This window comes from Ureibacillus sp. FSL E2-3493, from assembly GCF_038077515.1.
Lineage (GTDB): Bacteria > Bacillota > Bacilli > Bacillales_A > Planococcaceae > Ureibacillus > Ureibacillus halotolerans.
This window is the reverse complement of the sequence record NZ_JBBOPK010000001.1, coordinates 1,585,172-1,642,842: the sequence shown is the minus strand read 5'-3', so window position 1 is coordinate 1,642,842 and position 57,671 is coordinate 1,585,172. Positions and strand designations below refer to the sequence as shown.

Genomic DNA, 57,671 nt, shown 5'->3' with positions numbered 1-57,671 from the left:
GGTAAAGAACAAATCGTCATTACAGAACTGCCTTATGAAGTAAATAAAGCGAATTTAGTGAAAAAAATAGATGAGCAGCGAATCGATAAACGTTTAGAAGGTATTGCAGATATTCGAGATGAGTCTGATCGTACTGGACTTCGTATTGTCATTGAACTGAAAAAGGATGTACAAGGTCAAGGTATATTAAACTATTTATATAAATCGACTGAACTGCAAATAAATTATAATTTTAATATGATTGCAATTCATAATCGTCGTCCAACGATGATGACTTTACCTTTAATGTTAGATTCTTATATCGCGCACCAAAAGGATGTAGTGATCAAGCGTTCCAAATTCGACCTTCAAAAAGCAAAAGATCGTTTACATATTGTTGAAGGTTTAATTAAAGCGATTTCTATTTTGGATGAAGTCATTGCGACAATCCGTTCTTCGAAAGATAAACGGGATGCGAAAACGAATTTAGAAAAACAATTCGGATTTACAGAAGTACAATCAGAGGCTATCGTTAGTTTGCAGCTTTATCGCTTAACAAATACTGACATTACAGACCTTCGTGCCGAACAAGAAACACTGCAAAAATCAATTACAGAATTGAATGATATTTTGAATAACGATAAACAATTAATCAAAGTCATCAAATCGGAGTTAACCGAAATTCGTAAAAAATTTAAGGAACCTCGTCGTTCTAGTATTCAAGCTGAAATCGAAGAAATTAAGCTTACATTGGATGTGTTAGTTCCAAGTGAAGAAGTAGTTGTTACGGTAACGAAAGACGGTTATGTGAAACGTACAAGTACCCGTTCCCACGCCGCTTCCAACGGTCAAGATTTTGCAATGAAAGACTCTGACTACTTATTGTTTGAACAAACTTTAAATACTCAGCATCATCTATTGTTATTCACAAACAAAGGGAATTACATTTATCAGCCTGTTCATGAATTACCAGACATTCGTTGGAAGGATCTAGGACAACATATTTCAAGTATTGTTCCTATTGATAAAGACGAAGAAATTATTGAAGCAATTGGTATTGAGAAGTTTGAACAAGAAAACGCCTTTATTCTTACTGCCACTAAAGAAGGCCAAATTAAACGCTCTGCTTTAGCTGATTATTCCGTTACACGTTATTCTAAACCGATAAAAACGATGAACATTAAAGATAACGATGAAATGATTTTTGCTAGTCTAGTGACAACTGAAACTGAGCTATTACTTACAAGTTATTTAAGTTATAGCTTACGATTTGATATTGAGGAAATCCCAGTTACCGGTGTCAAAACGGGTGGTGTAAAAGGTATTAACTTAAAAGATGAAGATATCCTTATTTCGGTAAATCCATTAGAATCAGAAGATAAACAAGACGTTATCATCGTCACACATCGCGGAGCAGTCAAACGTATGAGCGTTTCAGAAGTAGAGAAAAGTTCAAGAGCAAAACGGGGAGTTGTCGTTTTAAAAGAATTAAAAGCAAATCCTCATCGTATTTATACTGTTAAAGTCGTGAAAAACGACGATTCAATATTATTGGAAACTAACAATAATGTTCAAGAAACGATTGAAGTTAAATCATTAACAAGAGCCGATCGCTATTCAAACGGCTCCTTGAAGATCGACGTTTCAAATGATGGTGAATTAACGCTTGTAAAAGTCATTCCCCATGAAACGAAAGAAAATAATTAATCACTCAAAAGGATATGTGAAAGTTCAATGCTTTCACATATCCTTTTTATTAATAAATAGGAAAATTTCTTAGCACGATCTAAATAAAAAACATAAAAGACATTTCCATTTGCTGATCTTGCTCTTCACGGAAATGCCTTTTATGTTTTTTAAATCCTTTTTCTAACGTTTCTAGTTTTGTTTTAGTCTTTCGTTCATGGGTACTAAAGTACGATTGTCCTCTTAACATCGTCACATCTTTACCATGTTGACGCATCATTTTCAATCGTTTTTTCTTTGCCTTTGATATAGCCAATTAATTCACCTCATATTCATTTTGTTAACTATTATTTTATCTAAAAGAACAATGAAAGGAAAGGGGAGGAAAAGAAAAACCTCGAGTCTTGAAAACTCGAGGTTTAGATTATTAGTGTGATACATCATGAACGGAAATACCAGTTTGAGCTTTTACCTCTACTTCACGGTATTTCGCTTCATCTGTCTCTTTCGATAATAGAGTTCCAATCCATCCACCTAAGAAACCTAGAGGAACAGATACAATCGCTGGGTTCGTTAAGAATATTAATGGATCTCCAACGAAAATTGCTTTTCCTGCTTCAGGACTCCAAACGTTTGGAGATACCGCTACTAGAACTAAGGCTGAAATTAAACCCGTTAACATTGCCGTTACTGCACCAGTTGTATTGAAACGTTTCCAATAAATTGTATAAATAATTACTGGTAAGTTTGCAGATGCGGCAATACAGAACGCTAAAGATACTAAGAATGCTACGTTTAACGTTTGTGCTCCTAGTGCTAAAACAATAGAAACAACAGAAATAATAATAGATCCTACACGAGCAGCAATAACTTGCTCTTTTTCCGTAACTTTACCTTTTTTAATAATTTGACCGTAAATATCATGGGATAGGGCAGAGGCACCTGATAATACTAATCCCGCTACTACGGCTAAAATTGTCGCAAAGGCAACCGCACATACAAAGGAGAATAAAATATCTCCACCTAATGCTTGAGCAAGAAGTGGGGCCGCCATGTTACCAGCAGCATTTGCTTCTACAATTGTTTCTTTCCCAACGAATGCAGCAGCACCAAATCCTAAGAAAATTGTTAACACATAGAAAATACCTACAATCCAAGTAGCCCAAATAACAGATGAACGGGCAGTTTGAGCATCTTTTACAGTGAAGAAACGCATTAAAATATGCGGTAATCCAGCTGTACCTAATACTAAAGCGACTAACATGGAAATTGTATCAATCCCGTTAGTATATTTTAAACCTGGATTTAAATAAGCTTGTCCAGCATCCGTCGCCGTCGTCATTTCTGAGAACATCGTTAAGATGTTGAAATCAAATTTTGCTAATACTAAGAATGAAATAATAACTGTACCTAACATTAATAAACATGCTTTAATAATCTGTACCCAAGAAGTTGCAGTCATTCCACCAAATAGAACGTAGATTGTCATCATAAATCCTACAAGTAGTACTGCCATCCAATAATCAATACCTAATAATAATTGAATAAGTGCACCTGCACCAACAAGTTGTGCGATCATATAAAATAATACGATAACAATTGAACTTAAAGCAGCAGTTCCACGAACCTTTTTCGCATCAAAACGAGCAGAAATCATATCTGCCAAAGTAAATTTACCAAGGTTACGTAATGGTTCTGCTACGATGTATAAAACAACTAAGTAAGCTACTAAATAACCTAATGAGAAGAAGAAACCATCAAAACCTGTTAAAGCAATCGATCCAGCAATACCAAGGAAAGAGGCAGCAGATAAATAGTCTCCTGAAATAGCTAACCCGTTTTGCCATCCTTTTAGGCCCCCACCAGCAGTATAGAAATCGCTAGCAGTACTCGTTCTTCTTGAAGCCCACCAAGTAATAGCTAATGTTAACCCGACAATCGCTAAGAACATGATAACAGCAGTTGCACTCATTTATTGACACCTCTTTCGTACTCCTCGATAATTGCTTTCGCTTCTTTATCGTAAGAGTTTGCTTTCGATACATACAAGTGTGCTAGTCCCCACGTCATAACAAATAGACCAGCAGAGTAAATCCATACCCAAGTAATTTCACCAATGGCTTTTTGATGTAAAATTTCAGTGAATGATGTCAAAATTGGCAATAGCAAGTAAATAATTAGGAAAATAGCTGTAAGAGTCCATAAAAATTTATTTTTCCTCTTTGATAATTGCTTAAACGATTGCAATTCCGCAATTTTGTCATAATCAATTGGTGTCTGATTTTGATTTCCTGCCATAAACATCCTCCTTTTTGTCCTTTTTTACTACATCATGTTCGTAAAATTCTATTTTCATAGTTTTTACAAGTTTCATTGTATTTACTCGTTCACAAAATTGCAATACTTTTTGCTCAAAAAAATTTTATATTTTCAAAAAGATTTGAGAATAATAGAGAAATTATAGTGCAAAACGATAAAATTAAGCTACAAAATGCCTAACAAATAGGTTTCCATCGATATGAATAAAGTAGAATTTTTTTAAATTATTAAGTATTGACAAATGATTAAGGAGTAAAATAACGAGTCAGATATAAGAATATATATAAAATTTAATATTTTAAGATAAATATTAATGTATATATTAAACACCGAACAATAGGAGAAACGTGTCAAAAGGGTGGTAGGAAATTTCTAAATTGATAGCGACATAATTAATTAAAATATACTAATTTTATTGACTACATGAAGATAAAGAATTCCTACGAAATATACGGAAACAATCGATTAGGTTTTGGATTAAATAATACAATTCGAATAATAAATATAATACATGGAAAAACTTATTTATCTAAGAAGATGGTATAAAATTGCATTTTGCAGTACTTTGAATGACTTATTCAACTAATAGCAAAACTAATATATTAACCATACTTACGTTTCATTATTTCCAACCATTTGTTAGACCCAAAATAGGAATTACTATAAAAACAATTGAATCTTACGAACAACCAATGGGAAAAATAATTTTGGGAAATTACTATAGGAGTGAACAAATATGGCCAAAAAACAATATGCTGTAATTGGATTAGGGAGATTTGGAACGAGTATTGCTAGAAGGTTATATGAAGCTGGCCAAGAAGTTTTAGGTATTGATCTAAATGAAGAGAGAGTTGAAGATGCTGAAAAATACATTACACATGGTATCATTGCAGATTCTACTGAAGAAAAAGCCCTTAATTCCGTTGGCATATCTAATTTTGATTGTGTGATTGTCGCCATTGGTGATGATATTCAAGCTAGCATATTAACAGCTATGCTTCTTAAAAATCTTGGTGTCAAAAAGGTGATTGCTAAAGCTATAAGTAAACGACACGGTCAAGTTTTAGAGGCGATAGGCACAAACTGGATCATCTATCCTGAACGGGATATGGGTGAGCGCGTAGCAAACCAACTTCTTTCCCCAAATATGCTGAATTATATTGAATTATCAAAGGAATATAATATAGAAGAATTAATGATCCCTAATAAAATGGCTGGTAAAAGTTTGAAGGAGCTTGATTTACGTGCCAAGTTCAATATAAGTGTCATTGCAATTTTACGAAATGGAGAAATCATTATAACACCTTCACCAGAAGAATCGATTCATAGAGGAGATATCCTGGTATCGATAGGGAACCGAAATGATCTAGCAAGATTTTCTAATATCGAGTGAGTTGCACAATAATACGCTTACAATAAAAATTTTGCCCCTGTAAAAAAACATAAACGTGCAGGGGCAAAATTAAATCGTATAGAAAAGGATAAATATATTGCGATTTTGATATGAAAATACTGCAGCAGAATTTAAGTAGAGATTTTGTAAAAGAAATAGTAAAATTTTGTACATTTAAGGAATAGTAAATGTTAAAAATGAAAATAGTAATACAAAAATAAAAAGTAAAAAGTAATATTTTAATAGTAAGCTTTAAATTTAGCGATTTATAAATTCATAAAAGTGTTATAAATCGGATATAAAATCTTCTAAGTCAGTTTAAACCGAATTAAGATAAATTTTATTAAAAGCAGCTTAGATAATTTAAAAACTTGAGTTTTGAACAAAATTTTTGATTCCGTCTCACTATTATAAGTATACTTTTGAAATGATACACAACTTCATATAATTCATATTATGTAAACTAAAATTATTTAAAATAAAAAGAATCCACTTAAGGATCCTCCTCTTACTTGATTTTTTAAGTAATTCAACATACTTTGTTCAACAATATCACTAATGGTCATATTGTTCATTTTAGCCCACTGTTTTATTTGATTGATAAGATCCTCGTTAAATGTTGTTCTAAATTCAACGCGTTCCTTTTTTTGTTTTTATTATCGTATTGACTTTATTCTTCAGGATTTTAATAATTTCAGGTTCTATTAAATCATTTATAAATATTTGTTTTTCTTTAGCTAGCTTTTTAATTTACTTAATATATCCCTATTAATTCTAATTTTAATGCTACGCTTGCTTGAATTGTTAATATGTACAATTTGAGTGCCTGCAATTTCCCAAGCTTTCTTCTGTCTATTATCTTCAATAATAAACGGATTTTTAGAATGTTGTGATAAATATACTCTTTTATAAAAAAATAAAATCATCATGCTGACAAACAAAAGATGTTAATTTAATTATACGAACTTTTGTTCCTGTATTCAATTGTTAACAAAGATAGAAATGTATAAACATTAACTAATCAGCCTATCACATTAGTTTTCCTGTCATGCTGTTTGATGCCGCGCAGCTTGTCAACACCGAATAAAAATCAAATAATTTACTGGATTTTAAAGTTTGTTTGGCCCATACTTATTACCTTACCATAATCTAGGTTTTACTGGCGTGGTGCGAATAACATGACTGAAACACCAACTAAGCATATACCTGCACCAATAAAATCATATAAATCAGGTGTTTTTTTATCGATGCCCCAACCCCATAAAACAGATAATACGATAAATACTCCTCCATAAGCTGCATAAACTCGACCGAACGACGAAAAAGCTTGAAATGTAGCGATAACACCATAAATAACCAAAGCTAATCCTCCAAAGATCCCCCAATAAAATGCTCGACCTTCTCTTAACCATAGCCAGATTAAATATCCACCACCGATTTCTGCTAACCCTGCTAGTACAAACAAAACAATTGAATACATCATTATAAATTAACTCCTTAGATTCTATTAACATAATTTTAATTATCCCTATTTTACAATTTACCTATATTCGTATACTGTAAAAACTCTTTCTAAATTTTATAAAACCAATAACAAGCATCCACCGTTAGGATAATGGCAAAATAAATTAGAAAAGAAGCTTTCCTTATTGAAAAGCCTCGGATATGTGAAGGACATTAATTTTTCGATTTTACAAACGTCATAAGTTACTTCAATCATAAAGTTCCATAAAGATAGGCGCTACCTTGCAAGGCTTTATCTCTATTTTCTGCCACACATTCGCCACAACGTAAGGCTCGACCCTCAACCAATTTTCCAACTCCTCTCTTGATGGAAAATCGACTACTATCATCGATCCTCTCATTTTTCCATTATCATCAAGAATTGCGGCACCATATAAATGCTGACCTTCTTTTACTCTTTCTTCAACTGATTTTAAATGTGCTTCTCTAGCCATTAATCTTCTTTCGATTGCTTTCTCATCCGCGCCATCATAAGCTGTTATTATATACTGCATTTCTTCCCTATCTCCTTTTCTAATTTCCATTTACTACTATACTAAATGAAAACAACAAAATATTAAATCATTGGGAAAAGATCAGTTAAAGAACCCATTCATTCCTTTTGTACATATACTATCTAAGAAAATAACGATTTGGGATGTATTACATGGAAGTAACCAACTCTTAAAAGAACAAACATTCCCCCGCCTTTCATATTAAAAGCAGTAACCTATTCCATCTAGTTGGCTAAAACCAGAATTACTCCCACAATTTTGGAGGTATAAAATGACAAATTTTTATTCATTTCATGGAACGGTTACGGCCATTAGTGATTTTTTTACAGGGCAAAATGGAGAAAATGAAGGTTGTACTAAATTATTTACTGTTCAAAATGAGATGGGTGCAGTAGTAAACTTTGTTGTTACTCCCTCAACTTATTTCGTAGAGCATGAAATGATTGTTGAAGGTGACCGCGTAACAGGCTATTATGATGGAGACTTACCTACTATCCTTATTTATCCTCCCCAATATCACGCACTTGTAATGGTAAAGGATAACCCAAATCAAAATGTGAAAGTAGATTATTTTAATAACCAATTGATCAGTAGCGATGGACAATTACAATTAAATTTATCCAGCTTTACGCAAATGTTATTAACAAATGGACAATTCTTTTCGAAATATCCAGCAAACCGCGATTTAATTGTTATCTATGGACCTTCCACAAGAAGTATCCCAGCTCAAACAACACCTTATCAAATAATCATTTTATGCTAAGTGTATTCGTTTTTTATTTTTCCCAATTGAATGCATCGGAGATTCAATTAGCTTTGTAAGTTCCTATCACTAACATATAAAATCCGGGAGTTCTTGTCCTAAAACTTAGACAAAACTACCGGATAAAATTACGTCCCCAGTTTATTCATTTATTATAAAATATCCACCCATAATTTAATTGCTGTCCCTAAAACTAAAACTGCTAACATTCCTTGTAATGTCTTTGTATTCACCTTTTTGCTGATTTTCGCCCCAAGAGGAGCTGCTAAATTCCAGCGATAATCACTATAGAAGCAATTAAATATTATACTTGTCCTGTTGATATTTTTCCAATGGATCCTGCTATATAAGATATAAAGGTAATGGCTAAGCAGATGCAATTGTCATTCGTGTAGGAATTTTAAGAATTAATAACATAATCGGAACCAACAAAAATCCTCCACCCGCTCCTACTACACCAGAACCAATTCCAACAATAAATGCTAAACTAGCTGCTAACGGCTTACTAAAGCTCACTTCATCTAATGGTATATCATCAATTTGTTTTTTAGGAATAAAAAGTAATGCTAATATCCCGTAAACAATGTTTATTTGAACTTCGCTTAATTGTAATGACCCAAAACTACCAATCAATGTACCAATCGTGACTGATATAGCCATCCTTACACATTTTCTTAATCCATGCAGGAATATGCTAATGCTCATCGATTAACTAACATGAACTTCTATAATGTCAATCGAACATAAAGTATCCACTGCTTTTTTGCAAGGAAAATGGACATTGGAAAAACATAACTTTATTGATAGATTTCATTTTAAACTTTCTTTTTTAACTTCACTTTAATATTTTGTAAAGGAAATGAAAAACCCCGATTCCAATCAATAACAGTTATAATATTCCTAGTTTATTTACTAAGGAGTTTTGATTGGTGATTCATTATAGACGTTTAATTAGAATGGAAAATATAGAAATATTCAGGATTGTTAAAAACAGTGTTTCAATGGGATACCTTATCATTGAAGACTTAAGAAGAAATTTAAATGATACCGAAAAACAACTACTCCCCTTTAGAATAATGGAAGAAGAAGAACTGGCAGAGTACAAAAATCTAATTAAGATTTATATTCTTTCAGATGAGGAGTTAGCAGAGGAAGATAGAACGATATTTGAGGAATTTGCTATGGATTTAGTAGATTTAAAAGATGGCTGTTTATATATTCTTGAATCTTATGTACACGAGCAATTATTTATAGAGACTCCTCTAGATTTACGAGTTGAAGATTATCAAAAAATGTTACATTTAGTTCAGTCGAGTTATGATATATCAAAATTAGATTTGAGAAAAACAATGTATTTATCACAAGAATAACCGTGTATCTAAGTTCATGATGCAAAGTATTCCCTCTAGAATCTCTAGCCTATATTTTCCTTCAAAAATGGATATAAGACATCATAACCTGTCTTTGACATTAAGATAGTAGCCTGATACAATCTTTAAACAAGATAGAGTTAACTCGAAGTCTATCAACGTAGAAAGGGAATAGCAAAATGAATACCTATACAATAAGCGAAGTTGCAAAACAATTGAATCTTACCGTATATACATTACGTTATTACGATAAAGAGGGACTTTTGCCTTTTGTGGAACGGACATCTAGCGGCATAAGGATGTTTAAAGAATCCGATATCGAAGCTTTAAAAGTGATAGAATGTCTAAAATCAACAGGTATGCCGATTAAGGAGATTAAAAACTTCATTGATTGGTGTTCTGATGGGGATTCAACATTGCAACAAAGATATGACATGTTTATAGAAAGAAAAGCTAGTGTTGAGGCACAAATGGAAGAATTGAAAAAAACATTAGAACTCATTGACCATAAATGTAACTATTACAAAACTGCATTAGAAGCTGGCACGGAGGATGTTCATAAATCGAATAAAATAGAGATCCCCCATTCATAGACTTGTATTATGGATTTATAATCAAAAATGTCACCTTTCAATTCACTTCAGCACTCAATTTGCTGTACACCATCTACAATAACATTAAAGGTACATATTTTGTCACAGCAACAGCAACAATATTGATTTATACGAAAAAACGGATTTAATTCCATTTGACAAGTTGGAAACGTTCTTTACTGAAAATTTAAAGTAACAATTATTTAAATATATGAATTTAAAAGCTCCCGTTATTACGGGAGCTTTTAATATGTTTAGTTAACTAATTCATAAGTATAATTACTTATTTAGTCTAGAGATATAGATTAACATATCGGTATTGTTGAGAATAACTATTGTTTTACGTGTTCGCATTTCAATATTTCAATAGTAAATCCATGATTACATTTTTGCTTATTTATTTTGTCACTATCACAAGATGGGGAAATTTTAACCTGAACAATATCTTCTTTAAAATCTTCAATTTTATTCGAAGGAATTTCTATTTTTATAGTAACATCATACGAATGATCTTCTTCATAAGAGATATCAACAATTCCCTTCCACTGCCAATCAAAAAGAGAATTCTTACCATATTCCCTTAATACTCTTTTATCAACAGTTGGAAATATTATATCTAAGATAATATCCTCTGTAGTAACATATAGTTTTTCTACTTCATTTGACTTAACAATTTGCGTAGGTGTAAAAACGCTAAAAAGTATACCGAATAAGAATAATAGTGGCTTAATCATTTACATACACACCTTTAAATTATATTTATTCTTATTCTTTACATATTGTATCTATTTATTTCTAAACTGCTCTAAATGAATAATGTGGATGTAGTATTAACTATTTTACTTTTTTGTAAAATCTAGCTATTCCTTGATTTTCGTTACTTATATTACATTGACAAGAGTAGCAAAATTTTGTATATTAAATTTAATCAATATGAATAGTTCTCCTAAAGGGGAGTAGCTTTAACAGCGAAGTCGTCATTACGGAAGATTTAGTTCTTCTCGGCTTTGTTGGCAACGAACTTGTTGTTAGCAAGACCTTTACCTCTGTAACGGTAAAGGTCTTTTATTTTTTTAAAACCTTTATCTAACGAGATAAAGGTTTTTTGTTTTTTAAAGTAAACATTCTCAAATGAACGGAGTTGGAATGGATGAAGCTTAATGTTAATTGGTAATCACTTATGTTTTTTATAAATAGTTGGATTATAAATTAAGGGGGAATTAAAATTGGATATATCTTTATTATTGGAATACGGTTGGGTATTACTACTTTTAGTTGGACTTGAAGGGTTACTAGCAGCGGATAATGCACTCGTTTTAGCCATTATGGTGAAACATCTTCCAGAAAAGGAAAGGAAAAAGGCCCTATTTTATGGGTTAGCCGGTGCTTTTATTTTCCGCTTTGCTTCATTATTTATCATTTCTTTTCTTGTCGATGTATGGCAAATTCAAGCACTCGGAGCATTATATCTTTTATTCATCGCCATTAACCACATTGTAAGGAAAATTTTCTTTAAAAAGAAAGAAGAAGAAACTGAAGAAAAAGAAAAGAAAAAATCTGGTTTTTGGGGAACAGTTATAAAAGTCGAGTTAGCTGATATCGCTTTTGCGATCGACTCCATTTTAGCAGCAGTTGCTCTAGCGATGACGCTTCCAAATACAACTCTACCTCAAATTGGTGGAATGGACGGAGGAAAATTCCTCGTTATCTTTATAGGTGGTTTTATAGGGTTAATCATAATGCGATTCGCTGCAAACCTTTTTGTAAAACTACTCCATTCAAGACCTGGACTTGAAATAGCTGCCTTTGCCATCGTTGGTTGGGTTGGTGTCAAACTTGCAGTATTAACATTAGGCCATCCAGAAATCGGAGTTATATCTCATGATTTTGCCCATTCAACGGAATGGAAACTAATCTTCTACGCTGTATTAATCTCCATTGCAGTAGCCGGTTGGTTTTTATCAAAGGATAAAAAAGAAGAAGTCGCTACAGAAGAAGAACCTACAGCCGAATAATGTCCTTTTACCGAGGCTGGGACATAACTCGAATTTTTGAGGAAATCTAAAAGTCGGGCATTAACTTTCTGATTTAAAACTTCGATTATGCCTTTATACCGCAAAAAAATGTTAGACCATTTACAATTTTGGTCTAACATTTTTCTTTTGTCCCAGCCTCTTTTACTTTTCATTTATTTCTTTTACTTAAATTGATGTTCTTAATATTAATTTAGACCTTTAAATTGCATTTGAATCGGTTGATTTTCTTCCATAGTTGCTCGATATAAAATAATTTCATTTGTTGGAAATTTTGAAGAATCGGATTCCACTTTAAAATTTGTATCCAAAGCAATTGTCCAAACAGGTTCATTATTTTTCATTAACACAATAGCCAAAGTGCCAAACTGTACAATATGATCCCAATCATACCGCTCTGTAATACCCTTTTTTTCTATAACCGTTATACCATCCGTATCACTTATCATTTCTAAGTCTCCACCTTGCCATTTCCCTTGAATTTCCGGACCTACATTATAATAAGATAAACCGCTATTTCGATCACCATAAGTAGCAATAAATTGATGAACGGTTTGGTTCTTTGCTTTGTATGTAAAAGCCGCAATATCATTAGCCAACCATTCCACTTTAAATTCTCCATTCATTTCATACGGTAACTTTTCCGTTGGCCGCGCAAAAATAAGAAAAGATGACCGATAATAAATCGACTCCCCTTCTTTTCGATCTTCTTTAATGGATAGTACATGTTTAAAATCCGGTGATATACTGACTATATTTCGAACTTGTTGGTTATTCGAAATACATAATCCGATATTCACAGCAATCAACACAATCCCGATAATGAAAGTAAACCAAAGTGATATTTTATTAAGTCGAAGAAGCAATACAACAGCAAAAAATAAGCATATAACAAAACAAATGTTGATTATGTAAAATAAACGATTATCAATATATTCAATTTGATATTTTTCATGGCCTAAAAAGTAACCTACTTGCAAGCAAAAGAAACCTATTGCCAAAAAGAATAGTACCCATGCTATAACGTCAATGCTTTTCCCTTTGTTATTCACAAGGTACTACCTCCTTTTGAAATGTCCAATTTAGACCATTATCTGTTGAGATAAATTTTCCTTTTACTTTCCCACCTTGAAAATCACCATTCGGTCCTTGATTGATAAGTACAGCTAAATGGTCATCTTCTTTAAAAGGAATTTCCGCGGTAACGAAAATTTGTTTGAATTCTGTTGGAATTTGAATGTTCGATTTCGTCCATGACTCGCCACTATTTTGTGTAACATAAAAGTCTGGTTCTTCAGGATTAATCGTTCCAAAGGATAAAAAACCAGTTGTTTCATCGATAAATCCACCATCTGAAATTAAGCGCGTTACACCAGAGTCATTCGTTTCTTTCCACGTTACTCCTCCATCATTCGTTATAAAAACGACGGAATATTCTTGTGACATAGTCCGGTCTCCTGATAAAATGACATAGCCAAATTGATCATTCAAAAAAGCTACTTTCCGAAAACGTAACACTGGAAACTGTTCCGAAACGACTCCATCTTGCCATGTATTTCCCTGATTCATGGAATATTTTAATACAACCCGTTGACTCGCCAAATTTTGTCCATCGGTATATAAAAAAGCAGCCCTTTCTTTGTTAAGAACAAAACTATTTTCGATCAGTTCTTGCTGATTCCCATTATATTCTCCTGAAAATAAATCGCTTATTGCAACAGGAACGGTAGTCCAACTCTTCCCATTATTATAAGTTATGTTTAGTTCGTCACTTTGTAATGAATAACCAATTGAATCCTCAGTCAAAATGGGGTGTAATGGGTTCAACTCCAACTCGGCTGATGGATTTTCTGTTTCCTTTTGTTCTTCAAAAATTTGTTCTGGTGTCGATAAAGTAGTTTGACCGTCTTCTTGAAAAGCAACTATGGCGATACAAATGACCAAAACCATTAATATAGCGACCGTAATGATTAATTTTTTCAAACTCAACAATCCCTCCTCTTTGTTTTCAAATTATGGAAATATCAAATTTTGTACTATGACGTTCAAAAATATAAAAAAGTTCTAGAATAGCGTGTTCATGATAAAAAAGAGGCAAGCTCAATTGCTTCCCTCTTACATACTACTCCTTTTTTCTCTATTTTCGATATATAAAACCGTTTCTTTATCTGAATGAGTAGGTATACGAAATGATTGTTTGTACTGTTCATGTCCTTTTCCAGTAATGATAATCCAATCACCTTGTTCACTATTTTCAATAGCCCACTTGATTGCTTCCGTTCGATCGGGTAATACAATCCCTTTATTGTTCCCATAATCGTTATTTAGTTGATTTAAGATGTCCATCATTTCATTTAAAGGAACTGTATTCAAATCATCTACAGTTAAAATAAATTGGTCACTTAGTTCAGTGGAAACTTTTATAATCCCTTCTCTCTTACTTTCATCCCGATCTCCACGAAAGCCAAAAATATGGATAATCCGTTTTGCACCATATTTTTTGGCAGTCGTTAAACAATGATAGATTGCATCCGCTGTATGAGCATAATCCACTATCACAGTAGCTCGATTATGTAAGGATATAATTTCAAATCTCCCTTTGACTCCTTTAAATTGTTGAATGGCTTGAATAATGAACTCCTTTTTAATTCCTAACAATTTAGCTGTGATATACGCCATTATCGTATTATACATATTGTGGACACCTATCATAGGAGATGAAATTTCAATTATTTCCTTTTCTTCTGCTACATGGACAAGGGTGGCACTTTTAATATTTAAATCGAGTATTTGAAATTGATTGCTTTCAGATTGTCCCAACGTATGCACAAGGATTTTTTTTTCCTTTAATTTGCCAACTAACTTTTTACCCCAATCATTATCAGTATTCACAATGGCATGTCCATTTTCTCTTAAATAGTCGAATAACATTAACTTTGTTTGAAAGTAATCTTCCATCGATTCATGATAATCCAAATGTTCATGGTCAAGATTTGTAAAAAGACAAATATCAAAGGTAATCCCTTCAGTTCGAAATTGGGATAAGCCATGGGATGAAACTTCCATTATGACGATTTCATCATTACTTTCTGATAAAAGCCTTTGCAACACTAAAGAACCAGGAGTGGTATTTCTACTGTCCAACACTTCACCGTTTATCATATTTTGAATCGTACCGAATAAAGAACATGTGTAACCGTTACTTTCTAAAATATGTTTGATCATAAAACTAGTGGTCGTTTTTCCATTTGTGCCTGTTATTCCAATCATTATTTTATTTTTTGATGGGTCTTGATAAAATTGACTTGCAATAATTCCTAACGCCTTCCGACTATTGGCGACTTTTATATAAGGTACCGGTAAAGAATGAAAATCCTTTTCACCTACAATGACAGAAGCCCCCCGCTTAACGGCATCATCAATATAATCATGGCCATTCGATATAAAACCACTAATAGCGACAAATAGGTAATCCTTTGACACGTCTCCAGAATTATCTGCCACTCCTTTAATTGGGAAATCTGCTATATCAGGTTTTATATCAACTTCAAGAGCATTAATTAAATGTTTTAATTTCATTCATGTTTACTCCTATCAATTGGGTTTGACCATAGGGTGAATTATTGGAGGATAGCAATGATGGTTTAAAATGGTGAATGTCCGAGCTTCGTTTACTTTTTATTAATTTGCTCATTCAGTAAAGAAATATAATAAAAAATAGTACAAACCAATAATTGGACTTGTACTATTTTTACATATTCAATTTGCGAGTTCTAACAGCTCCAATATTAGGATAATCATTAAGAAGCTAAATTCTTCAATAATCAAAGTTCTCTTAAGTTTATTTTATTGCTATAGCTAATCCGTAAAAAAGGTGTTAGAATAAAAAATCAAATTCATCTAGAAGGAGCACAAGTATGCAACAAAAATTATCATTTTCTACATACGCTATTATCGGCACGATGTTGTTCGGTATGTTCTTTGGTGCGGGAAATTTAATTTTTCCGATCCAAATGGGCCAACTAGCTGGCACGAATTTTTGGCCGGCATTAATTGGGTTTCTTATAACCGCAATCGGATTACCTTTTATGGGGATATTAGCAATAGGTTTATCCGGGAGTAACGGGCTACGAGATATAGCTAGTCGGGTACATCCGTTATTTGGAGTCGTATTCGCTGTGGCACTTTACTTAACCATTGGGCCGTTTTTTGCAATCCCACGAACAGCAACAGTCCCATTTGTGGTTGGTTTTGAACCATATATTAATCCAGTACATAGTAGTTTATATCTTGGGTTATTTAGCTTTGTATTTTTTGCAATTGTCTATTACTTTTCGTTAAATCCAGCAAAAATTCTCGATTATATCGGCAAATATTTAACCCCTGCCTTTTTACTATTTTTATTCATGTTAATTGTCATAGCCATTGTCAAACCAATGGGTCACTTCAATAATCCAACTGGTGATTATAGTGACTTGGCATTTATAACAGGCTTTAAGGAAGGGTATAACACGATGGATGCTCTTGCATCACTCGCATTCGGTATTGTTGTTATAAATGCAATAAAGGGACAAGGCATCACCGATTCAAAGGAGATTGCGAAAGCAACTTGGAAATCAGGGATATTCGCCATGTTGCTAATGGTGCTTATTTACGGACTCATTACCTATATGGGGGCATCAAGCGTGTCTGCTATCGGAACATATGATAATGGAGGCTTGATTTTTTCTGCCGTGGCTCAACATTATTTCGGATCACTTGGCTCTATTTTATTAGCTGTCATTATTGTACTCGCTTGTTTGAAAACGAGTATCGGATTAATCACATCTTGCAGCGAGTTTTTTAATCAGATTTGTCCTAAAGTAAGTTATAAACTATTTGTTCTAATCTTATGTCTCATGTCATTTCTAATTGCTAACTTCGGTCTAAACAATATTATTCAATATGCGGTTCCCGTATTAATGTTATTGTATCCTTTAGCGATTGTTCTAATCTTATTAACCCTTTGTTCTTCTTTATTCGGCAATAAGCAAAGTGTTTACGCAACCGCCATGTTCTTTACTTTTTGTGTAAGCTTTTTCGATGGTTACACGACGTTAATCGACAGTTTACCAAGTGCATCAATCCCTTTATTTGATTCGATTAAATCATTCTACATGGATAACTTACCATTTTACGATATTGGGCTTGGATGGATATTACCAGCCCTAGTCGGTATCTTTATTGGTTTTTTGTGGCCAAAAAGCGCTAAAAAAGCATCCATTCTATAACGCTAATGGAAGAACCGCTTAGGAGAAATCCTAACTCAGTTCTTTTATCCTTCTTTAAATTTCAAAATAGTTGTATACACATGCAAAAGGAACAGACAATACTTGTCTGTTCCTTTCAATTTTCCTTCTTCGCTTGTTTAGAAAAGATTTTAATTAATCTATAGTAGTGGTAAATAGCATAAATGATGTACTAGATATTCTAATTCGTACTGGCCCATCTAGGTTTCATATACATAGCATCCTCACTTTTATAATTCCTCTATTCCCTTCTGCTTCCCTTTACCGATTAATTTCTACTCATTACAAATGCTAAGCCGGATATTTTATATCTTTTAACAAAAACATTTTCAAATCAACGTGCGTGTGAAATTAATCTTTAAAGAAATAGTCCAACAATTGTTCCAGTTAATATAGATCCCATTGTTGCTACTAACAATACTTTTAGTCCAACTTTGGAAAGCTGGCTAGCTTGGTCATGATTTATTGCTTGAACAGTTCCTAAAATAATTCCAATAGAAGAAAAGTTAGCAAATGAAATTAAGTATGCAGAAACAATTCCTACTGCTTTTGTAGACATATCAGGGAAAATTTTCACAAAGTCAAGCATTGCTACAAATTCATTAGCAGCTACTTTAGTACCCATAATTGAACCAGCTTCAACAATTTCAGACGTTGGTATACCCATAATAAAGGCAATCGGTGCGAAAATATAACCTACAATTTCTTGGAAAGTCATACCTACTATTCCATCTAAAACAAAGTTGATCAATGCCAATAATGCCATATACGTAATTAACATTGCACCTACAATAAGAGCTGTTCTACCACCAATAATCGTACCATTACCAATCGCTTCAAATAATGACTTTTCAGGAATCATTTCTTTTACATCAATATCGTAATCTTCTTCTTTTGTAACTGGACATACGATGGAAGATAAAATTAAACCTGAAAAAACATTGATCGGTAGAGCGACCAATACATACTCAGCAGGTATCATTTGCAAGTAAGCTCCAAGTGTCGAACATGATACCGCTACAAGTGACGAGGTTGCAACGATAAACAAACGATTTGGACTAAGTTTGTGTATTTGTGACTGTACAGAAAGAATGGCTGTTGTATCTCCGAATACCATCGAATTAACCGCTACGAATGATTCAACCTTTGGTAGTCCAGTAATCTTTGCCACAAAACCACCAATATATTTAATAGCTAACGGTAAAATTCTTGTATAAGTTAAAATTGAAAGTAACGCAGAGATAAAAATAATCATCATGAGAACATCAAGGAAAAAATAACCTTTTTGTGACAAGTCACCAAATACAAATGAAATGCCCTCATGTCCAAATGATAGGATTTTGTTAAATACATCTACAATTTTTTGTATAATCGTTTTTCCAATTGTAGTATTCAGCATAAACCAAGCTAAAAAAAGTTGTACAGCTAACATGATGCCAACTGCGCGATAATTGATATTCTTTTTATCATTAGACATCACCCACGAAATACCGATTAAAACAAGGATGCCTAAAATTCCTATAATAATTGTCAAGTTTTTTCCTCCAAATCAAAATAGTGGTCTTATATTGTTCATCAAAATAATTCTTTATTATAAAAAGAATTATGAAACCGCTACCACTTTTGCGAAAATTAATGCTAGAAATCATAATTTCAGCTATTTCCGCAAGTTAATGGTGTTAAACGCTGATTGATAACCAACATAATTTAACTAAACGATCGTTTTAAACTAAACTTCCTTAAAAACTAAATCCGCATGATGATTTAAAAGCATAGAAAACATTCTCTATATTATTATAATTTTATGGACGATGCAACTATTATTTAATTACTTAATATGTTTAACTAATATTCAGATAAGTGAACATTCTAATTACTATTACATCGATTTATTTCCAAAACACCCTATACTTTACAACTAGTAATGATGTTTAAAAATTCAAATTTCAATGACTTTAAAAAGTATTTTGAAATAATAATACCTCTTCCATTCTATGTAATTATTAAGCCATATAAAAACTGTACCTCCAACTGTCTAACAATTGGGATTCAGTTCACAATATACAGGATTTTTAATATTTCATAAACTAGTGACGTATTTATACTAACTAGATTTCCGATTCGTGCAATTTAAAAAAAACCTTTATATTGAATATTTGGTATACTTTCTCCAAATCCAATATAAAGGCATTATTTCCTTTTAGAAATTTAATTATTTACTAAAGTTTTGCCACCTGCAATACCAGGATGGGTCATTTCATAAGGATCTAATATCATATCAAGTTGTTCAGCTGTTAATGCACCAGATTTTAAGCAAAGTTCACGTACAGAAGCACCTGTTGCAATCGCTTCTTTTGCAATTTGAGCAGCAAGTTCATATCCAATATGAGGATTTACTGCCGTAATAATGCCGACACTTTTTTCAACATATTCTTTTAAATGTTCTTCGTTCGCTTTAATACCATCTAAACATTTTTCAGTAAAGACAGTAAAGACGTTACTCATAATTGAAATCGATTGAATTAAATTGAAGAATAGCACTGGTTCCATTACATTTAATTCAAATTGGCCTGCTTCAGATGCCGCTGAGATTGTTAAATCGTTCCCCATAACTTGGAATGCCACTTGGTTAACTACTTCCGCCATTACAGGATTTACTTTACCTGGCATAATCGATGAACCTGGTTGACGAGCTGGTAATTCGATTTCAAATAAACCATCTCTTGGACCAGAAGCCATTAAACGTAAGTCATTTGCAATTTTAGACATATTAATCATGCACACTTTTAATGTAGCGGATACTTCTGTGTAACAATCCGTATTTTGTGTCGCATCGACTAAATGTTCAGCACCTTTTAATGGGAATCCACTTAGTTCACTAAGATTTCGAACGACTGCTTCAATATAAGTTGGATCCGCATTTAACCCTGTTCCAACGGCTGTTGCTCCCATATTCACTTCATATAAATGATGTCTTGAAAGAGACATTCGTTCAATGTCACGGGCAATAACACGACTATATGCTTCAAATTCTTGTCCTAATAGAATTGGCACTGCATCTTGTAAATGAGTTCGTCCCATTTTAATGACACCTGCAAATTCCTTCGATTTAGCAACGAATGATTTTTGCATTTTTTTAGTAGCTTCTAATAATTGGTCCATTAAGCTTAATATGGCGATATGTGTTGCAGTTGGGAAAGCATCATTTGTCGATTGAGACATATTAATATGACTATTTGGACTGATTAATTTATAGTTTCCTTTTTCTTCTCCCATTAATTCTAACGCGCGGTTTGCAATTACTTCGTTTGCATTCATATTGATGGACGTACCTGCTCCACCTTGAATTGGATCTACAATAAATTGGCCATTCCATTTCCCTTCAATCACTTCATCACAAGCTTGAATAATGTATTGCCCAATTTCTTTACTTAACATACCCACTTCAATATTAGCTAGTGCAGCAGCTTTTTTTACGATACCTAAAGATTTAATAAGTTCCGGATGAATTCGATAACCCGTAATTGGAAAGTTTTCGACTGCTCTCATCGTTTGAACACCATAATAAGCATCCTTCGGTATTTCCTTTTCACCTAGAAAATCTTTTTCAATACGAAATTCTGTCGTCATCATAATATGATACTCCTTTTAAGACCTCATTAATTAATCTATTTTTTCGATAAAACCTATCTATATATTAGATAATATAATAGTTTTCAAAAGAAAGAAACATATTATTTACCATTAGCAAAATTTTTATTATAAAAAGTGCTAATGAATTGAAACTATTATTCTAAATTTTGTCCATTAAAAAATCAGCAACTGTATTGAACAGTTACTGATTCCTTTTAACCGAATAGGATGTTAATTAATTCATTCGCACCCAAATAGACAAACATTGCAACGCAGGCAACTAAAATGATATTTGGTAATGCTTTATTACGTAATGGTTCATCGATTTTTTTAGAATTTAATAAGATTAATAGAGAAATAGCTAAAAACGGCATAAATAACGAGCCTAGCGCACCGTATATAATAACAAGTTCTACTGGTTTACCAAAGAAGTAAAGAATCATTGGTGGGAATGTTAACCAGAATAAGAAGAAACGATAAGCTTTATCCGTCTCATGTACTTGCTTACGTGGTGCATCTTTCTTTTGACGAATTGTTTGAACAAAATCAGCAAATAAATATGGAACACCATGCCAAACTCCTAATAAGGAAGAAAAGGCTGCAGACCAAAAGGCACCTAGGAATACCCACTTCATCGGTTCTCCAAACTCTTGACCTAACAATCCTGCTAAATCAATAAGCCCTTGATCTCCCCGTAAATTAACATCTGTCCCAAATAAAAATTCAGCACCAATGATTAAGCCAGCAATTGTAAAGATCCCAGTTAAAGTATAAGCAACTTTCGAATCAAGGCGCATTGTTGAAACCCATTTTGGCCCTGTCCATTTCTTTTCAGCTAACCAATAACCATAGGAAGCCATTGTAATTGTACCACCTACACCACCTATTAAGCCCATCATTAACATAAATGATCCATCCGGAACGCGCGGAACGAAACCGCTTATAAAATCTCCGAAACTTGGTAGGAACAACAAAGCAGTACCGATAATTGTAAGGAACATGATACCGATTAATACCGTCATCACTTTTTCGACTACTTGGTACTTACCAAACCAAACGAGTAAAAATCCAGCAACAGCATGAAGTGCTGCCCAAGCCCATAATGGTATGCTTGGGAAAATGGCGTGCATGGCCATTCCAGAAGTCGAGGCAGCAGTTGCTCCGTAAACAAATCCCCAAAAGATAGAATAAATTCCAAAATAACCAGTAGCCCATTTACCAAGTTGATGCCATCCTTGTACCATCGTGCGTTCGGATGCTAGATGCCACCTTCCTACTCCTTCATTTAAGAAGTATTTTAAAATGGAGCCAACTAATATTGCCCATATAAAAGTTGTACCAAATTGAGTGCCGATAACAATTGAAGTAACTAAATCAGCAGTACCCACCCCGGTTGCTGCTACAACAATTCCCGGTCCAACTTGTTTCATTTTTTGTCCTAAAGTTTCTGGGGGCGTTAATAAATTTGGTACTGCTTCTACTGTAGTCGCCGCCACCTTATCCTTTGTATGCGCTTCCATATAAACCCTCCCTTATGTACGTATTGCGTACATAAGTACGAAATACGATTAAAGTAATTTAAAGATAACAAGTATAAGCTTAGAAAACAATATTTTTCTGAAAATTTTTTCATTACTTTTTATTAAAAATTTAAAAATAATTCTAACGTTCTATCTGAAATTGATATTAAGTTATTTATACTTATTGATTATGATATGAATTCATACTGCTGTAGTATTCTTTTTATCGATGTTTTTCCTTTGTAGCTTCCCAACATTTCCTGATACCCAATAACTAAAAAATGGGGTATATTATTTCACACGACTATAATATAATTAACTTTAAAAAACGGAGGGATAAATATGGACATTGTAACAGTATTATCCTTTTTAGGTGCTGCAATTGTTCTTACATTAATGCCTGGCCCAGATAACCTGTTTACTTTGGCACAGAGTATTGCAAAAGGCAAAAATGCAGGAATTTTTACTACACTAGGACTTTGCACAGGATTGTTGGTCCATATTACAGCTGCAACCATTGGAATATCGGCTGTCATTTATCAATCTGCATTTGCTTTTACGGTAGTGAAATATGCAGGCGCAGCATATTTATTATATTTAGCATTTAAGTCATTTCGAGAAAAAAGTTCGAATTTTAATCTTCATAACGAAGATAATTTAAACTACAAATCCTTATATAAAAAAGGAATTATAATGAACGTATTAAACCCAAAAGTTTCATTGTTTTTCCTAGCCTTTTTCCCACAATTTATTCACTATGAAAATGGTAATGTTCCGATTCAAATGCTTATCTTAGGAATCATTTTTTTAATCCAATCTTTAGTAATCTTCTCTTTAATAAGCATCTTTGCAGGTAAAGTCGGAAATTTCCTTCGTAAAAACAATTCTATAGCTAAAAAAATTAACATTATTCAAGGATCTTTATTTACACTAATCGGTTTAAAAATTGCTTTTAGTCAAAAATAATAGTAATTAAGTAAAACATGAATATTTTCGGTTCTTTACATAAAAAAGAGGCTGGGACAAACCCCTCCTCTAAATAAAAAGCCGGTGAAATTTTACGAGGAGTAAAATTTCACCGGCTTTGAATTTTTTACAATAAAATAAGGATCCTCTTCTGATAAAATTAAGTTACCACACAAAACCATATCGAAAAGAAGAATCCTTATGCTTATAGATTATAACATGAATCAACTCATTTTGCCTTTAGATTTTAGAAGTAAAATTACAAAATAATGATATTGCTTTCCATATCCATCCTCTAGTTGAAAGTATATATATTGTTGATCTAATTTTAACCCAGATTTTTATTATTCTCTTCGTTCAGATTGAAATGAATTTACAGTTAAACTTCCTCATAAACCTAATCATCCTCCGTAAAAGTTTTTACAAAGACAATAGTATCCGATATCAGATGATGGAAATAAAGAAAACCTTCAAATCTAAAAAAATCAAAACATAAATAATAAAATATAAAGATGAAGAAAATATTCTTAAAGCCACTAAGTTATTTTTAACAAAAGGAAAATTATTAGCTGAAATGTCTTCATGTATCACTTTAGGCGCTTTCTTACAAGGTACTATCAAATTGAATCCTAGTGATAAAGTAGTTCTTTTCATTTCGGGCGGTAATATTGGAATGGATCAATTTAGTAAATTTCGGGAGATAGCCATATAAAAGCGCAATTGCTGAAACTTGTAAATTATTAGTTTATGATAAATTCCAAATTCTTTTATTATTAAGTATTCCAAAAATAAAACCTCCAAATGTTAAACAAAAATCTAAACATCTGGAGGTTTTTTATGGGAAATATTATTTTAAACAAATTAGATACGAACTATCCTTTTGAAAATATTCTAGAAAGTCATACTTCAATTATTATTCAAGAAGGATTTAAAAAGCTGTGGTCATTATAATTCGTTCGCGGTTTTTTAAAAATGTGTCTCTACAAATTTGCTTAATGCTAGAATAATTCTGTGAACAAATAGCGTCATAAATTGACTTATTTAATTGATTTCCTGAATAATGCTTTTGATTAGGTGTCAATTTCCAATTAACCATAGCCATTCGAATCCATTTATCTTTCAACGAATCTATGAATTCTAGCATAATTTTATTGTTTGCAGATAAAATCATACATCGAGTAAAAAGAATAGAGCATTGAACATACTGATAATAGTCATCATTTTTTTCTGCTTCCAGTTGCATGTCTAAATACATTTTCAAATTTTCAAGATCGAAGCAAAGCCCCCTTGCCTCAACTTCATCTACAGTAAACTCTTGTAAAAAAAGGATTACTTGCGTGATGTCTAACAATTCTTTCATAGAGATTTCCTTCACAAAAATCCCACGATTTTTAATAGATGTGACAAATCCCTCAGACTCTAAACGTGAGATCGCACCTCTTATTGGGGTTCGGCTCATATTTAGTTCTTTTGCTAATGCATTTTCTGATAATAGTGTACCTGGCATATAATTTGCAGTAATTAAAATTTCACGAATTTTCGTATAAGCTATGTCAACAAGAGAGTGTTGGGTCATTTTTACAATTCCTTTCAACTGATATACACAATAATTCTTACAGTTTTCGGCAAGGATATGTTCCCTTCCATCCAATTCAAATCGGAAGTAACACAAATAACACAAATAACACAAATAACACAAATCTATTATATAATAATTGATTTATAAAAGTTAGATTGTTTAAACCATAATATGGTTATTTATAAATTATTAATTTGTTGTTTTTGATATCTATAAAGAAAAAAGAAGTGCTTAACACTTCTTTCACTAATCTTTTAAACTTTTCTATAATGCAACAGTTTCCTCTAAACCTATTAAACGTTTTTTCACTCGACTAATCACAGCCTGTTCCACACCTTTTTCCATTAAAAATTGATCAATACTTTGATAAGTATGTAGAATATACTCATAGGCTCTTAGAATGTAGTCTCGATTAGAATACATGAACTCCCTTGGAATCTTTCCAAATTGATTATCTTTTTGTTGAATGGACTCTAAATTAGAGTAAGTTACTTCATAATTTGAAACGATATCCTTCTTTTCTACTCCTGCTATGCCTAATAGCAACATGGCCAAGATACCTGTTCGATCTTTACCTGCCGCGCAATGAAAGACGATACAGCCCTCTTCTGCCTGATCAATCGTATTAAAAATTTCCTTCAATGAAGTGTTTTTTTGCTCTAATAAATCAACATAAAAATCTCCCATTGAAACCTTCTCTGTAGATATCGTAATATCCGATACCCTTTCAGTAATAAAGGGGATATTATAATAATGGCAAAAGTCTGCATTTGCAAGTGGATTTTTATGCAACTCAACTTCATCTTCCCCACGAAGATCAATGACGGTTTTAACCCCATATTCTTTTAAAAAAGTTATTTCCTCTTGAGTAAGCTTACTCATTTCACTTGATCTAATAAAAGAATGCCATTTTGTTTGTTGCCCAAATTTTGTGCTATAGCCACCTAGCTCTCTACAGTTTTCTAGACTAGCGATGGGCAATCGAACCCAATTTAATTTTGCATTTTTCATCATATTAGTCTCCTTCAACAATCAACTGTTTCCAAATTTTATATTATTTTTTATTTTCGTCATTACTAGTTCTAGTACAACCATGAGTAAACAAATCATTATTACAATAGTAGTTGTTTGCGCATAGTTATATGTATTAATGGCTTGTGTCAATAAAAGTCCAATCCCGCCTACCCCAATAATTCCTAAACCAATTGATTCAGAAACATTGGATTCAAAGCAGACAGTGATCCAAGAAATAAAAGCAGTAATACAAAGCGGAATCAATCCGTGATAAACAATTTTGAACCATGAAGCTCCTGTAGATTTCATAGCTTCAATAATTTCGCTACCCGTCTCTTCAATACTCCCTGTAAAAGTTTTCGTTAAATAGCCGACCGCAGAAATCAAAATTGTAACAAAGCCTGATACATTACCAAAACCTAGACTCGCAATCACCATTAAACCCCATACTAATGAAGGAACAGAACGAACAATCGCAAAAAAGGATTTTATAAATACGGCTACAAATCGGTTCGGTGCAATATTCGATGCCGCTAAAAAACTTAAAAACATGGCTATAAAAACAGCTACAACCAATGTTAACAAAGCCAATGCTAAGCTAGTTACAATATTCAAAAGTGCATCAGGAACAATTGTAAAATCAACCGCCATCATTCTACTTAATACATCGGGAACATTGTGTAACCGTTCAAAAAACTTTTGAATATCTAAGTTGATAAGCATTAAAGCTGCAATAAACACAGCACCCAATATAAGAACAAGAAGAATCGACTTACCAACACTTCCTTTTGAAGTGACTCGAATGTGCTCCATTGTGTTTTCAATCTCCTAACTTTATTTAAACGAATCGTTTACGAATTGAATTAGTTACGAACTCTGTTAATAAAATAATTATGACGATTACAGCAATAATGGTAATTGCTTCGCCGTATTTAAACAAATTAATATTTGTATCAATTAAAACCCCAATACCACCTGCTCCAACAATACCTAAAACTGCAGACGCTCGGACATTAATTTCAAAAGCAAATAACGTCCAATTAATCCAAGAAGGAACAAACTGTGGAATCACACCATGAAACAAGATTTGAAAATAAGATGAACCATTAGCACGTAATGCCTCAAGCTTATCTCCAGAAATTTCATCGATTGATTCAGCATAACTTTTACTTAAAAACCCAATTGTTACTAGAATCAACGCCAAAACCCCAACAATCCCACCTATACCAAAAATATAAACTAATAAAGCTCCCCAAATAATGAAAGGGATATTTCGTAAAATCGAAACAAAACCACGGGTAATTACTCGTAATGATTTAATTTTATTGGTATTCTCCGAGATTAATATTCCAAAAACAAACGCAATAATCGTAGAAATGTATGTTGATATTACCGCATAACCAAGCGTTTCGACCATCGCTGGAATATATTGTTGTAGATTCTCCACACTTGGAGGAAAGAAGTTTTCAAAGAAAAACATTACAAAGCTTGGTAAACCCACAAGCATCTCTATAAATGAAATCTCTAAATATACAAGGGAAAATATCAATAGAGCAAAAAAAACTACTACAAATACAAAGATTTTTTTAGAATCTCTTTGATCGAGAGGGATGTTATGAATTAATTGCTTATTCATTGTTCTGCCCCACCGCCAATTGTTTTGGTTGTCTTTTTTCAACAAAATGGGTTTCGCTTTCTCCCTTTAGCTTCATTTGTGATTCTTTTCCTTCATAGATATCTTTAATGATTGAATCCGTTAATTGGGATGGTGCTCCATCAAATACAACTAATCCTTTTTTTATCCCAATAATTCGTGTGGCATATTTTTTGGCATAGTCTACTTGATGAAGATTCACAATACATGTCAATTTCTTTTCTTGAGAAATTGTATGAAGCTGCTGCATCACTATATTAGCTGAGAGCGGGTCTAATGATGCAATCGGTTCATCAGCAAGTAATAACTTAGGTCTCTGTAAAATCGCTCGACAAATTCCAACCCGCTGCATTTGACCACCGGAAAGCTCATCCGCCCGTTTATAAATTTGGTCTTCTAATCCCACTTTTTTTAAAAGCTCAACTGCTTCTTTCTTATCTTCATGGTGATAAAGCCCTAACAAACTCTTATATAAAGGAATATTACTTAATTGGCCATGAAGAACATTTTTTATTACATTTGTTCTGCCAACTAAATTATAATGTTGAAAAATCATCCCTATTTTAGAACGTTCTTTTCTTAATTTTCGCCCACTCTGCCCATCGAAAATAATTTCCCCTTTGGTAGGATCTACAAGTCGATTGATACTGCGGATAAACGTGGATTTTCCTGCCCCTGACGGACCGATAATAACAATAAATTCACCCGGGAAAAAATCTAAAGTAATTCCATTCAAGGCACGAGTTTCTTTACCATAGACCTTAACTAAATTTTTTATCGATAGTAATGGTTTCATTATTTCTCATCCTCTAACGCATTAATGGCATCAAGCATTACAATTGTAGGAACATAATAAGTTTGTTCAGTCTCTACAAAGCGAGCATTTGGATCATTATGAACTGCTTCAAAATATTGTTCATCTTCAAAAGAAACAAACGCCTCTCTTATAGCCTCTTTAAAATCTTCAGGTAAATCCCCGCGTATAATATAAGAAGCATCTGGAATATTCTGTGTTCGCCCAATAATTTTAAAGTCGTCTTCCTTAATTGTACCTGCCTGAATCATACTATCCATTTGACCAATCGCTACTGCCGCTGCGTCAAAGTCCCCCATCAGTACACCCATTACGCTATTCGCGTGGGATTCTGAAAAAGTAACATTCTCAAAAAAGTAGCCAGATTGTTCTAATAGATCTGGATCTAAATCAAACTCTTGAACTAGCGTTCCTTTTGGATACAAGTAACCTGACGAAGAAGCCGCATTTACGAATGCAAAGTTCTTTCCTTTTAAATCCTCCATATTGTTAATTTCTTCATTATCCTTCTTTGTAATAAACGCTGTATAATATTCATAACCCTCTACCTGAGGAGTTACTAACAACTCCGCTCCAGCTTTTTGGTTGGCTTGGTAATAACTCATCGGACTAGCTAGCATAATATCTAAATTTCCACTTGCTAGTGCTTCAATTCCAACAGCGTAACTACCACCTTCAAACTCTTTCACTTCAATTCCTAATTCTTCGGAAAGATGATCTCTCAATGCTGTATGCATGGAAGCTGCATTTGGATTGTTTTCATTTGGCATTTGAACTAATGTCAGTTCTTCAGGCCAACCCTTGTTTGCTTTATCATCCAATGCAGATGATGATGATGAACTTCCTCCATTCCCACACGCTGCCAAAGTGGTTACAAGTCCTACTGTTAAAAAGAATTTTGATAAGCTTTTCATCTTTTCGTTTATCTCCTTTTTAGAAATGTTTTAACAATTATTAATGGAATCCTTAGAATTTGTTAGAACTTTAAAAATTTTTAAACTCCACTCATTAAACCTTTAACACCCTACTAAATTCCTTTTAGTCTACTTAAAAGTATGATTAATAATTATTTTCACCCCTTCTTGTATTTAAGTTGTATACAACTAATAATTTACGAATATATTTTTAAGTGTGTTTGTTCTTCGTGTAAAGAACAGATAAATAATTGTAAAGAAGAACTATCGTAGATTCTCCATAATGAAAGAAAAACTCTAAAAGGAAACTCGTTCTATACATTTTTTCATAATCTTTACTAGATACTTTAAGTTATATACAATATAATTTTTGGAGTTATTTTATAATCTGGTTCTTAAACGGAAAAAGACGCATTTCTAAAAGAAATGCGCCAATTGTGGCTAAATAAACCTTAGTAGAAACTATATACACAATCATAAAAATAGTACTAAGTTATTTTAACTGTAATACACGCCCTGTAACAAATTGTAACCATGCATAAACACCGGTCTTAACTGTTTCAGCAACTACTGAATCTTTGCTAGGATCTAAACAAACAAAATCAACATGTTGAACAGAAGGATGTTTTCCGATTTCAAGTAAACTATCAAACAGTTCAACAGATGTCATACCTCCTGGAGTGGAGGCTGGTACACCTGGAGCAACTGATATATCTAGTACGTCCATATCAACTGTTACGTAAATTCGATCTACTTTCACTGATAATTGCTCGAGGGCTTCTTGAAGTATATTGATTAGCCCTCGTTTGCGAGCTTGGTTTAATGTCACCATTTGAATATTGTGTAAGTTTGCATAATCAATCAATGGCTTTGCATTGAAATAGCCATGTAAACCAATGTTAATGATATTTTCTCCTTTAACAACATTTCCATCTATTAATTGCCTAATTGGCGTTCCGTTTGCTGGTCCCAATTCTTTCGGATCCCTTACATCTAAATGGGTATCAAGCTGTAAAATTCCAATTGTTTCATTTAAAAAAGCTTCCTTAAGCCCACGAACCGCACATGCCGTTGTTGAATGATCACCACCAATCATACATGTTGTTGTACTTGAATAATGTTTTGCTAAGTAAGTAGTGGCATCCTGAATCCGTTGATGAGACAAAGGTATATCAGTCATATGCATTGCTACATCTCCAGCATCTGCAATCAGGTAATCAGTTAAATCCACATTTTCGTCCAAATTGTATGTGGCAAATCCTTTCCATGCCCGGCGAAACTCTGACGGGTATAATGAAGCCCCAGATACACTAATGGAAGATCTCGAAATAGGTGCACCGTAGAGAATCATATCGGGTGTTTGTTTTATGTTTTTAAGCTGCTGAACCCAGTGATGTACAAACGTTGGTTGATTTTCCACTGGGTGATTCCATGACCATTCAGGTTCTTGAAGCCAATGCTTGCTCATCTTAAACCACCTTCACACCTTTTTTCCATACAGACTTCACATGGTTTACACCAAATAAATATTGAAGTTCCTGATAACTTTTCGTTTTCCATAACACGATATCTGCTTGCTTTCCAACCTCAAGGGATCCAACTTGTTCTTGCCTGTTGATTGCACAAGCTGCATTATAAGTTGCTGCTGTTAACGCTTCGGCAGGTGTAAGACGCATAGAAATACAAGCCAAATTCATAACAAGTGGCATTGAGGTTGTTGGTGACGACCCTGGATTGCAGTCAGTAGAAATCGCCACTGCCACTCCTTCGTCAATCATTTTTCTTCCTAAAGCTGCCTCTTCACGTAAATACAAAGCTGTCGCTGGAAGTAGACAAGCGATAGTTCCAGACTTCGCCATCGCTTTTATCCCTTCTTCTGATGCTTTTAACAAATGCTCTGCTGAAATAGCCCCTATTTTTGCAGCTAATTCTGCTCCTCCATAAGGCTCGATTTCATCTGCATGGATTTTCGGAATTAAACCATACCGTTTTCCTGCTTCTAAAATCCGCTCTGATTGTTCTGGTATATAAACACCTTTTTCACAAAACACATCATTAAATTCGGCCAGCTTTTGCTCCGCAACGACAGGCAACATGTCATGGATCAAATAATCGACAAATTCATCTTCCCTCCCTTTATATTCAGGCGGTACCGCATGAGCACCCATAAAAGTAGGAACGATATCAATAACATGCTGCTCCTGAAGCCTTTTCATTACTCGCAATTGTTTAAGCTCTGTTTCTAAATTCATCCCGTAACCGCTTTTCCCTTCAACTGTTGTTACACCATGGGCTAAAAAGGAGTCGAGACGACATGTTGTTTGTTCAATTAGTTCCTCTTCTGACGCTTCTCTTGTCATACGGGTTGTTGCGTGGATTCCTCCACCAGCGTTCATAATATCCATATACGTTGCACCTTGAAGACGCATTTCAAATTCATGTTCACGACTTCCCCCATAAACAACATGGGTATGGGGGTCCACTAATCCAGGAGTGACTAAATGGTTCGTGGCATCAACAATTTCTGCTTCATGAATTCTTTCCGAATAATGTTTTTCAAGTTCTTTCGTTGACCCCACAGCTTGAATGATTCCATCCTCAATCCACAAGCTACCGTCTTCGATTAAACCTAAGTCAGACATCGCTTCTTTCGTGCGCGGTCCCTTTTCATCAGAAGCAAGTGTCGCTAATTGTGCTGCATGCTTAATCCAAATAGGTCGTGTCATTACTGATCGTCCCCTTTATCAAGCATCGGCATCTTAATACCATTCTCACGGGCTGTTTTCTTTGCAAGTTCATATCCAGCATCCGCATGACGTACGACACCCATACCCGGGTCTGTTGTTAATACTCGTTCAATGCGTGCCTCTGCCTCTTTCGTTCCATCTGCTACAATTACAACTCCCGCATGTAAAGAGTATCCCATTCCTACACCACCACCGTGATGGACGGAAACCCAAGTAGCTCCGCCAACTGCGTTTAACATTGCATTTAAAATTGGCCAATCTGCTACAACATCCGAACCGTCTTTCATCGCTTCTGTTTCACGATTTGGTGACGCAACAGAGCCAGAATCTAAATGGTCACGACCGATCACAACAGGTGCTTTTAGCTCACCGCTGGCAACCATGTCGTTAATAATTTTTCCAAAACGGGCACGTTCGCCATATCCTAACCAACAAATTCGTGAAGGCAGGCCTTGGAACTGTATTTTTTCTTGTGCCATACGAATCCAGTTACATAAATGCTTGTTATCACTAAACTCACGTAAAATAGCTTCATCTGTTTTATAAATATCTTCCGGATCTCCTGACAATGCTACCCAGCGGAACGGTCCTTTTCCTTCACAAAATTGTGGTCGAATATAGGCTGGAACAAATCCAGGGAAATCAAATGCATTCTCTACCCCTTCATCTTTCGCAACTTGACGAATATTGTTTCCGTAGTCAAAGGTAATTGCTCCCTTTTCCATCATTTCAAGCATCGCTTTTACATGGGTTGCCATCGATGCTTTCGATAGTTTTATATATTGTTCTGGGTTCGAGCTTCGTAAAGCAGCCGCTTCATCAAGGGTCATTCCTGATGGAACATAACCATTTAGCGGATCATGGGCGGAAGTTTGATCTGTTAATGCATCAGGGATAAAGTTTCTCGCAATCATCTCAGGTAAAATTTCTGAAGCGTTACCTAATAAACCGATTGATAATGGTTTCCCCTCTTTTTTTGCTTGTTCAGCCAACTGAATCGCTTCTTCTAAGTTATACGCTTTAACATCTGTGTAGCGAGTTTCAATTCGTCTGTCAATTCTTGTTTCATCTACTTCAATCGCTATACATACACCACCATTCATTGTTACAGCTAGCGGCTGTGCACCCCCCATTCCGCCTAAACCTGCAGTAACTGTAATAGTACCTTTAAGTGTATTATTGAAATGTTGCTTCGCTAGCTCCGCAAATGTTTCATACGTTCCTTGGACGATTCCTTGCGATCCGATATAAATCCAGCTACCTGCCGTCATTTGTCCATACATCATCAATCCTTTTTGATCTAGCGCATGGAACGTTTCCCAATTTGCATAAGCAGGTACAATATTAGAATTTGCCAGGAGAACACGCGGTGCATCCGTATGGGTTTTAAAGATTGCCACTGGTTTGCCAGATTGTATAAGCAACGTTTCATTATTCTCAAGAACTTTGATTGATTTCACAATCGCATCAAAAGACTCCCAATTTCGCGCGGCTTTTCCGATTCCTCCATATACAACTAAATCTTCCGGTCTTTCTGCCACATCTGGATCTAAATTATTCATTAACATACGAAGTACTGCTTCTTGTTGCCAACCTTTCGTATTTAATTTTTCACCTCTAAAACGTGTAATTCTGTTTGTTGTCTCGCTCATAGTATTTCCCTCCTATTAATTGTGATCTTAATAACCCATCCTGAACTTAATCTATCTAAATCAATGCTTTACTTCTCTTAAATTGAAAGGAACCATTTTTTAACCAGTCATTCATTCCTTCAATATCTTTCGAAAATACTCGGTCTGCATTAATATACGGAACAATTTTTCTAGCATTCTCTAACACTTCTCGGGTAGCAGAAGCCATCTGATCTTTCCCACGAATTTCTGCAGCCTGTAAACCGCAAATAGCTTCAATTGCTAACACGCGACGAGTATTTGTAATGACTTGATAGGCATGGCGTGCTCCAATTGTCCCCATACTTACATGATCCTCTTGATTTGCTGATGAAGGAATTGAATCAACACTTGCTGGGTGTGCCAATGTTTTATTTTCAGAGACAAGGGAGGCTGCGACATACTGCATAATCATTGCACCTGATTGTAATCCTGGTTCAGGACTTAAAAACGGCGGTAAATCATTTAATTGAGGATTTACCAGTCGTTCGATTCGGCGTTCTGAAATATTCGCAAGTTCCGCGATGGCAATTGCTAAAAAATCCATCGCAAATGCAATTGGCTGACCGTGGAAATTACCTCCTGATAACACTTTTTCTCCGTTATCAAAAATTAATGGATTATCCGTTGCAGCATTCATTTCTATTTCTAATTTTTCTTTCACATAGTTTAATGTTTGCCATGTAGCCCCATGTACTTGAGGAATACAACGGATTGAATATGCATCCTGAACACGAAGTTCTCCCTGCTTTGTTATTAAAGAGCTATTTGATAAATAACCACGAATGCGCTCTGCCACCTCTACTTGCTCTCTATAGCCACGTGCTAAATGAATATCTTCATCAAAGGCATCAATAATTCCCCGTAAGCCTTCGATTGTAATGGATGCAATAAGTTCCGATTGATAAGCTAGTTTTTCTGCTTCCAAGTATGCAACAACTCCCATTGCAGTCATTGCTTGAGTACCATTAATAAGTGCTAAACCTTCTTTAGCCGTTAAAGTGATCGGCAAAATAGTTTCTTTCTTTAATGCCTCGATTGCAGATATTCTCTCGCCTTTATAAAAGACTTCTCCTTCACCGATTAACACTAAGGCCAAATGTGAAAGCGGCGCTAAATCACCACTAGCACCTAATGATCCTTGCTGAGGTATTACTGGATGAATTCCAGCGTTTAATAACTCTAGCAATCTTTCAATGACAACAGGTCGTACACCTGAAAAACCTTTTAATAATGCATTTGCTCGAAGGAGAATCATCGCACGCGATACAACCTCTGGAAACGGTTCTCCTACCCCGCAAGCGTGGGAACGAATTAAATTGAGCTGTAGCGCTTCAACATCCTTTTTATCTATCAGTACATCACTGAATTTCCCAAAACCTGTTGTAATACCGTAAACAACCCGCTCTTCAGAAACGATTTTTTCAACCGCTTTACGACTCTCCTGAACCTTTCTCATGCTCTCTTCCGAATAAACCACTTTTTCTCCTTCAAATAAAACCTTTCGTACCTCAGAAAAAGTAAGTGTTTGACCATTTAATGTAACCATTTATTTTTCTCCCTTCGATCACTGTTGTAACAATAGAAAAGGGGACTATATCAAAGAAATCACTAAAAATGATTTCTTGATATAGCCCCCTATTAACTAAATACTATGGGCAAATTATATGTGATTAATGCCTAAACCAATTGTTTCATGTTCGGAGCCTTTAACCGGCGCTCCAATTGTTCCATATAAAGAAACGGCAACCCATTCTCCCTCTTGCTCATTTTCATATGGGTTTCCACGTAAAACAGCAAATGATAAACCAACTGTTCTAAGGACAGATCCTATCTGTACTTGACCTCTCGTTATCCCATTTAACGCTTCAATTATCGCATGATATAATGCGTGTGATTCCCGATAAAGGTCCGGATTAATCACTCCATTTTTCTTTGCCGCTGTTTCAATTGCAGCAACGACTTTATGCGTATCCATTGCTCCAACTTTTCCCGTACAACTCTTCCAATTCAACTGCTCGAGCATTGCCACATGTTCACTTGAATCTTCAGAGAGCAAAAGTAAGATGGCGTGTTTCCCAATACGGCGATCTTTACTTAGTGCCATATGAACAACTCTTTTCATTTTTCTAAATAACGTCTAATAACTAATTTTCTAATGTCTAATAACTATTTTCATAGTAAGCGCTTCAAAAAAAAATGTCAAATAAATTTTTGAAGATTTAGAAAAAATATTAATCTAATTATTAATAACAACAATACAAATGAATTGGTACTTAAAAATTCGAGTATTCTTGCTTCAAATCGTTATATACTTGCATAGCTAATTCATATATCTCATTATTTGGATCAATTTGATAATTTCCAACACTATCATTTAGGTGAAAAATCCCCTTATCATCAATCACTAAAGTTCCTGATATCTGATCATTAAGAACAAATGTGATAGTTATTGCTTTTCTAAAATTAATTTGTTCGTTGGTTTGTCCAATATATTCTATGCTATTGTATGCATCAACTAATGACTGAACAGTTTCATTCTCTACTTTTTTATCTCCACTGTATAAACTCTGCCCCAAACTAATATCGAAAGAATCCACTTTAATTTTATCTACGGAATTATGATTACATCCAGTTAATACTAAAAATACTATGAGAATGATAGAAATAGAGAGACAATTTCTCACATTTCTCCCCCACTCTTCAATTGGAATGGCTACTCAATCGGCTTAAACTTTAACATATATTTCCAAATAATTGTCATCATTATTTGATGTTAAATATTTACAAAAAATTTACTTTTCTATTTCTTAATAATGGTAGAATAAAAAATATTCAGACAAAAATCACTATTTAAAAAGGAGTGTACCAGTGGAATATTATTTAGACTTTGTTTTAGCAATAGTATTGACTTCTTTATCTTACTTAATCGGTAGCTTATTACTTAAGAATAGATTATCAGTTTTTCATGCTTTTATTATTGGTACCTCGGTAGTATCATTAGGTGCAATTACTGAAGCCTTAAAGGCACCTATGTGGCTTATTATCTTAGTACCTTTCCCAGTTGGAATGATATTGCTTTTTGTATTCTTGAGAGAATCTGTGAAAACATGGTTAAAGACATATTTGTTAACGTTAGCTATTTATTCAATATTACATGTTATTATGAGCTTCTTTTTTAATTTCCACTCTTTAATACCCGCATGGAAACTATCTTAATTAAAATAATTTAAGTGAATTCGAATTAAACAACACCCGAATAGGTACTTTTTTAAGTATCTACTATTCGGGTATCACTTTGTAAGAGAAAGCGCCCGTTTGTTTTAATACATTTCTAATGTCTCGTTCTCATTACAACTGTGAGACTACAGTTATGTAGAAAATAATACTTGCTGTTCCTTTTTAAACACTAAAGCAGCGAAAATGATCCCCCCAATGAATCCGCCAAGATGACCTGAAAAACTTACGGATGGTATTAATAAGGTCATCATAAAACCAATGGCTACGAACATAAAGATAAACTGCCTATCCCTCTTATAAAATTGATTTCTAAACTTTAGAGATAAATAAATGTACATACCCAATAAGCCATAACCGAATCCAGAAGAGCCTGCAACATAATCAATATTAGAGAAAAAATGTATGAAGATGGTGGTAAATATACTCGTAAATAGATAACATAGTACGAATTTCACTTTGCCTAAAGTTCGTTCAAGCGGCCATGAAAACAGTATAATAGAAACAATATTAAGAAAAAAATGCGGATAACTCATATGACCAACTGAACATGTAAGAAGCCGCCAAAATTGTCCGTTATGGATTAAATCTCTATCGTATGCTCCTAAAAGCACTACATTTTTTTCTGTATAGCCCCCCATCATTGTAATAAGAATAGTTAAAAGAGAACAAACTCCAACTATTAGTACTGTTATGGGATACTTTTTAATAAATGTCCTAAAATCCTCTTTAATGATTGTATTTCGCAAGTAAAAATTGAGCCATTTATTAATTAAAAACTGATCCACTTAAACCGAACTATTTTCTAGCCATTCTTTTGTATCTAATATTCGATAAGATGGTCCAACCATGTCTATCATATAGGCTCTATGTGTTAATCGGTCTGTTAAAGCAGCTGTTAAAACTGGATCATGAAAAACTTCTTCCCAGCGATCAAATGATAAATTACTTGTAACTATCGTTGACGCTCGTCCTGCCCGTAGGGAAAGATGAGTAAATAATAATTCTGCGCCTTCTTTATCAAAAGAAATGTAACCTAGCTCATCGATAATCACTAAATCATACTTTTCAAACCTCAATTCAAATGAACGTAACGTTCTTTCAGAACGGCTTTCTTTTAACTGATTTACAAGGGATGACACCGTTGTAAAATACACCTTATAACCTGCTAAACAAGCTTCAATTCCTAAACCAATTGCTATATGTGTTTTACCTGTACCTGGTGATCCGATTAATAAAACGTTTTGTTTTTCTTGAATAAAATCTAATTTCTTTAAATGAGAGAGACGAGAGGCCGCATTTTGCGGTAATCTCTCAGTCTCTAATTCAGTTAATAGTTTCTTTTCTGGAAAATTCGCTGAACGAATCCGATTCGCTTTTGCTCGCACTTCTCGATCTTGCATCTCTTGGACCAGTGCGTGATATAAGAAATCTTCTGCTGTCTGATATTGTTTCCACATATCATCATCTTGTATAAATCCTCGAATGCTTGGTAGTCGAAGTTCTTTACACATTTCAATCATTTCTTGTCGCTTATCCATTAATGAAGCACCCCTGTCTTTTTAGTTTCGAATAATGCCGTAATGGCTGAAAGATTTTCGAGAGATTGGGTGGTGACCTCATTTTTGGAATGTACAGTTTTATGAATGTGTTCGCATTGATTAGCTAAGAAAATAATCTTATCTGTTGATATTTGAACCATAGGGTTCTTCTCAAGTTGTTCAACTGCCACTATGATTTTTTCTAGATTGTTATGTTCTTTTAGATAGATAAGTAACTCTAGAAAATCTCGCTCATTTCCAATATAATAATCTTTGTATAATTTTTTTATTTTTGTTGGTGCTTGACTCAAACATTCACTTTGAGCCAATGCACCTTTTTTCTTTTCAAATGTACGTAAGTAATGATAGATATCCATAATCCACTGATGGATCTGCCAACTTCGCTTATGTGTTGCGATACAGGCATTATCACTAAAAATAAGAATTTTTTCCGCACTCGCTTTTACTTTCACCCATTCTCCTACATGTCCTTCTGGAACAGAATAACGATTTTGTCTATAAGTAATCGTGCTATATTTGTCCACTCTAAATTCAAACAACTCAGAGGCATCAAATGGAATAATATCTGCACTTACTTGCCGAGCTGCACGTTCTTCTAGCATTAATTCATGGTGGGTTTGATTTTTCTTATAATGTTTACGAGAGTTTAATCTCATGATGATTTCTGTTAGATAGGCCTGAGCTTCTTCTAAACTTGTAAACGTATCTCGATGGGCAAATGCTTTCCGACGGATGTATTCTACACTCCGCTCCACATGCCCCTTCTGATTTCCTTTTCTCGGTTCACATAGTCGTATTTTAAAATGATAATGCATCGATAGATTTTTCATACCATCGGTAATCTCACGCTCAGTTCCAATAAAGTTTTTTACAACAGTTCGCATATTATCGTATGTAAATACCTCTGGTACAAAGCCTAAATAGTTAATACACTTTACATGTGCATCTTGTACACAAACCATTGTTTCTGATTCATACAAATAGGCAAATCGATCATTACTATATGGTAGGGTAAAGACCGCCATCGAAAGAGAACGTAACGTTTGATCAATGATTAATTTTACTTCACCCCAGTCAAATTCAATCTCATGACCAGCAGTTGCCTTTTGACGAATAAACACTTCTTTTTGACGTTTCTCCTCACTATTTACAAAATTTCTAACAGTGGTATAACTAATTTCAAAACCTTCATCTAATAACTTTTCATGAATATCAATCATTTTTAGTTGTTGCTTGTGCATCTGATGTTGCCGTTTAAATTCATTATCTTTTAACATTTTTCGAATACGTTTCATCACCGTAGGTGTTAATGCACGTTTATTGCCTTTTCGCTTTTTATACGACGGAGGCGTTACATAGTTATCTGTAATAGGTAGTTCTCGAATATCTTGCTTTCTTTTTTCAAGATCCTCTTCGATATACTTTTTTACAGTATTCCGAGAAATCCCAAGCTCCTTCGCAATTTGACGTTGACTCTTATTTTCTTTATGAAAGGCTAATAAAACTTTTTGTTTCTTCTCCAAAGAAATCACCTCTATACGCTCCTAACTCTATGAAGTTAGGATTATTTTCATATAAAAGTGGCTCACTTTTCAACTGCGATGGTGGCTCAGTTTTAGCTTATCAAATACAAATGATAAACAAATTATCTCAACACCTTCTTTATACTATATTTTTACATGCTATTTGGATCAAGATATAATATACCGCTTATAAAAGAACCGAATTTCCACAATTTTAACATAAATTTCCAATAAGCTCCAAAAAATCATCCTATTCGGAGAGGATGATTTTTTGGAGCTTATTAAAAGTTATGGTTTAGCATGCAAATCCCAACCGCTAAAAGTTTCTAGTAGTTTTTCGTGTATATTTTTATCAGCGTTAATCATTTCACATCCTCTATCATCATAAAGGTGGAAAATACACTTCGTTTGAACATTTATTAAAAAAACATCAGGCGCGAAAACGCAATGAGTTCTTCTTAATCGAGGTTGTAGAGATTGGAAATCCTCATGAATTATTGTTTTCAAAAGGTATTCTAGCTTTAAATCGGATACTTTACAGTACAATGTCATTTGCTGAACAAATAAATGATCTTCATCATATTGCGATTGGAATTCATGTAACCGTAAAGAATACTTTAATTTTTGTTCCTTTACAAAACGTTTGAAAAAATTAGGATAAACTACTTTGTTTGTTTCTTTTGGATATGCATTTACTACCAATAAGACGTCATCTGTTTTGCTGAAAAGTATAGGAACAATCTCAGATACTTGTTTATACACCGCATGAAACATGTCGATGTTAATACGATTATTATCATCAAACTGATAAATATCATTTCCTAACTCAAGATGTATTCCCATATTCCATTGACGGTAAAAATCTGGTGTTAAAGAAAGACTGCTATAATGTTTATCCATAATTTGTTTTAGTTCCATTTATATCCACCTATTTACTTCTATCTTATTTATCTATAACATTTTCTAAAAAATCCTTCGATTTGAAATTGTGGAGATCATTCTAATTATCGAACAGACCTCTTCCTCTCAGATTGGCGGAAACTGGGTCTTTTCCTATTTCACGTGCCCATATGGATAACTGACCAATATGATGAATTTCGTGGACAATGACATGACGTATGATTTCTCCATGTGTACATTCGATGACTCGACGTCTGATTGGTGCATCTCTAGAGCTAATGGGTGCTACACTAAAATCGGCTTCTGAAAGTTTATAAGATTCCATTTCATTTGTCCAAGATGTCACAAATGGTTTTACTTGCTCGTGGTACTGGGTTGAAAGGTTTTTCACTTTTTGTAGGCTAGCATATTCCTCAAACAAGGGCTCCTCAGGTACTGGTATACCTCGCAAACCTAAAATCCACATATATTCCACATCCACAATGTGAAATAGGGTATGTAGAATACTTCCGAATCCGCCGATCCGTTTCTTTAATAGTTCTTCCTGAGGTATATCCTCACACCATTTAAACCAATCATCACGGACTTGCCAGTTGTATTGAAACAGTTTCAACATTACAATACCTCCAATTCTCTATAGATTAAATAGTAAATTCCATCAAAATACTTTCAAATCCTTTTTATTTAACCCTTACTAAGATTCACCACAATTTTGGTCAAATGTGAAAGACGCATTCTTATAAAAAAATGCGCCTGATTTATCCATTCTTTATATCGTCAGTCCTTTAACTCAAATCCATTATCATGTTGTTTTCAAGTAATCTACTTGTATTACAAATTTTGCAACTTTTTAGATAAGAACTCCACTCAATAAAAATGCATGTTCAAAAGTATAATTACAACCTTTTATTATTCTTATAATTTTTTGTATATAGGTATACCTTATTATCAGTTGCTGCCCGGTTACCTATGAAACTCATGATTGCCAGTAAAATCCCAAAGAAAACAAAAGCAGCAACGTAATAACCTTGAAACATAGAGACAAAGGACGCTACCATCAGTAAAATCATCATAACAATTATTATTATCTGTCCTTTTCCTTTTCTTTTACCTTTCATATCTCAACCCCCAATTCGCTCCGCTTTATTTTCTTATATGTTAATACGGCACTTTGCAAGAGAAAGTTTCCTTTTACTGTTTAAGTTTATTACTTCTCAATTTCGCCTAAATGTTAAATTTAATTTTTTCAAAAAAACGTTGATCTATCTAAGATATTAATAAATCGTATTCTTACCTTTCCCCAATCTCAGCATGAGAGGGTAATTTCTTATCAAAAAAAGTAAAAGTTGGTTCATGGCTTAATGTTAATTCAATGCCTTGTTGCATCTCGGAGGGTAAAATACATATCCTTGTGATTTCTTCACTATAGATAACCCTATCTTCATCTATAATTTCTCCGTTTTTCTCAAGAACCTTTACTTTAAAACTTTTATGTTGATTAATAGAATTCCCAATTACCTTTAACAACAAAATAGCATCATCGGTTGTTTTAACATAAATAATTTGTCCTGTATAATTTACAATGTCCATATTTCACCTCGTTTTTATATTGGCGCTTATAAAAAAGTACGATATTTAATGGAAAAAAGTTTCAAATTAGGAGATCTAATAGAATGCCCAGTTTATTTAACACGATTCACAAATTATATAATGTTTTTTCTCTTCGTAATACTTCCTATACAGCCAATAATAAACATAAGGATTGCAATTATTTCAAGAGGTATGAATAAAAATAGAAGGCCAATTCCTACAAATCCTTCATGTGTTATGTCTCTATAAATGATTGAACCAGCAACAGTAAATATAGGTGTGAAAATTATCGCTAAGTAGACGCTCCATATTATAAAATTATGTATCCAAGAACGTTTAGAAGTAAGAATGAAAGCCATTATAAAAAAATGATAAGAACTGCGAATAACGAGGCTATCATTTGGAACCACTCCTTTATAATATTACCTAAATTTTAACATTAAAATCCAAAGATTTCTTGTTTACTGATAAAAATGAGCGCATATTCTTATTCAAACAATAGCACCCAATTGCAGAATATTAGAGATCGTAATTCATTATTAAGCACAAAACTTGTAAACTAACCTCACACTTAAATGTCTAATGCAACCACATAACTACCTGTACCTTCTTCCCAAGTAGCTAGTATTTCATATTTTGCTTTGCCTTTTTCCTCTACATCCTTAAAGTTAAAGTACGTAGCAATCATCTTATCAATGTTATCGTAAACCCTTATTTCGTAATTTAGTGGTTCTTTTTCGAAGTTTAGAATGATAGGTTCATTAAGACTAACATTCACAGCATCTTCTATGTTAACTAATTCTGTTGATGGCATGAAATCTGCCTGTATATCTACCGTTTGTCCTGTTTTCGAATCTAAATAACTCCAACTGTAACCACCTTGGATTGTTCTAATTTCTTTTTTTCCAAAAGTAATTGTAAGTGAAGGTGGTTTCTCCCAGTGAGTCAAGTTAACTTCTTGGGTTATTTCTTTATCACCTGAAGTAACATTTTGCTCTGACTCAACCACATTCAATCTACTCCACCCTACTAAAGCACAAAGTGTACATATGACACCACTAATAAAAAAAATTTTATTCAAAATATCCCCCCTTTAAATTAGACAATCATTTTAAAATTAAGTTTCAAAATTCTTGTTACTCAAATCTAGTTTAAGTAGATTCCTTATCGACTCTTTTTTCAATTAAATTTAAATAATCCTCAGAACCTAAAAAGGACACCTTCTTATGAAAGAAAGCGCCCGATGCTCAAAATTGCTATTCAATTCAAGAGCCCAATAGTTGAATCATCAAAAGGCAGTTCCTTTTGAAAGTTTCTTTTTAAAAATAAAGTATGTTAATACACCTAAGCCAATATATATAATCAACATACCACTCCCCATTATTGCTGAGAATTTAAATACAATAGTTAGTGAGTATAAATTTAGTAATATGTAGAGTGTTAAAAATAAAATTCCTTTTTTTCTGCTTTTCAAAAGGACAGAAGTAATAATGGCCAATGCTAAACTAGCGCATATTAATTGACCTAAAAAAAGCATTATATACATCAAAATATCATATTCCATAAAAAATCCCCCTTTTCTATATAAATTCTCCAAATAGAAGTAATTTTCCTGTTCTACTATCTGCCCTATTGATGAAAACAGCACAATCCTCTTAAGAATTGCGCCGTTGTTTAAGAACCATTAATTGATTGTTGTTTTTGTAACCATAAAAATAAGTTGGTAATCAATTTAGATACAATGAATAACGCTATATAAGACAGGAATAAATAAATATAATTTATACCCTTAAACATATGGAAAAAGTGGAAATTGACCATTATTGGTTTTAATACGAAAGCAAAAAAGGCTGATAATAAAACTGAATATAGGTATATGTTTTTTTGTCGGTTCAATGTCCACTGATATAACAACATAAAACTTACCGGTACTAAGGAAGCATCTAGAGCAAAACTTGGTAAAAAGGGAACGAGTTCATATGGATATTCCCATAGCCCCATACTAATACCAATTTTATTAATATATGCGAACCAAACATGATAATTAAGTCCAAAAAAACCTAAAAGTAACGTTTTCCTTTTATCTATTGTAAAAAGTAATACTATAATTGGGACAATTAATGCTAAAACTACTATCCAAAATTGCCATGTATGAAAATAGGAAAATGATTTCCAATATTCTAATTGAAGTTGGTTTAACTCTTCTAACATTTCCCTTATTTGATTTAACAATTCTGATTGCTTTTCCTTCATATAAAAATCTCCCTAATAATATCTCTATTATTAAGTAATCTAACCGTATTCTTGTTTAACTATTCTTCTTCCATTACAAAGGGACGATTATATTCAAGAATTACGCTCCATTATTGAATAAGTCTTTTCCAAATGGATATTTTAACTCATACTCGATTATTTTTTAAAATTCTCATCTACCAATGAATGGGTTTCCTACTTGATCAATCATAACGGTTATTCCACTTTCGGCAGCAGTAAAATTCAACATGTTAGAACTCCGGTCTGATTTAGTTATCACGATTAAACTTAAAAATCCCAACTTACCTTGAGTATAAATAATTTCAAAACGTTTGTTTTCCAGTTTAGTTAAATTAAAAATAAAAATTATGGATTCCCCGTTTCAAAAATAAGTACTGAAACTCCCCCATTCAATTGGAATTACTTTTAGTTCAATACATCAATAGATGGTAATGGAGGGTCAGGAGTAAAAGTATCAATTGCAACAACAATAATGATTGCAGTCCATATAATCATATCCATTACACTTCCAATTCTAATTAACTTAATCTGTATATCCGATAATTCTGGAACCTCTTTATATCTCCATCGATCTAAAAAGAAATAACTTTCTTCTGGTTCATAAAGACTCCAAATACCATAACCATATACAGGTATCGAAAAGACTATCATAATGAATAACATAACCCTTTCCCCTTTTCTTTTTATTATTTATACGATCCTTCTTTTAAAGAAGATTCAGTTTTTTCTAGCAACCCCATTCATAACTAATACTTCCAGCGATAGGTTAATTTTAATGAAATGTTTGACAAACCAATCAAGCTACTTTACCCGTTTAGAATGTCAATCTGATTTATGATTTGGTTTATAATCCCTTAATGAATGAAAAAAGACGCATTCTTATTTAAAGAAATGCGCCAGATAGTTGAAGATCGTTATTGAAAGAAACTAGACAAATTTTATTGATGATATCCCACTAGGAAACTGTTCTTTCATTCATTTTAGCCTCAAAGAACTTAAGAACTTACTCACCTACCATACCGTCATTATCATTATCTTGCATATATTGGTATAACCAATGATCACTTGTTATTGGCATACTAAAACCTGCTGCTTTTGCTTCTTTAATCGTTACCTGTCCATTACCGTTTGTATCAATACTAGAAATATCACCGGTTGTGTTTGAACTAGTTGAATCAGAAGGCTCACTACCTGTTAAACCAAGTGATTCGTTTACTTCGTCAGGGTTCACATTGTCAAATGAATCAACAATCTCATTACCCATTAACGTATAAGTATACTGATAATGGGAAGGAATCTGTGTTTCCGTATTTGGATATGTAATAATTGCTTCAAAATTAGTAGCTCCACCTGCGCTACGGATGGCATCCTCCATATAAGCTTGATCACCATGTCGGTTGAGCGTACTATCTTGTGGGGTAATATTATAAGCGTTCGATACCCCGCCGAGAGAATCAGCAATGATATGTCCTTCATCTAAATCGTCACGTTCAACGCCAGGAACCTTTGCCTCATCAGGATAGTATCTGCCAGAGGATAATACAGGTTCGTTCCGATCATCTTGTAAAATGATTTCGTCAGCAATAACACGTACTAGTTGCCCATATTCATTGGTAAATGCCCAATATTCACGGTCCCCATAACCTATGTTAACGACGACGTTCGATTCTCGATATCCAGACAAGTCACCTCCATCAACTTCAATAAATTTGTATCCTGAGAACAGTTCATCATTTGATTGGGCCGGTGTTTCCTCATCAACTGTTTCATCAACAATCGTAGGGATCGTTTCTTCCTTTTCGTTCTTTTTATTTGTTTCAACTGTAGTTTCTTCTTGTTGGTCTGTTTCGACATCTGCAACGGATGAACCTTCTCCGTTAGTACAACCAACGATAAAGATGGTCATTACAAATAAGATTAAATAGTTCATGTTCTTTTTCATTTTAGGGCTCCTTATAGTATTTTATTACTGAATATTCAAGAAAACTTTGAATAAATCACTAGTTAACAATGTTAACCTAACTATAATTTTACAATATTATTTTATTACATGTGCCAGATTGTTAAACGATTGTCTCTGTCAAACTTTTACCCCATATTATTAAAGTTTCTATCTCAATAATTCTGACTTCGACATAAAATAAGCGCTTATCCTTTTATCAAATGCCCGATGTTGAAGACTTTTCTTTTTTTTAAAAATTAAGTCTCAACTATGAAAAAAGTTAAGAGTTTCCTATGTAGACAACCTCTTTTTCACTCAAAAATATTAGAATTTATCATTAGTTTTCAAACCCAGATTAGTACGTTTTCTTATAAGATAAAAGTAACGATTTACTTTACTATAATGTAAATCAAAGTAAGCTTCAGGATAAGCACCCTTTATCTATCCCTTCTTATAAGCATGAGCATCTTTATATCCATTATTTTTGTAATTTTATTTTTACATAACATTCCTACTGTTACAAAAAATGTAAAGTATGAGATAATATTTTTCAACTACTTTTATTATAAATAACAGGAAGGTGAAAAAATGAAAGAAGTGGAAACTACTATAAGCGTCTACTATAGTATATCTGGTGACGATTTCCCCTTAGAGGAATTCACTAAAAAAGTGGGAATCACTCCTACAGATGCTTTTAGAAAAGGTGAAACAATTGTCATCGGCAAAAATAAACATATAAAGTCTAAAACAACCTGGGAATTTGGTTCCGAACTAGAACTTACAGATGAACCTTTAAAGCAAATACGTTCTATAGTAGATCCCTTACAAAACTCCGTTGATATTATTAATCAATTTAAAGTTGAGTTTAATTTAACTAATCGGTTAGTTATTGTTATTTATATGGGAGATACTCCACCTGGATTAATTTTTGATAGTAAAGTGATTGAATTCGTTCATAATGTGGGGGCTCAAATTGAATGTGACATTTATAAAGAAAATTTCTATAGTGATATTTAAAAATGAAACATCTTAGTTATTAAACACTTTTCTTTTTCGTAAAAAGGATACAAAACGATTCTTTGAACTGAACCCTATAAAGTAGACAGTTTAATTAAAAGGGAGTTCGCCACCTATTTTAAGCGGCGATTAGATGGCTTCGGTATGCTACCGGAGTCATCTTCTTTAATGTCCATTGTTTTCTTGCAGTATTGTAGTAATCCATATAATTTTCTACTATGTATTTCAAATCTTTTAAGCTCTCAGCTTCTTTGTAATCAACTTCATCTTTAAAGTGCCCGAAGAATGATTCCATCGGTGCGTTATCGAGACAGTTTCCTCGTCGTGACATGGATTGAAGGAGACCCATTTCTTTCACACGCTGTTGGAAATCAGGGTGTGTATAATGAAAGCCTTGATCGGAATGTATCATCGCCTCTGGATGTAGGTTATCATTTATAAATTCTTCTAACTTTTTTAATGTACGGCTGACAATATCCATCTTTAGACTCGTAGATAATTCATATGCCACAATCTCTCTTGTAGCTACATCTTTAACACATGATAAATAGGCAGTTTGTCCACTTCCATATTGTAGATAGGTGATATCAGTTAAGAATACTTTACCAGGCTCATCTTGTTTAAACTGGCGATTTAAATGATTAGGTACTTGGCGATGCACTTCAGTTGCCTTCGCTAATGTACGATAAGGATTGGCACGTCTCACTTTTGAATACAAATTGAATTTGCTCATTAAACGTAATATCTTCTTGTGATTCATTGGGGTTACTAGTAATTCTGTTAAAGTCATATAAAATCCACGATAACCTATTTTTCCATTTGAGGCTTCATAAATATCCTTCAATAATAAATAATCTTGATAGTCTGCTTCATCATGTATTTCGCAAGTAAAAATTGAGCCATTTATTAATTAAAAACTGATCCACTTAAACCGAACTATTTTCTAGCCATTCTTTTGTATCTAATATTCGATAAGATGGTCCAACCATGTCTATCATATAGGCTCTATGTGTTAATCGGTCTGTTAAAGCAGCTGTTAAAACTGGATCATGAAAAACTTCTTCCCAGCGATCAAATGATAAATTACTTGTAACTATCGTTGACGCTCGTCCTGCCCGTAGGGAAAGATGAGTAAATAATAATTCTGCGCCTTCTTTATCAAAAGAAATGTAACCTAGCTCATCGATAATCACTAAATCATACTTTTCAAACCTCAATTCAAATGAACGTAACGTTCTTTCAGAACGGCTTTCTTTTAACTGATTTACAAGGGATGACACCGTTGTAAAATACACCTTATAACCTGCTAAACAAGCTTCAATTCCTAAACCAATTGCTATATGTGTTTTACCTGTACCTGGTGATCCGATTAATAAAACGTTTTGTTTTTCTTGAATAAAATCTAATTTCTTTAAATGAGAGAGACGAGAGGCCGCATTTTGCGGTAATCTCTCAGTCTCTAATTCAGTTAATAGTTTCTTTTCTGGAAAATTCGCTGAACGAATCCGATTCGCTTTTGCTCGCACTTCTCGATCTTGCATCTCTTGGACCAGTGCGTGATATAAGAAATCTTCTGCTGTCTGATATTGTTTCCACATATCATCATCTTGTATAAATCCTCGAATGCTTGGTAGTCGAAGTTCTTTACACATTTCAATCATTTCTTGTCGCTTATCCATTAATGAAGCACCCCTGTCTTTTTAGTTTCGAATAATGCCGTAATGGCTGAAAGATTTTCGAGAGATTGGGTGGTGACCTCATTTTTGGAATGTACAGTTTTATGAATGTGTTCGCATTGATTAGCTAAGAAAATAATCTTATCTGTTGATATTTGAACCATAGGGTTCTTCTCAAGTTGTTCAACTGCCACTATGATTTTTTCTAGATTGTTATGTTCTTTTAGATAGATAAGTAACTCTAGAAAATCTCGCTCATTTCCAATATAATAATCTTTGTATAATTTTTTTATTTTTGTTGGTGCTTGACTCAAACATTCACTTTGAGCCAATGCACCTTTTTTCTTTTCAAATGTACGTAAGTAATGATAGATATCCATAATCCACTGATGGATCTGCCAACTTCGCTTATGTGTTGCGATACAGGCATTATCACTAAAAATAAGAATTTTTTCCGCACTCGCTTTTACTTTCACCCATTCTCCTACATGTCCTTCTGGAACAGAATAACGATTTTGTCTATAAGTAATCGTGCTATATTTGTCCACTCTAAATTCAAACAACTCAGAGGCATCAAATGGAATAATATCTGCACTTACTTGCCGAGCTGCACGTTCTTCTAGCATTAATTCATGGTGGGTTTGATTTTTCTTATAATGTTTACGAGAGTTTAATCTCATGATGATTTCTGTTAGATAGGCCTGAGCTTCTTCTAAACTTGTAAACGTATCTCGATGGGCAAATGCTTTCCGACGGATGTATTCTACACTCCGCTCCACATGCCCCTTCTGATTTCCTTTTCTCGGTTCACATAGTCGTATTTTAAAATGATAATGCATCGATAGATTTTTCATACCATCGGTAATCTCACGCTCAGTTCCAATAAAGTTTTTTACAACAGTTCGCATATTATCGTATGTAAATACCTCTGGTACAAAGCCTAAATAGTTAATACACTTTACATGTGCATCTTGTACACAAACCATTGTTTCTGATTCATACAAATAGGCAAATCGATCATTACTATATGGTAGGGTAAAGACCGCCATCGAAAGAGAACGTAACGTTTGATCAATGATTAATTTTACTTCACCCCAGTCAAATTCAATCTCATGACCAGCAGTTGCCTTTTGACGAATAAACACTTCTTTTTGACGTTTCTCCTCACTATTTACAAAATTTCTAACAGTGGTATAACTAATTTCAAAACCTTCATCTAATAACTTTTCATGAATATCAATCATTTTTAGTTGTTGCTTGTGCATCTGATGTTGCCGTTTAAATTCATTATCTTTTAACATTTTTCGAATACGTTTCATCACCGTAGGTGTTAATGCACGTTTATTGCCTTTTCGCTTTTTATACGACGGAGGCGTTACATAGTTATCTGTAATAGGTAGTTCTCGAATATCTTGCTTTCTTTTTTCAAGATCCTCTTCGATATACTTTTTTACAGTATTCCGAGAAATCCCAAGCTCCTTCGCAATTTGACGTTGACTCTTATTTTCTTTATGAAAGGCTAATAAAACTTTTTGTTTCTTCTCCAAAGAAATCACCTCTATACGCTCCTAACTCTATGAAGTTAGGATTATTTTCATATAAAAGTGGCTCACTTTTCAACTGCGATGGTGGCTCAGTTTTAGCTTATCAAATACATCATCACGTAGTACTTGCTTTCCATTGTTCTGAAGCCATTTATAATAGCCACTTGGACTAACATTCGCTATTTTACAAAGATAACGAGTCATATTTTTTAATTGATACAGACGAATCGTTTCATTAATTGCCTGATATTTCTCGCTTGGCTTTAGATTCGTTTCTTCTTCGCCTGCCTTTCCATTTCTTCGAGCTTTTTTAGGAGCGTAAGCTCCGCCTCTAATAATCGAATACGCGCTTCTGCTTTTTCTAATTTCTTTTCAGCTGACAAGTGTTCAGCCTTTGGCCGACCAGAACTTGCTTTTCCTCGTCGTTCCTCTAAAAATCCTGATTCTCCAAGTGTTTGATAGGTTTTACGCCAGCGTGCAAGGGAACTTTGAGCTTTCTTTAGACCAATAATTTCTAAATCAAACCCAGCTTCATTGAAGATCTGAGCTGGTCCTTTTCCTAATTGATTTTCCTTAACCGCTTTTATTTTAAATTCGGCTGTATATTGGATGGCGCGATCTGATACTGATGCAACATTTTGGTTTGTTTCTAATAGTCTACGTTGATGTTCATTAAAAATTATCTTACTCATAAAAATTCTCCCGTTCATAAATAGTATGTTAAGTATAACGGGGTAGTTCATTGAAGAAAATAGAAAAACCCCGAATAGGTCCACTTTTTTTAAAGTGTCCACTATTCGGGGTTCAGTTCACTTCGTTTTAACATCCTTTTTTTATTTAGTTAATTTTTATAAAAGTATCCTCAAATGTAAACCTATGATCGTAATTCACCGCCATCAATTGTTAATGATGCTTCAAACTGTGAATTAACTCATTTGAAGCAATATTATTGGTACTACCTTAGTATTACACTAATAACTTTATGCTTCATGAAGTACAATACTGCTGTATAAAAAAAGACTGTGCCAAACATCCAGTTTGAGCTTAGTCTAGTTAATATTTCTTTAATCGTCTAGTACTTTGCGTTAGCCTTCACTATTATCTTATGCCTATTAAAATCGCTTATTTTCATACCCCATCAAATTACAGGCGTTTTATTGTAAATATAAAAAGAAGTGTTTCAATTGGAAGAGTATTGTACGAAAACAAGAGTTATTTCACTTTATTTGGGGATGATTTTGAATTAGAGGAAAAGTTTTATAAATTTTTCAATACTTTTCTTCTTTTTTTCAATCCAATAAATAATAGTATTAAAATTAAAATAAGAAATGGGAAAGGATTTGTAAATAAATTCATCCAATGAAAAGGAGCTTTATTAACATAGACAGCTTTTATGCATTTTCCTTTTTCATTTTTGACAGCAATAGCGTTATCAGTAGATATACCCCTTATTTCAAAGTATTCCGTTCCCTTTGGATAATAATTAGATGCATTACCAAAGTAGTTCCCCATGTCATTAGGCTTTGTGTTGACCTCTCCTATACGCTTGTCAATTAGACTAATAATTACCTCTTCATCAGTGACTTTATAAACATTTCCACTCCAAACTACGAACGGATAGGCCCAACTTAAAGCATGCACAGTTGAATTAGTTATAAGTACTAAAATTAATAAGAACATAGTAATTTTTTTCATACTATACCTTCCTAAAATTATCTTTTTAATACTAATTCTTCTAAATATACGGTTTTACCTTGTTTAAGTATTCTTCTAATTTATTGCACTAATTTCATTTAAAGAAATGCGTTACATATAAGATGCCAAGAAAATGGTTCAATATTTAACACTTTAGTTTATAAATGCTGTATGCATGTTCACATGCTAATGTCATTTCTTATTAAACAAATAAAAAGACCATTAAAAATGGTCCTGCCTCAACAAACGCACCCTTTAATATTTAAAAGGAAAGTTCTTTATTAATTCATTTAATTTATTTTCCCATAGTAAAAAGTCCCCAATAGGCAATTTACCCCAAAACTGTAGTCCTGACATTTCCATTGAAGCTGAAATAAAGTATCTGTCTCCGTTTTCCTCATCACCAAACCAGCAAGGAAGAGTTGTTTTACTTCGTATGTAAGATGGCAATAATTCATATACCTTCCATAAAGCTTCATATGTTTTATTATTAAATTTATATTCATCAATCATATATACTCTTTCAAACTCTACTATGTCGTTCACTACAACATACCTATTATTATAATAATGTTCGTCTTCTACAACCATATCCACAAAAATCCCCCTTGTCACAATTACTGAATATGATGTTATATACAAGTTTTTGCTCCTGCTTGTTCAACTAAACTGCCCTGTTAGCTTAAGTACATTTCTTCATACTCTTCTATGTATTGTGGCCCGTTTCATGAATAAGGTATTTTTTTATTCATGAAACGCGCCCCTTTATGGAATCGACTAGCTAGTTACGGAAGAAAAAATTGATCATACTCATTTAACTCTACCCTGATTAGTTCAATCTTAATAAATCCTTTTAATCATTTTTTACCTTTCTCCAATCTCGACATGAGAGGGTATGTTCTTACTTTCATTAAAATTAAAAGTTGGTATATGATTTATCGTTAACTCAATACCCTGTTGAATCTCAGAGGGCAAAATACACATCCTTGTGATTTCTTCATTATAGATAACCATATCTTCATCCATAATCTCTCCGTTCATTTCAAGAACCTTTACTTTATAACTTTGTTCATTATTTTTTCCCATTACTTTTAGCAACAAAATATCATGATTGGTAGTTTTAACATAAATCATTTGTCCTGAATAAGTTAAGATGTCCATGCTTCACCTCATTAATAATCGTTTTATAAAAAAATACGATCATTAATGGAAAAAGTTTCAAATTTTATCTAATAGTTCAAACCTTGTTATTCTAATTATTATGAAACATCATATATTTTTTTCTTTTTCCTCTAATCCCTCCTATACAACCGATAGCAAACATAAGGATTGCAATGATTTCAAGAGGTATGAATAATAACAGAAAACCAATTCCTGCAAATCCATCCTGGGTTATGTCTCTATAAATGAATGAAGCAGCAATAGTGGATAGAGGTGTGAAAATTATTCCCAAATACACGCTCCATATTATAAAATTAAGCATCCAAGAACGTTTAAAAGTAAGAATGAAAGCCATTAGAATTGCAGATTTAGAGGCTATCATTTGACATTTCCTCCCTTTTTTTAGTTACGTCATTAATATTTTCTCTGCGTCTACAGTTATGTAAGTATTGCTATAAAAAAGCGTAAAAACCGTCTTTACATTCCATAGTTTTTTAAATTCATTAATCGGAACTTTTCGATTATAGTTCTTGTTTTCATCATCACAATTTACCAAATGCCTTAATGATTCTGAAAGGTAAAAATACTCCTCGTCATAACCTACAACAGGGACAAAATGCAAATGATTACGATTCTTCTGTACTTTAATAAAAACAATGACGGGAGCTCCTTTACTAACCTCGTACTTTAATGTATTTATATTTCCTTTATAATAGTTTGTTTTAAAGCCTTTTTTTCTTAATACCGTCCGAATTCCCTTTGGGTATACAGTACCCGACTTCGTTTTACTAGGAAAATGGGGATACAACGCTTCACCGCTATCATCTATGCCAAAATGCCGTAACAGATACGCTGTTGAAAATGCTGCACATTCGGTATTATTTTGAAAATCAATTCGATTGTTTTGTTGAATAAGAAAGTTAGCTGGATAATTTCTTTTCCGTAAAACAGGAATGGGAAATGTCATCAAATATACATTAATGATCGTGGAAATCATAATCCATAAAATAACTGATCTAACGATAAACATAAACATACTACATCCCCCTTACTAAGCGTCCATATCGAATATTTTATTTCTTCACAATCCCTACTTCATTTTAACATAATTATCCAATTTTAGTTTTCTATAACGACCCTTTTCAAAAATAAAGACGGATTTCTTATTTTAGAAACGCGCCGATTCTTAAATATAAACACAGGTTCTATTCAGATGTAACATTTTTACAAAATATTTTGGGGACTCCCAAAAAGGAGACGAAGTTGTTTTGCCTTAATTCAAACACCGAAGCTAATTCCTATATCATATTAGGATTTGGGAGGATTAGCAATTGAAGAGATTGAAAAAGGAATCAGTTTACTCGCTAGCTACCTTCCATGATTTGAAGAGATAATTTTATGATAAAATGGAGAATTTCATTAGGTTCAATTTTGTCAGTAATCTTTGGAGTCAAAACAAATTAAAGAGGCTGTCTGAAACAAGACAGCCTCCCTTTGTACAATAGATTAGCATCACCATAACCACCAAAATTAAGGACTAAAAATGACAAAATTTCTAGTACAAAAATTACGCCTCTTGTTGTTTAAGAACAATTATCAATTTTCTTGTTTTTGTAGCCATAAAAACAAGTTTGTGATCAATTTAGATACAATGAATGACGCTATATAGGACAAGAACAAATAAATATAATTTACTCCCTTAAACATATGGAAGAAGTGGAAATTCACCATAATTGGTTTTAATACGAAAGCAAAAAGGGCTGATAATAAAACTGAATATAGGTATATATTTTTTTGCCGGTTCAATGTCCATTGATATAACAACATAAAACTTACCGGTACTAAAGAAGCGTCTAAAGCAAAACTTGGTAAAAAGGGAAGGAGTTCATATGGATATTCCCATAGACCCATATTAATACCGATTTTATTTACATATGCGAACCAAACATGATAATTAAGTCCAAAAAAACCTAAAAGTAACATTTTCCTTTTATCTATTGAAAAGAATAATATTATAATTGGTAAAATTAACGCTATAACTACTATCCAAAATTGCCATGTATCAAAATAGGAAAATGATTTCCAGTATTCTAATTGGAGTTGGTTTACCTCTTCTAACATTGACCTTATTTGATTTAACAATTATGATTGTTTTTCCTTCATATATATATCTCCCTAATAACATTTCTATTATTAAGTAATTTAACCTTATTCTTGTTCAACTATTCTCCCTCAATAACAAAGGGTTGATTATATTCATTCTAATTCAGGAAACTTTTTCATTTATCATTTAATCCCCTGTATGCTATAAAAGTTTTTCAAATATTTCTTAGTTCGAACTATTGATAGACTAAATTAATAGCAAGCGCTTCATAATAACCTCGTTTCGTTTGAATGGTATGGGATGCATAGAATGTCTCGAATAATAGTGCTCATCTAACAGTTCGAAAAAGATAGAAATTCTCATATATCAAGGAAAAAACTATAGTAAAAAAAGAGGTTAAAGTGAACACTTTAACCTCTTTACTATGTTATTAATTATTCTTCATCCATGAACGGATAAGCAATATCTGTAGTTGGTGCAAAGTTTTCTTTGATTACACGAGGAGTTGTCCAACGAATCATGTTAAATACAGAACCTGCTTTATCGTTTGTACCAGAACCACGAGAACCACCAAATGGTTGTTGGTTAATCATTGCACCAGTTGGTTTGTCATTGATATAGAAGTTACCAGCTGCGCCTGATAAACGATTTTCTAAATGAAGAATTGCTTGGCGATCTTGTGCAAAAATAGCACCTGTCAATGCGTACATAGAAGCTGTATCAACTGCTTTTAATGTTTCTTCTAATTTATCATTTTCATATACATAGATTGTTAACACTGGTCCAAAGATTTCTTCAACCATTGTTTTGAAATTTGGATTTGTTGTTACAATAATTGTCGGTTGGATGAAATATCCAACAGAATCATCATAAGTACCACCAGCAATAATTTCTGCTTCTTCAGAAGCTGCCGCATAATCGATATAGCTTGTTATTGAATCAAACGCAGGTTTATCGATGACTGCTCCCATAAAATTACGGAAGTCTCGTACATCCCCGACTTTCAATTTAGCAGTTTCTTCAACTAAACCTTTCTTTACTTCTTCCCATAAGCTTTGTGGAATGTAAGCACGTGAAGCCGCAGAACATTTTTGACCTTGGTATTCAAATGCTCCACGAACAAGGTTAGCTACTAATTTGTCAACTTGTGCAGTTTCGTGTGCAAATACAAAGTCTTTACCACCAGTTTCCCCAACTAAACGAGGGTATGATTGATAATTTGCAATGTTTTCCCCTACTGTTTTCCAAATTGTTTGGAAAGTACTTGTTGAACCAGTAAAGTGGAAACCAGACATACGTGGATCTGTTAATACTATTTCCGAAACTTGTGAACCACGAGATGGTACAAAGTTGATAACGCCTTTTGGTAATCCTGCTTCTTCTAAAATACGCATGAAGTAATAGTTTGCTAGTAATGAAGTTGTTGCAGGTTTCCAAACGACTACGTTCCCCATCATTGCAGGAGCTGATGGCAAGTTACCACCAATAGCAGT

The 57,671-nt window shown here is 33.5% G+C and carries 55 protein-coding genes and 3 pseudogenes (2 of these 58 running past the window's edge); 10 read left to right on the top strand and 48 right to left on the bottom strand.

The genetic code is table 11. The features are described 5' to 3' along the window. On the top strand, positions 1-1,686 hold the 3' portion of the coding sequence (gene parC / locus MHH69_RS08355) for a DNA topoisomerase IV subunit A (RefSeq protein ID WP_122971193.1). It extends 756 nt beyond the left edge of the window; the window shows 1,686 of its 2,442 coding nt (coding positions 757-2,442); its start codon lies beyond the left edge, outside the window; its stop codon occupies positions 1,684-1,686. A 79-nt stretch (positions 1,687-1,765) separates the two neighbouring features. Here parC and MHH69_RS08350 read toward each other — a convergent pair whose 3' ends face one another. From MHH69_RS08350 to MHH69_RS08340, 3 genes are all read right to left on the bottom strand, one after another. Then, positions 1,766-1,981 (bottom strand): hypothetical protein, encoded by a 216-nt coding sequence (locus MHH69_RS08350; protein WP_341362104.1) that lies wholly within the window; start codon positions 1,979-1,981, stop codon positions 1,766-1,768. Between the two features lie 111 nt (positions 1,982-2,092). Further along, entirely contained in the window at positions 2,093-3,637 is a 1,545-nt protein-coding gene (locus MHH69_RS08345) for a solute symporter family protein (RefSeq protein ID WP_122971195.1), read from the bottom strand. Continuing rightward, positions 3,634-3,963: a DUF485 domain-containing protein gene (locus MHH69_RS08340; RefSeq protein ID WP_341362103.1), complete on the bottom strand. Its 330-nt coding sequence runs from the start codon at positions 3,961-3,963 to the stop codon at positions 3,634-3,636. Before MHH69_RS08340 ends, MHH69_RS08345 begins: the two co-directional genes overlap by 4 nt. A gap of 757 nt (positions 3,964-4,720) precedes the next feature. Between MHH69_RS08340 and MHH69_RS08335 the strand changes: the two genes are divergently transcribed. After that, a complete protein-coding gene (locus MHH69_RS08335) occupies positions 4,721-5,377 on the top strand; it encodes a potassium channel family protein (protein WP_341362102.1) in 657 nt (218 codons plus the stop codon). A gap of 1,156 nt (positions 5,378-6,533) precedes the next feature. Here the strand turns inward: MHH69_RS08335 and MHH69_RS08330 are convergent. Both MHH69_RS08330 and MHH69_RS08325 read right to left on the bottom strand, forming a co-directional pair. Then, a complete protein-coding gene (locus tag MHH69_RS08330) occupies positions 6,534-6,860 on the bottom strand; it encodes a YnfA family protein (RefSeq protein WP_122971198.1) in 327 nt (108 codons plus the stop codon). A gap of 229 nt (positions 6,861-7,089) precedes the next feature. Then, positions 7,090-7,425 carry a YciI family protein gene (locus MHH69_RS08325; protein ID WP_341362101.1) on the bottom strand — a complete coding sequence of 112 codons (336 nt, stop codon included), beginning with the start codon at positions 7,423-7,425 and terminating at the stop codon, positions 7,090-7,092. Between the two features lie 241 nt (positions 7,426-7,666). On the opposite strand from MHH69_RS08325, the gene MHH69_RS08320 reads away from it, so the two are divergent. Next, entirely contained in the window at positions 7,667-8,158 is a 492-nt protein-coding gene (locus MHH69_RS08320) for a hypothetical protein (protein ID WP_122971200.1), read from the top strand. Between the two features lie 152 nt (positions 8,159-8,310). On the opposite strand, the pseudogene MHH69_RS08315 reads toward MHH69_RS08320, so the two are convergent. Then, positions 8,311-8,818 (bottom strand): annotated as a pseudogene (locus tag MHH69_RS08315) (sulfite exporter TauE/SafE family protein); the annotation flags it as partial. A gap of 269 nt (positions 8,819-9,087) precedes the next feature. Here MHH69_RS08315 and MHH69_RS08310 point away from each other — a divergent pair. Together MHH69_RS08310 and MHH69_RS08305 are read left to right on the top strand one after the other, a co-directional pair. Then, positions 9,088-9,528, top strand: a complete 441-nt coding sequence (locus tag MHH69_RS08310; RefSeq protein ID WP_241559277.1) for a hypothetical protein — start codon at positions 9,088-9,090, stop codon at positions 9,526-9,528. Between the two features lie 179 nt (positions 9,529-9,707). Beyond that, positions 9,708-10,121 (top strand): MerR family transcriptional regulator, encoded by a 414-nt coding sequence (locus tag MHH69_RS08305; protein WP_122971204.1) that lies wholly within the window; start codon positions 9,708-9,710, stop codon positions 10,119-10,121. 332 nt (positions 10,122-10,453) lie between these two features. Here MHH69_RS08305 and MHH69_RS08300 read toward each other — a convergent pair whose 3' ends face one another. Further along, on the bottom strand, positions 10,454-10,855 hold the full coding sequence (locus tag MHH69_RS08300) for a hypothetical protein (protein WP_341362100.1): 402 nt from the start codon (positions 10,853-10,855) through the stop codon (positions 10,454-10,456). Between the two features lie 492 nt (positions 10,856-11,347). Here MHH69_RS08300 and MHH69_RS08295 point away from each other — a divergent pair, with 492 nt between their 5' ends. After that, a complete protein-coding gene (locus tag MHH69_RS08295) occupies positions 11,348-12,136 on the top strand; it encodes a TerC family protein (protein WP_122971206.1) in 789 nt (262 codons plus the stop codon). A gap of 206 nt (positions 12,137-12,342) precedes the next feature. On the opposite strand, the gene MHH69_RS08290 is transcribed toward MHH69_RS08295, so the two are convergent. From MHH69_RS08290 to MHH69_RS08280, 3 genes are all read right to left on the bottom strand, one after another. After that, positions 12,343-13,206 carry a hypothetical protein gene (locus tag MHH69_RS08290; protein WP_122971207.1) on the bottom strand — a complete coding sequence of 288 codons (864 nt, stop codon included), beginning with the start codon at positions 13,204-13,206 and terminating at the stop codon, positions 12,343-12,345. After that, the gene (locus MHH69_RS08285) at positions 13,199-14,137 is read right to left on the bottom strand and encodes a WD40/YVTN/BNR-like repeat-containing protein (RefSeq protein ID WP_341362099.1); all 939 of its coding nucleotides are present in this window, start codon (positions 14,135-14,137) and stop codon (positions 13,199-13,201) included. Before MHH69_RS08285 ends, MHH69_RS08290 begins: the two co-directional genes overlap by 8 nt. A gap of 132 nt (positions 14,138-14,269) precedes the next feature. Continuing rightward, positions 14,270-15,733, bottom strand: coding sequence for a UDP-N-acetylmuramoyl-L-alanyl-D-glutamate--2,6-diaminopimelate ligase (locus MHH69_RS08280; protein ID WP_341362098.1), 1,464 nt, complete (start codon positions 15,731-15,733; stop codon positions 14,270-14,272). A gap of 338 nt (positions 15,734-16,071) precedes the next feature. Between MHH69_RS08280 and brnQ the strand changes: the two genes are divergently transcribed. Further along, on the top strand, positions 16,072-17,424 hold the full coding sequence (gene brnQ / locus MHH69_RS08275) for a branched-chain amino acid transport system II carrier protein (protein WP_341362097.1): 1,353 nt from the start codon (positions 16,072-16,074) through the stop codon (positions 17,422-17,424). A gap of 376 nt (positions 17,425-17,800) precedes the next feature. On the opposite strand, the gene MHH69_RS08270 is transcribed toward brnQ, so the two are convergent. From MHH69_RS08270 to MHH69_RS08260, 3 genes are all read right to left on the bottom strand, one after another. Continuing rightward, entirely contained in the window at positions 17,801-18,976 is a 1,176-nt protein-coding gene (locus MHH69_RS08270) for a NupC/NupG family nucleoside CNT transporter (protein ID WP_122971211.1), read from the bottom strand. A 674-nt stretch (positions 18,977-19,650) separates the two neighbouring features. Then, positions 19,651-21,075, bottom strand: a complete 1,425-nt coding sequence (aspA, locus tag MHH69_RS08265; protein WP_445954567.1) for an aspartate ammonia-lyase — start codon at positions 21,073-21,075, stop codon at positions 19,651-19,653. Positions 21,076-21,290: 215 nt separating this feature from the next. Beyond that, positions 21,291-22,595: an Nramp family divalent metal transporter gene (locus MHH69_RS08260; RefSeq protein WP_341362096.1), complete on the bottom strand. Its 1,305-nt coding sequence runs from the start codon at positions 22,593-22,595 to the stop codon at positions 21,291-21,293. A 342-nt stretch (positions 22,596-22,937) separates the two neighbouring features. Here MHH69_RS08260 and MHH69_RS08255 point away from each other — a divergent pair, with 342 nt between their 5' ends. Continuing rightward, positions 22,938-23,561 (top strand): LysE family translocator, encoded by a 624-nt coding sequence (locus MHH69_RS08255; protein WP_122971214.1) that lies wholly within the window; start codon positions 22,938-22,940, stop codon positions 23,559-23,561. Between the two features lie 928 nt (positions 23,562-24,489). On the opposite strand, the gene MHH69_RS08250 is transcribed toward MHH69_RS08255, so the two are convergent. The 12 genes from MHH69_RS08250 to MHH69_RS08195 form a co-directional block, all read right to left on the bottom strand. Next, on the bottom strand, positions 24,490-25,137 hold the full coding sequence (locus tag MHH69_RS08250; protein WP_341362095.1) for a GntR family transcriptional regulator: 648 nt from the start codon (positions 25,135-25,137) through the stop codon (positions 24,490-24,492). 267 nt (positions 25,138-25,404) lie between these two features. After that, positions 25,405-26,151 carry a tyrosine-protein phosphatase gene (locus MHH69_RS08245; RefSeq protein ID WP_341362094.1) on the bottom strand — a complete coding sequence of 249 codons (747 nt, stop codon included), beginning with the start codon at positions 26,149-26,151 and terminating at the stop codon, positions 25,405-25,407. A gap of 21 nt (positions 26,152-26,172) precedes the next feature. Further along, positions 26,173-26,967 carry a PhnE/PtxC family ABC transporter permease gene (locus MHH69_RS08240; RefSeq protein WP_341362093.1) on the bottom strand — a complete coding sequence of 265 codons (795 nt, stop codon included), beginning with the start codon at positions 26,965-26,967 and terminating at the stop codon, positions 26,173-26,175. A gap of 25 nt (positions 26,968-26,992) precedes the next feature. Next, the gene (phnE, locus tag MHH69_RS08235) at positions 26,993-27,790 is read right to left on the bottom strand and encodes a phosphonate ABC transporter, permease protein PhnE (RefSeq protein ID WP_341362092.1); all 798 of its coding nucleotides are present in this window, start codon (positions 27,788-27,790) and stop codon (positions 26,993-26,995) included. After that, entirely contained in the window at positions 27,783-28,604 is an 822-nt protein-coding gene (gene phnC / locus MHH69_RS08230; protein ID WP_341362091.1) for a phosphonate ABC transporter ATP-binding protein, read from the bottom strand. Before phnC ends, phnE begins: the two co-directional genes overlap by 8 nt. Next, positions 28,604-29,536 (bottom strand): phosphate/phosphite/phosphonate ABC transporter substrate-binding protein, encoded by a 933-nt coding sequence (locus tag MHH69_RS08225; protein WP_341362090.1) that lies wholly within the window; start codon positions 29,534-29,536, stop codon positions 28,604-28,606. The genes phnC and MHH69_RS08225 overlap by 1 nt, the downstream gene beginning before the upstream one ends. 493 nt (positions 29,537-30,029) lie before the next feature. Then, a complete protein-coding gene (locus tag MHH69_RS08220; protein WP_341362089.1) occupies positions 30,030-31,004 on the bottom strand; it encodes an agmatinase family protein in 975 nt (324 codons plus the stop codon). Between the two features lies 1 nt (position 31,005). Then, positions 31,006-32,262, bottom strand: a complete 1,257-nt coding sequence (gene hutI / locus MHH69_RS08215) for an imidazolonepropionase (protein WP_341362088.1) — start codon at positions 32,260-32,262, stop codon at positions 31,006-31,008. Continuing rightward, positions 32,262-33,935, bottom strand: coding sequence for a urocanate hydratase (gene hutU / locus MHH69_RS08210; RefSeq protein WP_341362087.1), 1,674 nt, complete (start codon positions 33,933-33,935; stop codon positions 32,262-32,264). The genes hutI and hutU overlap by 1 nt, the downstream gene beginning before the upstream one ends. 55 nt (positions 33,936-33,990) lie before the next feature. Then, on the bottom strand, positions 33,991-35,502 hold the full coding sequence (gene hutH, locus MHH69_RS08205; protein ID WP_341362086.1) for a histidine ammonia-lyase: 1,512 nt from the start codon (positions 35,500-35,502) through the stop codon (positions 33,991-33,993). Between the two features lie 114 nt (positions 35,503-35,616). Continuing rightward, the gene (gene hutP / locus MHH69_RS08200; RefSeq protein WP_122971225.1) at positions 35,617-36,060 is read right to left on the bottom strand and encodes a hut operon transcriptional regulator HutP; all 444 of its coding nucleotides are present in this window, start codon (positions 36,058-36,060) and stop codon (positions 35,617-35,619) included. Positions 36,061-36,229: 169 nt separating this feature from the next. Then, the gene (locus MHH69_RS08195) at positions 36,230-36,640 is read right to left on the bottom strand and encodes a hypothetical protein (RefSeq protein WP_122971226.1); all 411 of its coding nucleotides are present in this window, start codon (positions 36,638-36,640) and stop codon (positions 36,230-36,232) included. A gap of 184 nt (positions 36,641-36,824) precedes the next feature. Between MHH69_RS08195 and MHH69_RS08190 the strand changes: the two genes are divergently transcribed. Continuing rightward, a complete protein-coding gene (locus MHH69_RS08190) occupies positions 36,825-37,172 on the top strand; it encodes a hypothetical protein (protein ID WP_122971227.1) in 348 nt (115 codons plus the stop codon). Between the two features lie 152 nt (positions 37,173-37,324). Here MHH69_RS08190 and MHH69_RS08185 read toward each other — a convergent pair whose 3' ends face one another. The 12 genes from MHH69_RS08185 to MHH69_RS08130 form a co-directional block, all read right to left on the bottom strand. Beyond that, positions 37,325-37,978 (bottom strand): rhomboid family intramembrane serine protease, encoded by a 654-nt coding sequence (locus tag MHH69_RS08185; protein WP_341362085.1) that lies wholly within the window; start codon positions 37,976-37,978, stop codon positions 37,325-37,327. Beyond that, positions 37,979-38,731 carry an IS21-like element helper ATPase IstB gene (gene istB, locus MHH69_RS08180; protein ID WP_341361466.1) on the bottom strand — a complete coding sequence of 251 codons (753 nt, stop codon included), beginning with the start codon at positions 38,729-38,731 and terminating at the stop codon, positions 37,979-37,981. After that, the gene (gene istA, locus MHH69_RS08175; RefSeq protein ID WP_341361467.1) at positions 38,731-40,275 is read right to left on the bottom strand and encodes an IS21 family transposase; all 1,545 of its coding nucleotides are present in this window, start codon (positions 40,273-40,275) and stop codon (positions 38,731-38,733) included. Before istA (MHH69_RS08175) ends, istB (MHH69_RS08180) begins: the two co-directional genes overlap by 1 nt. A gap of 288 nt (positions 40,276-40,563) precedes the next feature. Continuing rightward, complete coding sequence (locus MHH69_RS08170; protein WP_122971229.1) at positions 40,564-41,193, bottom strand: DUF3885 domain-containing protein; 630 nt, start codon at positions 41,191-41,193, stop codon at positions 40,564-40,566. A gap of 82 nt (positions 41,194-41,275) precedes the next feature. After that, positions 41,276-41,791, bottom strand: coding sequence for a DinB family protein (locus MHH69_RS08165; RefSeq protein WP_341362084.1), 516 nt, complete (start codon positions 41,789-41,791; stop codon positions 41,276-41,278). A 280-nt stretch (positions 41,792-42,071) separates the two neighbouring features. Continuing rightward, on the bottom strand, positions 42,072-42,293 hold the full coding sequence (locus MHH69_RS08160; RefSeq protein WP_341362083.1) for a hypothetical protein: 222 nt from the start codon (positions 42,291-42,293) through the stop codon (positions 42,072-42,074). A gap of 172 nt (positions 42,294-42,465) precedes the next feature. Then, positions 42,466-42,765, bottom strand: a complete 300-nt coding sequence (locus tag MHH69_RS08155; protein WP_122972750.1) for a hypothetical protein — start codon at positions 42,763-42,765, stop codon at positions 42,466-42,468. Positions 42,766-43,336: 571 nt separating this feature from the next. After that, complete coding sequence (locus tag MHH69_RS08150; RefSeq protein ID WP_341362082.1) at positions 43,337-43,846, bottom strand: hypothetical protein; 510 nt, start codon at positions 43,844-43,846, stop codon at positions 43,337-43,339. Positions 43,847-44,053: 207 nt separating this feature from the next. Further along, positions 44,054-44,329 (bottom strand): hypothetical protein, encoded by a 276-nt coding sequence (locus tag MHH69_RS08145; protein WP_341362081.1) that lies wholly within the window; start codon positions 44,327-44,329, stop codon positions 44,054-44,056. Positions 44,330-44,439: 110 nt separating this feature from the next. After that, positions 44,440-45,018, bottom strand: a complete 579-nt coding sequence (locus tag MHH69_RS08140; RefSeq protein WP_341362080.1) for a CBO0543 family protein — start codon at positions 45,016-45,018, stop codon at positions 44,440-44,442. A gap of 426 nt (positions 45,019-45,444) precedes the next feature. Continuing rightward, a complete protein-coding gene (locus MHH69_RS08135) occupies positions 45,445-45,702 on the bottom strand; it encodes a hypothetical protein (protein WP_341362079.1) in 258 nt (85 codons plus the stop codon). A 340-nt stretch (positions 45,703-46,042) separates the two neighbouring features. Beyond that, positions 46,043-46,981: a DNA/RNA non-specific endonuclease gene (locus tag MHH69_RS08130; protein ID WP_341362078.1), complete on the bottom strand. Its 939-nt coding sequence runs from the start codon at positions 46,979-46,981 to the stop codon at positions 46,043-46,045. Between the two features lie 588 nt (positions 46,982-47,569). On the opposite strand from MHH69_RS08130, the gene MHH69_RS08125 reads away from it, so the two are divergent. Then, complete coding sequence (locus MHH69_RS08125) at positions 47,570-47,998, top strand: DUF4279 domain-containing protein (RefSeq protein WP_341362077.1); 429 nt, start codon at positions 47,570-47,572, stop codon at positions 47,996-47,998. 118 nt (positions 47,999-48,116) lie between these two features. Here the strand turns inward: MHH69_RS08125 and MHH69_RS08120 are convergent. The 11 genes and pseudogenes from MHH69_RS08120 to pruA all read right to left on the bottom strand — a co-directional run. Continuing rightward, a pseudogene (locus MHH69_RS08120) lies at positions 48,117-48,878 on the bottom strand (IS3 family transposase); the annotation flags it as partial. A gap of 46 nt (positions 48,879-48,924) precedes the next feature. Further along, on the bottom strand, positions 48,925-49,677 hold the full coding sequence (gene istB / locus MHH69_RS08115) for an IS21-like element helper ATPase IstB (protein WP_341361466.1): 753 nt from the start codon (positions 49,675-49,677) through the stop codon (positions 48,925-48,927). Beyond that, a complete protein-coding gene (istA, locus tag MHH69_RS08110; RefSeq protein WP_341361467.1) occupies positions 49,677-51,221 on the bottom strand; it encodes an IS21 family transposase in 1,545 nt (514 codons plus the stop codon). Before istA (MHH69_RS08110) ends, istB (MHH69_RS08115) begins: the two co-directional genes overlap by 1 nt. A gap of 108 nt (positions 51,222-51,329) precedes the next feature. After that, positions 51,330-51,910 (bottom strand): annotated as a pseudogene (locus tag MHH69_RS08105) (IS3-like element ISBsp3 family transposase); the annotation flags it as partial. Between the two features lie 565 nt (positions 51,911-52,475). Continuing rightward, complete coding sequence (locus tag MHH69_RS08100; protein WP_341362076.1) at positions 52,476-52,913, bottom strand: hypothetical protein; 438 nt, start codon at positions 52,911-52,913, stop codon at positions 52,476-52,478. A gap of 255 nt (positions 52,914-53,168) precedes the next feature. Next, positions 53,169-53,510, bottom strand: coding sequence for a hypothetical protein (locus MHH69_RS08095; RefSeq protein ID WP_341362075.1), 342 nt, complete (start codon positions 53,508-53,510; stop codon positions 53,169-53,171). A gap of 267 nt (positions 53,511-53,777) precedes the next feature. Continuing rightward, positions 53,778-54,074 (bottom strand): hypothetical protein, encoded by a 297-nt coding sequence (locus MHH69_RS08090; protein ID WP_341362074.1) that lies wholly within the window; start codon positions 54,072-54,074, stop codon positions 53,778-53,780. A gap of 91 nt (positions 54,075-54,165) precedes the next feature. Then, complete coding sequence (locus MHH69_RS08085; RefSeq protein WP_341362073.1) at positions 54,166-54,456, bottom strand: hypothetical protein; 291 nt, start codon at positions 54,454-54,456, stop codon at positions 54,166-54,168. Between the two features lie 24 nt (positions 54,457-54,480). Further along, positions 54,481-55,110 carry a cysteine peptidase family C39 domain-containing protein gene (locus MHH69_RS08080; RefSeq protein WP_341362072.1) on the bottom strand — a complete coding sequence of 210 codons (630 nt, stop codon included), beginning with the start codon at positions 55,108-55,110 and terminating at the stop codon, positions 54,481-54,483. A 560-nt stretch (positions 55,111-55,670) separates the two neighbouring features. Beyond that, positions 55,671-56,057, bottom strand: coding sequence for a CBO0543 family protein (locus MHH69_RS08075; RefSeq protein ID WP_341362958.1), 387 nt, complete (start codon positions 56,055-56,057; stop codon positions 55,671-55,673). Positions 56,058-56,612: 555 nt separating this feature from the next. Further along, positions 56,613-57,671, bottom strand: partial view of an L-glutamate gamma-semialdehyde dehydrogenase gene (gene pruA, locus MHH69_RS08070; RefSeq protein ID WP_122972758.1) — the 3' portion only. 573 nt of this gene lie beyond the right edge of the window; only the last 1,059 of its 1,632 coding nucleotides appear in the window; its start codon lies off the right edge, out of view; it ends in the stop codon at positions 56,613-56,615.

Excerpts from the sequence above, each read along its gene's own strand:
- MHH69_RS08345 (WP_122971195.1), bottom strand. The coding sequence starts at position 3,637 with ATGAGTGCAACTGCTGTTATCATGTTCTTAGCGATTGTCGGGTTAACA.
- MHH69_RS08340 (WP_341362103.1), bottom strand. The coding sequence starts at position 3,963 with ATGGCAGGAAATCAAAATCAGACACCAATTGATTATGACAAAATTGCG.
- MHH69_RS08335 (WP_341362102.1), top strand. The coding sequence starts at position 4,721 with ATGGCCAAAAAACAATATGCTGTAATTGGATTAGGGAGATTTGGAACG.
- MHH69_RS08330 (WP_122971198.1), bottom strand. The coding sequence starts at position 6,860 with ATGATGTATTCAATTGTTTTGTTTGTACTAGCAGGGTTAGCAGAAATC.
- MHH69_RS08325 (WP_341362101.1), bottom strand. The coding sequence starts at position 7,425 with ATGGAAATTAGAAAAGGAGATAGGGAAGAAATGCAGTATATAATAACA.
- MHH69_RS08320 (WP_122971200.1), top strand. The coding sequence starts at position 7,667 with ATGACAAATTTTTATTCATTTCATGGAACGGTTACGGCCATTAGTGAT.
- MHH69_RS08305 (WP_122971204.1), top strand. The coding sequence starts at position 9,708 with ATGAATACCTATACAATAAGCGAAGTTGCAAAACAATTGAATCTTACC.
- MHH69_RS08300 (WP_341362100.1), bottom strand. The coding sequence starts at position 10,855 with ATGATTAAGCCACTATTATTCTTATTCGGTATACTTTTTAGCGTTTTT.
- MHH69_RS08280 (WP_341362098.1), bottom strand. The coding sequence starts at position 15,733 with ATGAAATTAAAACATTTAATTAATGCTCTTGAAGTTGATATAAAACCT.
- brnQ (WP_341362097.1), top strand. The coding sequence starts at position 16,072 with ATGCAACAAAAATTATCATTTTCTACATACGCTATTATCGGCACGATG.
- aspA (WP_445954567.1), bottom strand. The coding sequence starts at position 21,075 with ATGATGACGACAGAATTTCGTATTGAAAAAGATTTTCTAGGTGAAAAG.
- MHH69_RS08260 (WP_341362096.1), bottom strand. The coding sequence starts at position 22,595 with ATGGAAGCGCATACAAAGGATAAGGTGGCGGCGACTACAGTAGAAGCA.
- MHH69_RS08255 (WP_122971214.1), top strand. The coding sequence starts at position 22,938 with ATGGACATTGTAACAGTATTATCCTTTTTAGGTGCTGCAATTGTTCTT.
- MHH69_RS08250 (WP_341362095.1), bottom strand. The coding sequence starts at position 25,137 with ATGACCCAACACTCTCTTGTTGACATAGCTTATACGAAAATTCGTGAA.
- MHH69_RS08245 (WP_341362094.1), bottom strand. The coding sequence starts at position 26,151 with ATGAAAAATGCAAAATTAAATTGGGTTCGATTGCCCATCGCTAGTCTA.
- MHH69_RS08240 (WP_341362093.1), bottom strand. The coding sequence starts at position 26,967 with ATGGAGCACATTCGAGTCACTTCAAAAGGAAGTGTTGGTAAGTCGATT.
- phnE (WP_341362092.1), bottom strand. The coding sequence starts at position 27,790 with ATGAATAAGCAATTAATTCATAACATCCCTCTCGATCAAAGAGATTCT.
- phnC (WP_341362091.1), bottom strand. The coding sequence starts at position 28,604 with ATGAAACCATTACTATCGATAAAAAATTTAGTTAAGGTCTATGGTAAA.
- MHH69_RS08225 (WP_341362090.1), bottom strand. The coding sequence starts at position 29,536 with ATGAAAAGCTTATCAAAATTCTTTTTAACAGTAGGACTTGTAACCACT.
- MHH69_RS08220 (WP_341362089.1), bottom strand. The coding sequence starts at position 31,004 with ATGAGCAAGCATTGGCTTCAAGAACCTGAATGGTCATGGAATCACCCA.
- hutI (WP_341362088.1), bottom strand. The coding sequence starts at position 32,262 with ATGACACGACCTATTTGGATTAAGCATGCAGCACAATTAGCGACACTT.
- hutU (WP_341362087.1), bottom strand. The coding sequence starts at position 33,935 with ATGAGCGAGACAACAAACAGAATTACACGTTTTAGAGGTGAAAAATTA.
- hutH (WP_341362086.1), bottom strand. The coding sequence starts at position 35,502 with ATGGTTACATTAAATGGTCAAACACTTACTTTTTCTGAGGTACGAAAG.
- hutP (WP_122971225.1), bottom strand. The coding sequence starts at position 36,060 with ATGGCACTAAGTAAAGATCGCCGTATTGGGAAACACGCCATCTTACTT.
- istB (WP_341361466.1), bottom strand. The coding sequence starts at position 38,731 with ATGGATAAGCGACAAGAAATGATTGAAATGTGTAAAGAACTTCGACTA.
- MHH69_RS08170 (WP_122971229.1), bottom strand. The coding sequence starts at position 41,193 with ATGGAACTAAAACAAATTATGGATAAACATTATAGCAGTCTTTCTTTA.
- MHH69_RS08165 (WP_341362084.1), bottom strand. The coding sequence starts at position 41,791 with ATGTTGAAACTGTTTCAATACAACTGGCAAGTCCGTGATGATTGGTTT.
- MHH69_RS08160 (WP_341362083.1), bottom strand. The coding sequence starts at position 42,293 with ATGAAAGGTAAAAGAAAAGGAAAAGGACAGATAATAATAATTGTTATG.
- MHH69_RS08155 (WP_122972750.1), bottom strand. The coding sequence starts at position 42,765 with ATGGACATTGTAAATTATACAGGACAAATTATTTATGTTAAAACAACC.
- MHH69_RS08145 (WP_341362081.1), bottom strand. The coding sequence starts at position 44,329 with ATGGAATATGATATTTTGATGTATATAATGCTTTTTTTAGGTCAATTA.
- MHH69_RS08140 (WP_341362080.1), bottom strand. The coding sequence starts at position 45,018 with ATGAAGGAAAAGCAATCAGAATTGTTAAATCAAATAAGGGAAATGTTA.
- MHH69_RS08135 (WP_341362079.1), bottom strand. The coding sequence starts at position 45,702 with ATGTTATTCATTATGATAGTCTTTTCGATACCTGTATATGGTTATGGT.
- MHH69_RS08130 (WP_341362078.1), bottom strand. The coding sequence starts at position 46,981 with ATGAAAAAGAACATGAACTATTTAATCTTATTTGTAATGACCATCTTT.
- MHH69_RS08125 (WP_341362077.1), top strand. The coding sequence starts at position 47,570 with ATGAAAGAAGTGGAAACTACTATAAGCGTCTACTATAGTATATCTGGT.
- istB (WP_341361466.1), bottom strand. The coding sequence starts at position 49,677 with ATGGATAAGCGACAAGAAATGATTGAAATGTGTAAAGAACTTCGACTA.
- MHH69_RS08100 (WP_341362076.1), bottom strand. The coding sequence starts at position 52,913 with ATGAAAAAAATTACTATGTTCTTATTAATTTTAGTACTTATAACTAAT.
- MHH69_RS08090 (WP_341362074.1), bottom strand. The coding sequence starts at position 54,074 with ATGGACATCTTAACTTATTCAGGACAAATGATTTATGTTAAAACTACC.
- MHH69_RS08085 (WP_341362073.1), bottom strand. The coding sequence starts at position 54,456 with ATGATAGCCTCTAAATCTGCAATTCTAATGGCTTTCATTCTTACTTTT.
- MHH69_RS08080 (WP_341362072.1), bottom strand. The coding sequence starts at position 55,110 with ATGTTTATGTTTATCGTTAGATCAGTTATTTTATGGATTATGATTTCC.
- MHH69_RS08075 (WP_341362958.1), bottom strand. The coding sequence starts at position 56,057 with ATGTTACTTTTAGGTTTTTTTGGACTTAATTATCATGTTTGGTTCGCA.